Below are 56,622 nucleotides of genomic sequence, written 5' to 3' on the forward strand. Positions count from 1 at the left end.
ACGGTGGAGGGGAGTCCGGCCGATCGGACGGTTGCGGGTAAGGGGTGGGAGCGACCGGCGGCAGCGACCGACGAGCGCGGTACGGTGGGTGGGATTTGGAGGGGTGGGGATGTCAGCGGCGACCTCGTCGGTCTGGGACGGGTGGGCGTGCGAGCAGTCGCGTGTGGAGCTGTCGTCGTGCGGCACTCGAAGCAACGCCCCACACCACCGTATAAACGCACCCACGACTTCAGAGCCGGAACGACGGCCGAAGATTTATATATGAGAACTAGTCGCGGTGCTCGTTCAGTCGCTCTTTGAGCCGGCGGGCCGCCTGCTCGGCCGCGCCGAAGTACGCGTCTTCGTCGCTGCCCGCGCCGCGTCCCGCGTCTTCACCGGCGAAGATGATGCCTCGCGAGGAGTTGACGAGCCCGACGCCGTCGGCCAGACCGTGCTCGACGGCCGCCTCGGCGTCGCCGCCCTGGGCACCGACACCGGGGACGAGGAAGGGCAGGTCGGGGACCACCTCGCGAATCCCCGCGAGTTCGTCGGGGTTGGTCGCGCCGACGACGAGGCCGACGTTCCCCCGCTCGTTCCAGGTCTCGGCCAGCCTCGCCACCCGCTCGTACAGCGGCCCGCCCGACGCCAGTTCGAGGTCCTGGAGGTCCGCCCCGCCAGAGTTCGACGTGCGACAGAGGACGAACACGCCGCCGTCTTCGCGCTGGAGGAACGGAGCCAGCGAGTCACCGCCCATGTAGGGGTTGACCGTGATCGCGTCCGCCAGGTCGAGTGCCGTGGCGTACTGACGGGCGGTGTTTCCGATGTCGCCGCGCTTTGCGTCCAGCAACACCGGCACGTCCTTGCCGTGGGCGTAGGCGATCGTCTCTTCGAGCGCGCGCCACCCGTCCGCGTCCTCGTAGAAGGCGGCGTTGGGCTTGTAGCAGGCCGCGTGTTCGTGGGTCGCGTCGATGACGCGGCGGTTGAACGCCCAGCGGGGCAGCTCCGCGTCGGCGACACAGTCGGGCAGTCGGTCGGGGTCCGGGTCGAGGCCGACGGAGACGACGCTGTCCGCGGCCGCGATTCGCTGGCCGAGTCGATCGAAAAATCCCATGGCCGATCTGGCGTCGGCGACCGACACAAGCGTTTCCTTCCGTGCCGGACCCCCAACCGTGGCCCCAGTTTTCACGCGCCTGTCGGGAACGGGGTGCGGTGTTATGATTTTTGATACGGGGACCGGGGCCTATAAATCGCTGGCTTCCGTCGGCCCGCCTATGGACCGTTCGCTCGACATCGAGCACGTCGCGCGGGAGCTGCCCGACCTCGACGCGGTGCTCGATGATACCCGTCTCCGCCCGATCGGCCTCGTCGGCGGCTTCGCACTCGTGTTGATCGGGGCCCTGCTCGGACTCCCGCTGGCAAACACCTTCTGGACCTCCGTCGTCTCCGGCGTGCTCGTGTTCGTCGGGATCCCGCTGTTCTCCGTCGGACTGGCGGCCCCGGAGCCAGAGGACGGCTGGGAGATTTTCACCCTCGGTGTCGACCTCACGCGTGAGCAGCGCCGCATCGTCGGTATCGGATCGCTGCTGGTGGTCTTCTCGCCGATCAGCGTGGCCCTGCTGGGGCCGATACTGGGCTTTGCCACGGCCGTCTGGCTCGCGGCCGCGGCGCTCGCGGTGCTTGGTTCCGTGCTCATTCTCACCGGGTTCATCGCCTGGACCTCCAGAAAGCTCGTCGAATCGCCGGTCTCGCGGTAGCTCCGGGCCTACGCGGCCGTGATCGCGACGAGTGCGTCGACGGCACCTTTGACGGCCGCCGCGTGCTCGATCCGGACCACGACGCCCTCGTCGCCGCGCTCGATATCGATCCCGTCTGCGGGCTCGAACGCCTCGGGCAGCGAGCCGTCGACGGACAGGGTCGCACCGTCGGGAAAGACCGTCACGGTCCCGATCCGGTCGCCGTCGATCGCGACGCCGTAGGCCGCAGTTCCGTCCGCCGTCGGCTCGACCTCCGGCGTGGCGTCGACGACGCCGACCCGATCCAGCGGCGGCGTTTCCAGTCCCGTCAGCTCCGACGCGAGCAGCTGTGCGACGCGTTTACCGTCGGTAATTCGATCCTCGACCATCACAGATCACCTCGTGTGCGCTCTGCGAATTCGGCCACATCGATCCCCTGCCGACGGGCGTAGACGACGGCGGCAGCCTCCAGAGTGACGCCCAGCTCGTCCTGGAGTCGGTTGATCGCCGCGACCGCCGACTGTTTGTCCTCGCCGTGCTGGACGACGGCGGCGAGGACGCGCTCGAACGTCGACCGCTCGCGGAGGATCGACTCGTCGGGGGCGAACCCGTCGGGCAGCGAGACCTCCGACGGATCGAAGGTGACGACGAGGTCGTCGCCCTCACGCTCGACGAGCCCCTCGCTGGCGGCCACGTCGACGAGACGCTTGGCCTGGTCCGGCGAGAACCAGTCGCGGTCGAGCGACAGCGCGACGACGAACTCGCTCTCTCCGAGTCGATCGCTCCCGTCTTTGGCGAACGGTGCGGCGACGGCGCGGCGGAGACTCATCGCCGAGACGTGTGGCTGGGCGGCGTATCAGGGTGTCGGTCGCTGGCGGCTCGTCATCGAACGCTTCAAGTAGCCGCTGGGCTATCCCTACCGTATGAAAGATCAGGGACGCTCCACACGCAAGCGGACCGGCGGTCGCGTTCGCCCGTCGCGCAACAAGCGAAAGTACGAACTGGGCAACGAGTCCACCGAGACGACCGTCGGCGACCAGAAGCTCAAGACCGTCGACGCACGCGGTAACACCGAGAAGTTCCGCGCCGTCACCACCAACGTCGCCAGCGTCGCAGACGACGGCGAGGTCGTCGAGGCCACCATCGAGGACGTCGTCGAGAACGCCTCCGACCCGAACTACGCTCGCCGAAACATCGTGACCAAGGGTGCGATCGTCGAGACCAGCGAGGGCCGGGCCCGCGTCACCTCCCGCCCCGGTCAGGACGGACAGGTCAACGCAGTCCTGATCGAGTAATCCGCAGACAGCGTTTCGATATAGTAACAATTGAAACGATTTACACACCGATCGCACTTTCGTCGTGCGATCGGGTGTGCATTGATTTTCAATTGCTACTATAGTCACAATAGCTCTCGGTAGCGTTCCGGACACCTCTTAGCGACGCTTTTACCACGTCCCGGCAGAGTCTCAGGTGGCGTGTATTCCCCACGCCGCGGACTGTGCCCGATCCGCGGTCGTCGACACGCCACCCCACGAGCCCGGGGTATCCCGTCACGTCACGCCATCCCAGTTGGGGCCACCAGACCCCACTTTTCGGACGCTGCACGACGACGGTCACCTGCGGGACGCGCCGGAAAACGACGGCAGTAGCCATCGAAAGTCAGCGCACACCCGATCGCACGACAGCGGTGCGATCAGTACGCATATCGTTTCGATTGCGATACGTACCGATATGTACCGCTCGGGAGCCCAATTATAAACCAGTTACAACGGCGCTCGTCTCGGTCCGGACGATTCGGACAGGACACGATGACAGCAACACTCTCATTCGAACCAGCCGTCGCGAAACAGCACCGACAGATCGACGTGTCCCGCTGGGACGAGGTGTACGTCGTCGGCGACGTACACGGCTGTGCGGAGACCCTCGAACAGCTCCTCGATCGGCTCGACAACGGCCGGAGCCTGTTCGTCTTCGTCGGCGACCTCGTCAGGAAGGGGCCGGACAGTCGACGCGCACTGTCGCTGGTCCGCGAACGGGACAACCTGCTCAGCGTCAGGGGCAACAACGAGCAGAAGCTCCTCGACGGCCGGGCGTCGATCGACGCGCTCGACGACGACGACCTGGCCTTCGTCGAGTCGATGCCCCTCGTCGTCTCCTGGGACGGCGCGCTCGTCGTCCACGGCGGGATCGACCACCGCAAGCCACTGGCCGAGCACAGCGCCGAGGAGCTGCTGAACAACCGCTCGCTGGTCCCGGACGGCAGCTACGACCGACCCTACTGGTTCGAGACCCGAAACGGCGGGCGGAAGGTGTTTTTCGGCCACACCGTGCTGGCACAGCCGTTCGCCACGCCGTGGGCGGTCGGGCTCGACACCGGCTGTGTCTACGGTGGACAGCTGACGGCCTATCGGTGTTCGACCGGGGAGTTCGTCTCCGTCGAGCCACCGGAGACGTACGTCGAGCGCAGCGCCGACAGTATCGTCGACCCGCGTCCGGCGGTGGAGGAGTGAGATGGACGGCGATCGCGACCAGGACGGCGTCGGTATCGAGCCCTTCGAGCCGGACGACGTGGACCTCGCGGATCCGTCGCTGTATCTCAACCGCGAACTCAGCGAACTGGAGTTCCAGAAGCGGGTGCTCCACGAGGCCGAGGACGAACGGACGCCGTTGCTGGAACGGGTCCGGTTTCTGTCGATTTTCACCCGCAACATCGACGAGTTCGTGATGAAACGGGTCGGCGGCCTCAAACAACAGATCGAGGCCGGCGTCACCGACCGCACGCCCGACGGCCGAACGCCGCTGGAACAGTGGCGCGAGATCCACGACGAACTGCAGCCGATGCTGGCCGCGCAGACGGCGTGTTACCGGGAGACGATCAGACCGGCGCTGGCCGACGCCGGCATCGAGATCCTCGACTACTCGGCGCTGGCGGCCGACGAGCGAACGCGTCTGCGGACGTACTTCGAGGACTCGGTGCTGCCGACGCTGACGCCGCTGTCGTTCGATCCGGCCCACCCGTTCCCGTTCATCTCGAATCGGTCGCTGTCGCTGGCGATCGTCACGCGTCAGTCCCCCGGCGAGGAACTGACCTTCACTCGGGTGAAGATCCCTCCCAACCGGCCACGACTGGTCGAACTCGAAGCCGGTGCGCGATACGTCCCGATCGAGGCGGTGATTCGCAACAACCTCGACTTACTCCTGCCCAACGTCGAGATCGTCGACACGGCGCTGTTCCGGCTGACGCGCAACGCCGAGGTCAGGCGCGACGAGGAGATCGCGGAGGACCTGATCGACATGATCGAGGAGGTCCTCGAACAGCGTCGGTTCGCGTCCGTCGTCCGGCTCGAAATCGAGGCCGACGCCCACCCGTTCGCCCGCGAAACGCTGCAGGAGCAACTGGAACTGGACGAACGCGAGATCTACGAGCGGAAGGGGCCGCTGGACTACCGGGAGTTCGACCGCCTCGTCGACCTCGATCGGCCGGCGCTGCAACGCGACGCCTGGACGCCCAGACCACACCCCCAGCTGACCGCGACCGACCGGACCGCGATCGGCGAACACACCACGAAACACCAGAGCGTGTTCGAGCGGGTCGGCGAGACGGACATCCTCCTCCATCACCCGTACCACGACTTCACCCAGACCGTCCAGTCGTTCCTCCACGAGGCGGCGACCGACCCCGACGTGCTGGCGGTGAAGGCCGCGATCTACCGGACGACGAGCGACTCGCAGGTGATCCAGTCGCTGATCGACGCGGCCGAGAACGGCAAGCAGGTGGCGGTGATGGTCGAGCTGAAGGCTCGCTTCGACGAGCAGAACAACCTCGAATGGGTCCGGACGCTCGAAGAACACGGCATTCACGTCGCCTACGGGACGATCGGGCTGAAGACCCACACGAAGACGGCGCTGGTCGTCCGCGAGGAGGACGACGGCGTGGAGCTGTACTCTCACGTCGGCACGGGCAACTACCACTCCGAGACCGCGAAAGGGTACGCCGATCTGGGCCTGCTGACCGCCGACCAGGACATCGGACAGGACCTCGTGACGGTGTTCAACTTCTTCACCGGCCCCTCGCTGGACGAGCAGTTTCGGAAGCTCCTGATCGCGCCGGTGACGATGCGCGAGCGGTTCACGCGGTACATCCGCCGGGAAGCCCGGTACGCGCAGGCGGGACGCCCGGCCCGGATCGTCGTCAAGGTCAACGGGCTCGAAGACCCGGCCATCGTCGAGGAACTGTACCGCGCCGCGATGGCGGGTGTCGACGTCGACCTGATCGTCCGCGACATCTGTCGGCTGCGTCCCGACGTCGAGGGCGTCAGCGAGAACGTCGACGTGTACAGCCTCGTCGGGCGGTTCCTGGAGCACTCGCGGATCTTCTACTTCGAGAACGGAGCCGCGCCCGACGACCCCGCAGCGGCCGAGACGGTGGGCGATCCGCGGTACTTCATCGGCAGCGCCGACTGGATGACCCGGAACCTCGACTACCGGGTCGAAGCGGTCACGCCCGTCGACGATCCGACGATCCGGCGACAGCTGAAGTTCGTGCTCGAACTGACGCTGGCCGACAACCGCCACGTGTGGGAGATGCAGTCTGATGGGAGCTACGAGCAGCGACGGCCGGGAGACGAGTCGGCCGTCAGTACGCAGGACGTGCTGATGGAACAGACGCGAGCGGCCGCGAGCCAGGACGAACCGGTGGCCGGCCTGATCGAACCGTACCCGATCGACGGTGACCTGCTCGTCGAGGCGGGGCCACCTCGGAGCATCGATACCGATGAAGTCGACGGCGACGACACGGAAGTGACGAACGACGCTGAGGCGCAACTCCCCTCCGAAACCGACGGCGGGTCGCCCCGAATCCTCGATCGACACGAGGACCGCTGGTACGAGCCCGACAGCCGGACCTACGAGTACGCCGTCCGGACGCCGGACGGACAACGAGTGTACCGAAAGACCGCGGACGGAGCCGCTTCGGCGCTCCGCCAGTACTACGAGTAGCCGAGGCCGGCCGTCTCAGGGACGCGGTGCGGCCTTCTGAAGTGCGCTCTCGGCGATGTTCCCGCCGTAGTCGGCGGTCCGGGACAGCGAGTCGACGACCAGCCCGAGCACCTGGGCGCTCTGGGGGTCGGCCTCCCGGACCTGTTCGTCGACCTCGCGGGCCATCGCGTCGACGTCCTCGATGGTGCCACGGGCCTGGTTGGCCTGCTCGACGGCTTCCTCGGAGTCGTCGGCCAGCAGCGCCTCCATCGCGGTTTCGGGCACGGTCGCGGCCTCCTCGCGGAGCGTCCGGAGCTTCTCGCCGGTCTCGCCGCTGATGGCGTCGATCTCGCGGGACAGCTCGGCGATCTTCGTCGCGTGGTCGGCGATGCGCTCCAGCTGGCGGGCGCTGGACTGGTAGTCGAAGACGGTCTCTCGGGGGAAGCCGATCTCGGTCGCCGCCGTCGGATTCCGCAGCACCGTCCGGAACACGCGCGAGACCATGTACCAGAGACGGTCCACGTCCTCGTCGCGGTGGATCACGTCGGCCGCGAGGTCGTCGTCGTCCTCGACGAGGGCGTCGATGGCGTCTTCCAGCATCGTCAGCGAGACCAGTTGCATCCGCGTGATGGCGTTGTGGACCGACAACTCCGAGGAGTCGAGCAGGTCCTGCAGGACGACCCGATCGGAGGTCTCCTCGATCACTTCCAGCCCCACGAGCCCCTGGACGGCGTCGCGGACCACGCGGCGCTGTTTCGGCGAGATCCGGGGCGTCTCCAGTGTGATGACGTCGAAGCCGCTCACGTACATCGTCATCACCGCGCGGGTGAGCTCGTGGTCCTCGTCGAGACCGCTGATGTCCAGCGTCCCCTCGACGCGCCCGTTCTCGCGGCGGGGCGAGAGCAGGAGGAGGTCCTCTTCTGCGTGAAACTCCACGACGCTCCCGGCGCTCACGTCGTTTTCTGTCGCCCATTCTTTGGGAAGCGAGACGGTGTACGTCGATCCACCCGTCACCTGCACCTTTCGCGTCTCCATAGATCCCTCTCGCGGCCAGACCAACATAAATCCATAGGGAACTATATAGCGACAACGATACGAGAGGTTCCGGAGAGAACAAAACGAGCGTCGACGACGGAGAACCATCCCAGAGGTCTGTTTCGAGGCAATACCGGGTGTCGAGAGCCAATTCTGAACTACCCAGAGCGAGGGAGTAACGGCGATGTAGCCGGTATTCTCTCTCCATGGATATCTATACCAAACATACTCCTATATATACTACGTACGGTTTGGTACTCTTCATAGTAGAGTACTTATTCACCCCTGAGTACGCTTCAGACGATGACACGGGACCCCAACAGGGACGTTTCGCGTCGGAAATTTATCGCCGGAGGGTTGGCCGGTGTGACGGCGCTGTCGGGCTGTGTCCAGAACACGCGTCGGGACGCGTGGGGCGGCGGTTCCGACGACGGTGGTGGCGGCGACGGTCTCTCCGGGCAGGTCATCGTGAAGGGAAGCAGCACTGTCTTCCCGATATCTGACACGATGGCCGAGAAGTTCATGGAAGAACACGGCGAGGTCAACGTCACCGTCGACCCGACTGGGAGCGGTGGCGGCTTCGAAAACTGGTTCTGTGCCGGCGACTCCGACATCAACGGCGCGTCACGGCCGATCACGGACGCCGAGGTCGAGCAGTGTACGACCAACGACGTGGAACCGATCGAGTTCCAGGTCGCTGGCGACGCGCTGACGATGGCCGTCAACAACGACGCCGAGTGGGTCGAGTGCATGAGCTTCGAGGAACTGCGCCAGATCTGGAGCGACAACGACGTTACTCACTGGTCGGACGTACGCGATGACTGGCCCGACCGGAAACTCGAACTCTACGGTCCGGCGTCGACCTCCGGGACCTTCGACTGGTTCAACGAGAACGTCGTCGGCGAGGAGACCAATCATACGACCGACTACCAGCCGACCGAAGAAGACGAGACGATCGTTCGGGGGATCCGCGACAACGAAGGCGGCATGGGATACTTCGGTTACGCGTACTACAACTCGAACTCGGAAGCCGTCAAGGCGATCGACGTCAAGGTCGAGGCAGACGAGGAGTGTACGCCGCCGAGCCTCCCGAACGCCAAGGACGGCTCCTACCCGATGGCGCGGCCGCTCTTTATTTACGTCGCCGAGTCGGCGCTCCAGCGCGAGGAAGTGTACGAGTACGTCCGGTACTACCTCGAACAGTCCGAAACGGACGTGGTACAGGACATCGGCTACGTCCCGTCCAGTGCCGAGCAACGCGACGAGAACCTCGCCAAGCTCGAAGAGGTCGCCGGATAGAACAGTGCTGTCTCAGGACACACACATGGAGAACACACGGGGGCGAACACGATGAGCGCCGAGACGCCCGAACCGGATATCACGTCCAGACCACGCGGGCGTGCGGCGCGCGAACGGATGTACCGGTACGTCCTGTTGCTGTGTGCGGCGCTGTCGATCCTCGTGACGATCAGCATCGTCGTGTTGCTCGCGCGGGACGCGATCACCTTCTTCACGCTCGTGAACCCGCTCGAATTCTTCGGCGGGACCGAGTTTCTCCTCAGCCGGAACATCTACGGGCTGCTCCCGCTGTTGAGTGGCACCCTGCTGGTGACGGTGATCTCCGCGCTGATCGCCCTGCCGACCGGTGTCGCGGCGGCGGTGTATCTCAGCGAGTACGCCAGCGACCGGATGCGCTCGGTGCTAAAGCCCGGTCTGGAAGTCCTCGCGGGGATTCCGACCGTCGTCTACGGGATCTTCGCGCTCGTCTACGTGACGCCGTTCCTGCGGACGATCGGTCTGCCGGTCAACACCTTCAACATCCTCAGCCCGTCGATCATGGTCGGGATCATGATCATCCCGATGGTGTCCAGCCTGAGCGAAGACGCCATGAGCTCCGTCCCGGACTCGCTGCGGCGGGCCGGCTACGGGATGGGAGCGACGAAGTTCGAGGTGACCACCGGCGTGGTCTTGCCCGCGGCGGCGTCGGGGATCTTCTCCTCGTTCATCCTCGCGCTGTCGCGAGCCATCGGCGAGACGATGATCGTCGTCGTCGCGGCCGGCAGTCAGCCCCGGATGCTGAACCTCGCGGAGCCCCTCCAGAACCTCTGGCAGGGGTTCCAGCCGATGACGGCCGCGATGGTCCAGATCAACAGCGCCGACAGCGTCAGTCAGCTCGGATTCAGCAGCATGTTCGCGATCGGGCTGACGCTGTTTGCGATCACGTTCCTGCTGAACCTCGTGAGCAACCGCATCGCAGCCCGATACCGGGAGGAGTACGAATGAACGACACAACGATGGGTGAGCACTGATGGCGACGACGGAACCGGACGTCGACTGGCACGGCGACGACAGCTCGGTCAACCACCTCCGCGGGCGAGCGTTCGAGGCGGCCTGCCTCGCGGCGACCGCGTTCGGGCTCGTCTCCGTGTTGCTCCTCTTGCTGTTCGTCGCCAACGACGCGTTCAGACCGCTCTCGGCCGACAGCGGGTGGCTCCTCACCTACGCCGCGACCGTGCTGGCCCCGCTGGCCGCGCTCGCGGTGTACTACTACCGGCTCGACGAACCGGCCGGCGAGGTCGCGTACGTGACCAGCGGCCTCCCCGTGGTCGGCGTCTTGCTCACGGGCGGGTTCGCGGTCATGTTCATCGAGTTGCTCTCGATTCTCGAGTGGTTCGCGCTGGTGACCTCGCTGGTCGCGGCCGGCGGCCTGATCGTCGCCCACGGACGCCTGCGGCCCAACGCGGCCCTCGAACGCCTCGTCGTGCTGTTTGGCGCGCCGGTCGTGACGGTCCTGGGGACTCCGCCGGCCCAGTTCAACTGGCTCGTCACCGACCTGGCGGCGGCGCTGGGCGTCGACTTCGGGCTGTACCACCGCGTGATCAGTCTGCGAGAAGTGCTGTTGCGCTTGCCGTACGTGCCCACCAACTGGCTGTTGCTCCTCGGGACGCTGGTCGCGCCACTCGCCGTGGCCGGCGGCGTGTTCGTCGCCCGGCGTCGCGACTCTCGACGGGCCGGCTTCGCGGTCGTCGGCGCGACACTCGTCGGCGCGCTTGCCGGCCTCGTCACCGGTCCGGCGCTCGGGATCGGCTACGGCGGCTGGATGCTGCTGGTCGCGTTCGTCGCGCTGCCGGTCGGCATCTACGTCGAGGGCGTCGTGCGCCGTCGCGAAGGCGTGCGCGGACTGGCCTTCCCGGTCATCGCCGTCCTCGGCGTGGCCGTCGGCAGCGTCGTCGTCGATGCCGCCGGCTTCGCCGGTCCCGACTCCTGGCTCGACTGGGGGTTCCTGACCAGTGCGACCTCGCGGACCGCCGCCGACGCCGGGATCTACCCCGCGATGGTCGGCTCGATCATGATGATCATCGTGATCGTCCTGGCGACGTTCCCCGTCGGCGTCGGCGCGGCGATCTATCTGGAAGAGTACGCCCCCTCCGAGGGGGCGATGGGCAAGTTCGTCACGCTCGTCGAGATCAACATCGGGAACCTGGCCGGCGTTCCCTCGGTCGTCTACGGCCTGCTGGGACTGGCACTGTTCATCCGGATCGTCCAGTGGCCACAGGGCTCGATCGTCGTCGCCGGCCTCGCGGTCGGCCTGTTGATCCTGCCGATCGTCATCATCTCCGCACAGGAGGCGATCCGCTCGGTGCCCGACTCGTTCCGACAGGCCTCCTACGGGATGGGGGCGACCCGCTGGCAGACGATCCGGCAGGTCGTCCTGCCCGAAGCGCTGCCGGGGATCCTCACCGGGACGATCCTGGCGCTCGGGCGCGCGATCGGCGAGACGGCACCGCTGCTGATGATCGGGGCGGCGGCGTCGGTGCGACTCGCCCCGAACGGCTTCTTCGACGTGGCGAGTATGATGCCCCGACAGATCTACAGCTGGTCGAGCGAACTGGAGCCGGCGTTTCGCCACGGCGTCCTCGCCGCTGGCGTGATCACGCTCCTGGCGGTGTTGCTGGTGATGAACGCGACTGCGATCGTCATCCGCAACCGGTATCAACGAGAGTGACAATTCATGACACAGAACGAGATGACGAGCGACGACAGTACCGATCCCACGGCCGCTGGGACCACTTCCACCCCGGACCCGTCGGGTGAGCCACTCGTCGACCAGTCGATCGAGGTCGACGGCACCGACGGCGGTGCCCAGACCGGTCGTGAGCAGGTCATCGAGGCCCGGGACCTGGACGTCTTCTACGGTGACGTACAGGCGCTACAGGGCATCACCATGTCGATCCCAGAGAATCAAGTGACGGCGATGATCGGCCCCTCGGGCTGTGGGAAGTCCACGTTCCTGCGGTGTATCAACCGGATGAACGACCTCATCGACGCCGCCAGGGTCGAGGGCGAACTCTACTTCGAGGGGAAGAACATCTACGACGACGACGTGGACCCGGTCGCACTGCGCCGCCGGATCGGGATGGTGTTCCAGCACCCCAACCCCTTCCCCAAGAGCATCTACGACAACGTCGCATACGGCCTGCGGATCCAGGACGAGACCGAGAACTTAGACGAGAAGGTCGAGACGGCGCTCAAGCGAGCGGCGCTGTGGGACGAAGTCGAGGACCAGCTCGACAAGTCCGCGCTCGACCTCTCGGGTGGGCAACAACAGCGCCTCTGTATCGCGCGGGCCATCGCCGTCGATCCCGACGTGATCCTCATGGACGAGCCGGCGTCGGCGCTGGACCCGATCGCCACCTCGAAGATCGAAGACCTCATCGAGGAACTGGCCGAAGAGTTTACTGTCGTCATCGTCACACACAACATGCAACAGGCCGCACGGATCTCGGACAAGACCGCCGTCTTCCTCACCGGCGGCGAACTCGTCGAGTTCGGCGACACGCAGTCGATCTTCGAGAACCCCGAGCACCAGCGCGTCGAGGACTACATCACCGGCAAGTTCGGATAACACCGACGGATGGCACCCGACTACGACGCCGTCGTCTTCGACAACGACGGCGTGTTGATCGAACGGACCGACGAACGACGACTGGCAGAAGCCGTCAGTGAGGCGTTCGCGGCGTTCGACGTATCGGTCGACGAGCAGCGCGCCCGCGAGATGGTCGCCAGGGACGGACCGCCCGGCGAGGCCTTCGAACGTCGCTTCGACATCGACCCCGCAGAGTTCTGGCAACGCCGGGAGGCGAAGGCCAGTGCGATCCAGCGCGAGGCGATCCACAGTGGCGAGAAGTCCCTCTACGACGACGCGGCGATCCTCGAAGTGCTCCCACACGCGACCGGGCTCGTCAGCAACAACCAGCACGCGACGATCGAGTTCATCCTCGATTACCACGACCTCGGGCGGCACTTCGAGACCGCGTACGGACGCGTCCCCACCATCGACGGGGCGAGACGCAAGAAGCCAGACCCAAGCTACATCGAGCAGGCACTCGACGACCTCGGCACGCGATCGGCGCTGTACGTCGGCGACAGCGAGAAAGACGTAGTCGCCGCCCAGCGGGCCGGAATCGACTCGGCGTTCGTCCGGCGTGACCACCGGGCCGACCTCGACCTCTCGGCGACGCCGACCTACGAGGTCACAGACCTCTACGGACTGGCCGACCGACTGGGCGTCCGGATCGAGTGAGACGGATTGTTGTCGATCTGTCCCGGATCGACCGCACGACCTCGTGCGATCGACCTGGCAAACGGCGACAACAATCCGTATGAGTTCCCCCCGCACAATCGACACATGACACGAGATCGCTACGAAACAGAGCTCGAAGCACTGAAAGAGGGCGTCACGTCGATGGCGACGCTGGTCGTCGAGCGCCTCCGCGAGGCGGCACGCGCCTACGAGGACGGCGACGAGGACGGCGGCCGGGAGATCGCCCAGCGCGACGACGAGATCAACGAGTTGTATCTCGAACTCGAAAGCGAGTGTATCGATCTGCTGGCGCTCCAACAGCCCGTGGCCGGCGATCTCAGATTCGTCGTCGCGACGTTCAAGATTCTCACCGACTTGGAGCGAATCGCCGACCTCGCCGCCAACATCGGCCGGTACGCCGGGACGCCCGGACGCGACCGCCTCACCGTCGTCCCGATCGCAGACATCGCGGACATGGCCAGCAGCCAGGTGGCCGACGCGATCGCAGCCTACGTCGAGGCGGACCCAGAGCAGTGTCGGACGGTCGTGGCCGGCGACACGGACCTCGATCAGCGCTGTGAGGCCGCGGCCGACGACCTCGTGCGATACCTGGCGGCGTACGACGCGGCCGGCGACGACCACGAGACGCTGCTGGCAGACACCAAACAGTTTCTCCTGACCGTCCGTGACCTCGAACGGGTCGGCGACCACGCCGTCAACATCGCTGCCCGGACCTTCTACATGATCGAGAGCGACGACGAACTGATCTATTAGCTGTTTCGGCGCGGGGGCACCATCTAGAGTTCGTCGAAGGGAAAGCCTGATACGGATGTCCGGCGCAGGACCGTGCATGCCACGCGAATCGTATCAGGAACGCCTCGAAGAGCTCCGGGAGGACGTCCTCTACATGTCGGAAGTCGTCCTGGAGCGGTTCCGCGTCGGACTCGACGCGCTCGAACAGAAAGACGAGGAGTTGGCCTGGGAAGTCATCGAGGGCGACGACGAGATCAACCAGATGTACCTCGAACTCGAACAGGACTGTGTCGACCTGCTGGCGCTCCAACAGCCCGTCGCCGGTGACCTGCGCTTCATCGCCGCCTCGTTCAAGATCATCACCGACCTCGAACGCGTCGCCGACCTGGCGACCAACCTCGGCGAGTACACGCTCACCGCCGACCGGGACATGTTCCCCGAGGTCGACATCCAGGGCATCGCCGACCACACCCTGGAGATGATCGAGGACGCGATGGCGGGGTACCGCGACGAGGACACCGACGCCTGCTACCAGATCGCCGAACGGGACGACGAGATCGACGAGCGCTGTGAAGACGCCTCGGAGGCGGTCGTGCGCGACCTCATCGAGCGCGAGGTCGCCGACGGTGCCGGCGAAGCGGAGATCGAACAGCTGATGAACGACGTGTCGCGTCTCCTGTTGACGATTCGGGACCTCGAACGGGTCGGCGATCACGCCGTCAACATCGCCGCCCGGACGCTGTACATGGTCGAGAACGACGACGAACTGATCTACTGATCGAACCCGTCTGCATCCTCGCGAGCGGGGGAGTCGTCGACAGTGCCGACCCGAAAAGTGCGGGCGAAGACGGCAGACCGAGCGACTAGTCGAGCGAACGGTCCTGTCCGCCGGCCAGACCGGCCTCGGTGATCCGGAACTGGACGGTGTCGCCCGCGGCCTTCGCGCGGTGTTTCTCCAGTGTCGCTCTCCGATTCCCGCCCCGGAACCGATCGAGCCGGACGATCGCACCGGACCAGTGATTCAGCGTGTGGCCCCCCAGCGCTCGGGTGCCGTCGCTGTCCGGGTCCGCGAAGACCTGGTTCGTAACGGCCACGGCCAGGTCGTGCTTGCGCGCCAGCGAGAGCAGATGTGTGATCTGGCGGGCCACGTCTCGCAGCGCCTCGCCGCCGTCACCGTCGTCCCGTTCGAGCCGGTAGAAGCCGGTCGCGCTGTCGAGGACGATCAGCTCGATCTGCGAGGCCAGCTCCGCGGCGTCCTGGACGGCGACCTCCTGGTCCTCGAAGTCGAGCGCCTCGGAGACGACGATCCGTTCGGCCAGGTCCGAGAGCGCCTCGTCGGTCTCGTCGGCGCGCGCGCCAGCGATCTGCTCCATCCGGTCGGCCGACAGCCCCTCCGTGTCGATGTACAGCGCCGAGTCACCGGCGGCCGCCACCTCGACCGCGCCACTGAGTGCGAGGTTCGTCTTGCCCGCCGCCGGTGGGCCGTAGATCTGAGTGACAGCGCCGCGCTCGAACCCGCCACCGAGCAGGTCGTCGATCTCCGCGCAGCCGGTCGAAACGTACTCGCTCACGTCCTCGGCTACGGTGAGGCGCGGTTAAACGCTGACGACCGACGCGTGACCCGCGTTCGCTGATCGGCACCTGCGACGGTAGATACTTGGAGGCGAGCGACAAGTGACGACTAGTGATCGTCGTCGCAACGGCGGACTTCGAGGTGTACCACGGCGTCGTCGGCGAGCTGCGGGACCGCGGCGTCGACTTCACGACGATCGAGCCGGGCGAGGAACTGCCCGACGAGACCAGCGTCGTCGTGACGGCGGCCGACGAGAGCCACGAGCCGGCGGGCGTCGAAGTCGTGCGAGCGGATCCGGCGACACCGCGTGCGGCCGTCGACGAGGTGGTCTCGCTGCTGCGGGGCAATGGCGGCAAGCTGGTCGTCGGGATCGACCCCGGCGACCGGCCTGGCATCGCCGTCCTCTCGGGCGAGATGGTCGTGGCCGCGTTCCAGGTGCCGGCCGACCAGGTCGCCGAGGCCGTCCACGAGGAGCTGGCCGACGCGGTCGACCCGCTCGTCCGGATCGGCGACGGCGCGCGACTGCTGGGAGCGCGGATTATCGACGATCTGGGTGACGTGACCGTCGAACTGGTCGACGAGACCGGGACGACGCCACACCTCGGAACGGGGACCCGCGGCATGGGCGACGTGCTCGCGGCGGTCAACATCGCCCGCATCGAGGGCGAGGAGATCGAGTCCCGCGAGATCGACCCCACCGCGGGCGAACTCAAGCGTATCAAAGAGCGCTCCCGGGAGCAAAGCGAGACGAACCGGGCCATCGGCGAGGCCCTGGCCCGCCGGGTCGCGGACGGGCAGTTGACGATCGAGGAGGCGCTGGCGAAACACCGCGACGGCGACGACGAGTGACCGGCCGGCGACGACCCGAAATCCATTTTGGACGCCCGCGCGCCCCTCGAACCATGCGCCCTCCACTCGGTGCGACGCTCGCGTACGCGACCAAACGGAAACTGCTCGTCCTCTACGGTGTCGTCTTCGTGGGACTGGTCGTCCGGAACTGGAACGTCCTCGAACCGCTGTCCATCGTCGTCGCCCTGCTGCCACCCTTCCTCCAGCGCCTGCTGCTGAGCGTCTCCGGTTTCCTGACCGAGATCGCCGGCTTCCTGATCGTGGCCGTCGGGGCGGTCGCGATCCTGAAGACGGTCCTGGACGACTCGCTGGCGACCGACCGTCAGCGCGCAGATCCCTGACGGCTACCGGACGGCGTCTTCGGCCCGGCGAAGGACCTCGCGGACGGGCAGTCCGGTCTCGTCTGCGACCGCGGCGGCGTCGTCGTACTCGCCGCTCACGTCGAAGACGGTGCCCTCGCTGTCGGTGGCGACCTTCACGTCGACCTCGTAGGCGTCGCCGTCGATCTCGACCGTGACCGTGACGATCTCGCGGTCGGCGATCCAGCGGTGGCCGGCACCGTGGGCTCGCACGCCCAGCGTTCCCGTCTCCTCGGCGAGTCGGCGCGCGACGCGCTCGCTGTCTGCCGGCTTGCAGACCACCTTGACGAGGTGGCCCGGCCGTGACTTCTTCATCGTGGCCGGGAGGATCGACACGTCTCGCGCCCCCGCCTCCTGCAGTCGTTCCTGCAAGCTACCCAGCACCTCCGGCGTCGTATCGTCGAGGTTCGTCTCCAGGACGGTGATCTCGTCGCGGCGGAGCCCGCCGCCACCGTCGCCGACGATCGCCCGCAGGACGTTCGGGCGGTTCTCGAACGAGTACCCCCCAGCGCCGTAGCCAGACGCCTCGACGGCGAGCTCCGGCAGCGCGTCGACGCCGTCGGCGAGGTGTGCGAGGATCGCCGCGCCGGTCGGCGTCAGCAACTCGGCGTCGACGGGTCCGCCAGCGAGCGACCAGTCGGCGCGCTCGGCGATCTCGACGACGGCCGGGCCGGGAACGGGGTAGGTCCCGTGGCTCATCTCGACGGTGCCACCGCCCGCGGAGAGCGGCGTCGTGACGACGCGTTCGACGCCGATGTCGTCCAACAGGAGACAGACGCCGACGATGTCGGCGATGGCGTCGTCGGCCCCGACCTCGTGGAAGTGCATCTCGTCGAGCGTGGTGTCGTGGACCGCGGCTTCGGCCTCGCCGAGGATCTCGAAGATCGCCAGCGCGTCGCGCTCGACGTCGGCGGGGAGGGCCATCTCCCCGACGATCTCGCGGACCTCGCCCAGCGACCGGGACGGACCGTGCCCCTCGGCGGCGGTGTCGCCGTGAGTGTGACCGTGGCCGCCGTCCGCGTGGTCGTGGCTGTGGTCGTGCCCCGGTACCTTCGAAGGCATCTGGTGGTTCGCGTCGGTCCCGTCCGTCCGAGCCTCGTCTACGTCGGTCAACACGACCGCGACGCTCGTGGCACCGATCCCGCGTTCGACCGTCTCGGAGAGTTCGTACCGGATCGGGAGGGCGTCCTCGACGGGGGCGAGGGCGTCGCGATCGGCACCGACGGCCAGGAGGGCAGCGAGCAGCATGTCGCCGCTGGCACCCATGCGGCCGTCGAAAGCGAGTGTTCGCATACCCGTTGCGTCGGTGCGCCGAAAGAAAAGTACCCCGAAGCGCCGATCAGTTGCGGACGACGTGGACGTCGTACTCCTCGTCGGCTTCCTCGCCGACCGGCACGACCACGTCCTCGTCGTCGCTCCCGACGAACAGGACGGTCGCGTCAACGTCGCCGGCAGTCTGGCGAACGTCCTCGGAGAAGCCACCCGCAGGCGAGTGTGCGCTCACGTCGGTGTAGCGCAGTTCCGTGTCGTCGGTCGCCTCCTCGATCTTGCGTTCGAGGTCCTGCGTGACCGATTCCAGCGGGAAGTCGTCGTCGCGGTCGACCCACTGCCGGCGCTCGGCGTAGCTGTCGCCGGTCGGGATGTAGCTGACGGCGACGACGTCGCGATCCAGCGCCGTACCGTACTCGACTGCGCGTTCGAGTGCCACACGGGCCGGCGACGATCCGTCGTACGGAACGAGAAACACCATAGTCGCGGCTTTCTCGGCCAGCCCTATGAAAGCTACCACCACGGCAAGGTGTGACATGAAGGGGCGACCGACGTACGGTGGCGGGCGTCAGTAACGCGGCCGCACAGGTGTGACACATGATAACATAAGTACCTGCCGGACGAACGGGGGACCGCCGGTAGCATAAAGCATATCTCCGGTCACGACTGAAATCAGGTATCCCCGCAGACTAACTATGAACGAGGTTCAACTGGAGGTCGCGAAAGCGTACCCGAACGACTCGGGGCGCGGTATCGCTCGCCTGGATCCGGACACACTCTTGCATCTCAAGCTCTCGCCCGGCGACATCATCGAGATCGAGGGAAGTGACACCACTGCCGCGAAAGTGTGGCGTGCGGATCGACAGGACTGGAACACCGACACGGTGCGCATCGACGGCTTCACGCGACAGAACGCCGACGTGGGTATCGGCGAACGCGTGACGATTCGTAAGGCCGACGCCGAGAAGGCCGACAAGCTCGTGCTGGCTCCGCCGGAGGAAGCCAGCGTCCAGTTCGGCTCGGACGCGGCGGGCATGGTCAAGCGCCAGATCCTCAAACGCCCGGTCGTCGAGCGCGACATCGTCCCCGTGATGTCCAGTACGAACCACCCGTTCATGCGCTCGCCGGGCCAGGCGATCCCGCTGATCGCCGTCGAGACCGAGCCAGAGGGCGTCTGTCTCATCACCGAGGACACGGACGTGGAGTTGCGCGAAGAGCCAATCAGCGGCTTCGAGAAGACTGGCGGGGGGATCACCTACGAGGACATCGGCGGCCTCTCCAGTGAGATCCAGCGGGTCCGCGAGATGGTCGAGTTGCCGATGAAACACCCCCAGATCTTCAAGAAGCTCGGCATCGAGCCACCACAGGGGGTGTTGCTCCACGGTCCACCGGGCACGGGCAAGACCCTGCTCGCGAAGGCCGTCGCCAACGAGACCTCTGCCAGTTTCTTCTCTATTGCCGGTCCGGAGATCATCTCGAAGTACTACGGCGAGTCCGAACAGCAACTCAGAGAGATCTTCGAGGACGCCAGCGAGGAGGCCCCCTCGATCATCTTCATCGACGAACTGGACTCGATCGCGCCCAAGCGCGAGGACGTGACCGGCGAGGTCGAGCGCCGTGTCGTCGCCCAGCTGCTGACGATGATGGACGGCCTCGAATCCCGCGGGCAGGTCATCGTCATCGCCGCGACCAACCGCGTCGACAGCGTCGATCCCGCACTGCGCCGACCTGGCCGGTTCGACCGCGAGATCGAGATCGGCGTCCCCGACGAAGTCGGCCGCGAGGAGATCCTCCAGATCCACACCCGCGGGATGCCCCTCTCGGACGACGTGGCCCTCTCGAAGCTGGCGACCGAGACCCACGGGTTCGTCGGTGCCGACATCGAGAGCCTGACCAAAGAGGCCGCGATGAAGGCGCTGCGCCGGTACCTCCCCGAGATCGACTTAGACGAGGAGGACATCCCGCCGAGCCTGATCGACCGCATGATCATCAAACGCGAGGACTTCCGCGGTGCCCTCAACGAGGTGAGTCCGAGCGCCATGCGGGAGGTGCTGGTCGAGCTCCCGAAGATCTCTTGGGACGACGTGGGCGGCCTCGACGACGCCAAAGAGCAGGTCCAGGAGTCCGTCGAGTGGCCGATGAACAGCCCGGAGAAGTTCGAGCGCATGGGCGTCTCACCGCCCTCTGGCGTCCTGCTGTACGGGCCGCCGGGGACCGGCAAGACCCTGATGGCCAAAGCCGTCGCCAACGAGACCGACGCCAACTTCATCTCGGTGCGGGGCCCACAACTCCTCTCGAAGTGGGTCGGCGAGTCGGAGAAGGCGATCCGTCAGACCTTCCGGAAGGCCCGGCAGGTCGCACCGACGGTGATCTTCTTCGACGAACTCGACTCGCTCGCGCCGGGGCGTGGCGGCGAGACCGGGAGCAACGTCTCCGAACGCGTGGTCAACCAGCTGCTGACCGAACTCGACGGACTCGAAGAGATGGAGGACGTGATGGTGATCGGCGCGACCAACCGACCGGACATGATCGATCCGGCACTGATCCGCTCGGGTCGCTTCGACCGCCTCGTGATGGTCGGCGAACCCGGCATCGAGGGCCGCGAGCAGATCCTCAAGATCCACACCGACGACACGCCGCTGTCGCCCGACGTCAGCCTGCGCGAACTCGCCGAGATGACCGGCGGTTACGTCGGCTCCGACCTCGAATCCATCGGCCGCGAGGCCGCCATCGAGGCGCTGCGCGAGGACGACGACGCCGACACGGTCGAGATGAAGCACTTCCGCCAGGCCATGGAGAACGTGCGCCCGACGATCACCGACGACATCCGCGACTACTACGAGCAGATGCAAGACGAGTTCAAGGGCGGCGGCGAACCCCAGCAGACTCAAGGCGGCGGCCGCATCGGCTTCCAATAGGAACCCACCTTTTTGCGCGGCGGGTGCGCCGAAGGCGCACCGCTTGCGCAAAAACGTGGGCGAAAAAGGCTGAACCTCGCTTTGCTCGGTTCAGTGAATCTCGCGAACTGCCGGGTTCTTCGAACCGCTCGTTCGCGCGAATGCTTCGCAGTGGTCCATAGAGGGAGTACACGGATCACCAGCATCCGCGCGAGCGAAGCGAGCGCAGTTCACCGACGGCGAGACCGATGGTCGAGCCGTCGGCCTTTTTCACCGACGTTTTTCGAGGAGCGGTTCCCGCAACGAGCGCAGCGAGTGAGGAAACCCGACGCAGAAAAACGTCGATGCGCAGATCTACCGAACGGCCGATTCCACCCGGGGCGACCTGTATATGACAGGGTACTGACCCCACCCCAACTATTTGAACCTCGGCGGACACCACCCACCTGATGCCCTCCAAGATCGAAGCCGTCGTCCTGAACGAACCGGCCGGCAGCCCGAAGACGCTCGTCATGTTCTTCGGAGCGGTCCTGTTCGCGGGTGTCTACGCCTACGGTGCCCTGCGCGGCAGTTCGAACACATTTCTCCTCGTCATGGCCGCGGGCTTCGTCCTGTCGGGGATCGCAGAGTCCCTGCCGACGGATCGTCGACGGATCGCAGGCGTCCTGCGTGTCACCGCGATACTGATCCTGCTGGCTCTGGTCGCCGTCGTCCTGTTCGCACCCGCTCTGGTTCTCTCCTGAGCGCCTCACTCCCTTCGACCGCAAAAAAGCGCCGCTGACAGCCTACAGTTCGCCCAGCTTCCGCAGCAACTGGCCGCGGTACTCCTCGTCGGCGCGGACGCCTTTCATCTCCAGGACGTTGCGCTGGAGCTTGTCGAGGGCGACGTTGAACGCCGTGTCGGAGCCGTAGCCCTCGCCGGAGCCGGCGGCCTGTCCCTTGTTGGTGCGCAGGCGGATCTGACACTGGATCAGTGGCGTACCACGGAGCTTCTCTTTGTGTTCGTGGAAGCGCACGTGGGCGTGCTGGACCTGCATATCCTGGTACTTGCTGGCCACGTCGCCGATCTCCTCGCGGATGTCGTCCCGAGAGATCGTGTTGTCCAGGAGGTTGATGTTGGTGATCTGTACGTCCATGTGGTCCTCCTCGGTGAACGTCAGCGCGCGGAGCACGTCCGTCTTGGTGACGATGCCGGCGACCAGCGAGTCGTCGTGGTCCGGCGTGACCACGAGGCCGGCGAAGTCGTTTTCGAGCATCCGTTCGACGGCGTCGCGAACGGAGTCGTCCAGCGAGGTCGTCTCGACGGGGCTGTTCATCACGTCGTAGACCGGCAGATCGAGGACGCGGTCGTTCTCGCCCGAGCGGTCGCCCCGCGTCGCCTTGTTCATGTCTCGGACGACCACGTCGACGATGTCGTGGGTCGTGACCATGCCAGAGAGGTCCCCGTCGTCGTCGAGCACGGGCACGCGAGAGATGCCGTGCTTGCGCAGGAGGTTGATCGCTTGCCCGACGTGGGTCTCCTCGGTGATCGTCACGACGTCTTTGGTGTAGATCTGTTCGACGGTGAGAGCATCGAGATTCTCCAGGACGGCGTCGAGAATGTCGTCGCCCGTGACGACGCCCCACAGAGAGTCGCCCTCGAAGACCGGTGCGATCTTCGCACCGCCCTCGACGAGGACGCGCGCGACCTCGCGGACGTCGTCGTGGCGTTCGACTTTCGGGGCCGACCGCATCATCGCACCTGCCTTCGCGTTGTCCTCGACGTGGGACTGGACCAGCTGCTTCTGGGTAATCACGCCGGCGTACGCCCCGTCCTCGGTGATGACGATTCCCTTGGGGTTCTCGCGCTCGAAGATCGAGCGCACTTTCCCGAGGCGGACATCGGCGTCGAGTTCAACAAAATCACTAGTGGCAATATCAGCTATATTCATCGTACTTCCCATTACGAGGGTTCGACGCCGGAGGTAATCAAAGTTGGTTCCGGTTCCAGCCCCTGAGAACGCTCGTCGGACTCGCTCACCCCCGCAGTTCATTGTGCCAGCGCCCGAACACCCGGCGTGCTCCCGGACATCACCGTCCTCGGCCCGTACACGTACCTCGCGACAGAGATCGTGTGGGGTCTCGTCGCGGCCGGCCTGCTCTGGTACGCCGACGCGGCACGGACCGCTGCCCGAACGATCGCCGTCCTCTATCCGTTCGCGTACGTCTGGGACTGGTACACGCTGGAGGTCGGCGTGTTCGCAATCCCGATGCGAACCGGCGTCGAACTGCTCGGCATTCCGATCGAGGAACACATCTTCATGCTCGTCGTTCCGGCGATGGTCGTCGGCGCTCACGAGACACTTGCCCGACTCGACGACGACTGACACTGCCGGCTGTTCGTTCCCGGACCGTCGCGACCGAGGGAGTGATCTCGTAACGCGCTGGCACAGACAGTGTGAGGCGGAACCGGCGACCCGGCGACGACGGCGACGGCTCTCCGACTGCAACAGTGAGACACCGCAGAGCGCATAATATAGTATTTCTTAAATATCCACTTATAGTTGGAAAGCGTTTCTCCCTGTGAGCTGAACGATCACAGAACCAACCGCTGTCAAAGCCAGTGCAAAACCGCTTTACCCACAATTTTGTATGTGAACGTTACCCACGTCAACGGGTCCACGCAAAGTATTAGTGTGGTGCGTGTGTTCTGACACGTAGATCAGTTGAACCATGTCCGATACCCCCTCCCCCCACATCGAACTCTACGTCCGGTCGCTCGTTCCGGACGGTGCCCACGAGCGACAGGCGGCCGTCATCGAGCGACTCGAAACGCTGGACCAGGACGACGCGATCGAAGACTTCTCGGTCATCGTCTGGGGCAAGCAGGTGTCCAGAGAGTCGGCGGCCGCTCACACAGAAGAGGGTCGGTACATCCTCAATCGCGTCGCCGAGTTCAAGCAGTGGGCGCTGTCGAACAACGTCTCGCTGGAGTCGTTCTACCAGACGACCGAGATCTCCTCGGAGATCACCGACGACTACTCGGCGATGATTCTGCCCGTGATGGGGCTGGCCGAGTACGAGAGCGGGGAACTCCAGCACGTGGCTCCCTGTACGAATGGTGACGTGGTCCACACGATCATGGACCGGCTCGAACGCCTGGAAGCCGGCGAACCACCGGCCATCGAGCAGGAAGCGAGCAACGCCTCGATCGTCTAGAGGCTACCGTCAGCGAACTGTTCGACGGCCTTGCCCTCCGCTCGCTGTAACCGGTACTGTACCGTCGATCGCGGCACGTCCAGTCGCTCGCCCAGTTCGCCGACAGTCGTCTCCCGTGGCGTCCGGTAGTATCCCGCGTTGACGGCCGCTTGTAGGGTTCGACGCTCCTCGACGGTGAGATCGGCGTCGAAGGCATCGTCACCGCGCCAGCCGTCGATCCCGCCGACGTGGCCCAGTTCGAGCGTCAGTCCGTCTCTGAGGTTCCGCTCGATCGCGTCGTACAGCTCGCCGACCGGCGTCGCTTCCGGCATCAGGACTCGCCAGACGTACTCGTCGCCGGACCGTTCCGCGTCGAACAGCACCCCGTCGCCCACGTAGTCGACGGCCAGATACGGGATAGAGTGACAGCGGTCGATCTCCTGGCGGCGCGTGTAGACCAGGCGATGCTCCGGACCGGCGTCCAGAAGCTGGTACTCGCGCGTGGACGAACACTGCTCCATGTCCAGACACTCGTTACAGATCGACTCGTCGAGATAGAGATCGTCGAGTCGGTCGAGCACGTCCGACGGGCCGACGATGCGGTCGATTCGCCACATCGCGTCCGCGTTGGCGAAACAGGCCTGCGAGCGAGCGTAGAGCGACGGAGTCTCGACGAAGAGGTCCATCAGGTCGTCCGCGCCCGACTCGTACTGGACCGTGAACTCGAACTCGCGCATACGCGGAGGTCGGTCGGCTATCTGCAAGTGGATTTCGTTCCGAGACGCCGATCGGCAGCCCCGCGGCGGAGAAACACCGCTCAGACTGTCGTTTGCAGGCGCTCGGCGTAGGGACCGACCGTGTCGTCGTTCAGGAGTGTCTCCACGATCGTCTTCACGCCGACTTCGGCGTCGTAGGCCGGCCGCCCCTTCCCCGTCGCCGACGTGGTCCGCTCGGTCGACAGGAGGTCGTCCGCCGCGAGCGATCCCAGCGCCGACACGACCGCCTGTCGTTCGACGCCGCCGAACGGATCACGAGCGACCGTATCGAGCTGGTCCTCGATCGTCTCCGTCACCACGTGGGACTGGACGGGGGTCTCCCCTTCGATGGTCAGTTCGGCGACCGCCAGCAACACGAACTGTTCGAACGGCCGACGTGAGCAGATCGTCTCGTCCATGTGGTCACACTCTGGCGGGCGGCGTATGAAGCTATTGGGACCGCCGGTGTCGTGCGCGAAAAATTGTGACACAGCCGGCACACCGTCGTCCAGCGGCGGTTTCGAAACGCCGGCTTCCGAGAGGCCACCGCCGAGCCACACGCGACACTCACGAGGAAGTGTCCCCGAAGCGGTGCCGTCTGTCGACTGGGGCGGAATCCAGACCGGCGAACGAATCGCCACGCTCGCGGTTTGTGTCGTCAAAAATGGGTTGGGGCGGATTTGAACCGAAATCAGACGTGCTCGCTGCGCTGTGCGCGACTGATAGGGTTCAGATCACAGCGCCATTCACTCCTCACGTCCGTTCGTCGCAGAAATGGGTTGGGGCGGATTTGAACCGCCGGCCTCCTCCATGTCAAGGAGGTGTCATAACCAACTAGACCACCAACCCGCGTTGGCTTCCATCTACACTCATCCGTTGCAGAGGGGTATAATTGAATGTTTCGAAAGCGAATCCCAGCGCCGTCTGTGGGTTGTGGACATGGTGCGGTCGAGCGCGATTCGAGCGACACGGCGTGTCCGCTCGGGCGATGTCCCGATATCGAATCCGTCACGTGGTCCCGACAGCCTTATTTGGATGTACGAGGTTGTACATTACAACACGAAGGAGTTCATTGGTGGCCCACAATGCAGGAATACATCGAACGCGTGACCGAGGGAGAGGATCTGACACAGAACGAGGCTCGCGAGGCGGCGACGGCGGTCTTCGAGGACGCCACGGAGGCCCAGATCGGGGCGTTGCTGACGGGTCTGCGGGCGAAAGGAGAGACCGAGGCCGAGATCGCCGGCTTCGCCGAGGGGATGCGCGACGCCGCGCGGACGATCGACCCCGACCGGAGGCCGCTGGTCGACACCTGTGGCACCGGCGGCGACGACTACGACACGATCAACGTCTCGACGACGAGCACGATGGTCGCCGCGGGTGCCGGCGTCCCCATCGCCAAGCACGGCAACTACTCTGTCTCCTCCTCGTCGGGGAGCGCGGACGTGCTGGAGGTGGCCGGCGTCGACGTGGAGGCCGAACCGCCACAGGTCGAGAAGGCCATCGAGGACGACGGGATCGGGTTCATGCTCGCGCCCGTCTTCCACCCGGCGATGAAGGCCGTCATCGGCCCGCGCAAGGAACTCGGCATGCGGACCATCTTCAACATCCTCGGACCGCTGACCAACCCCGCCGGTGCGGACGCGCAGGTGCTCGGCGTCTACGATCCGGCCCTCGTGCCGACGATCGCGGAGGCGCTGGCCCGGATGGACGTCGAGCGAGCGATGGTCGTCCACGGATCGGGGCTCGACGAGATCGCGATCCACGGGGAGACCGTCGTCGCAGAGGTCACCGGCTCCGAGATCGAGGAGTACACGCTCGTGCCGGAAGACATCGGGCTGACGACGGCCGACATCGAAGATGTGGCCGGCGGCACGCCCGAGGCGAACGCCGAGGACCTGCGAGGGATCGTCGAAGGGACCGTCACCGGCCCGAAACAGGACATCATCCTCGCGAACGCGGGCGCGGCGATCTACGTCGCCGGTGAAGCCGACAGCCACGAGGCCGGCGTCGAGGCGGCTCGCGAGGCGATCGAGTCCGGCGATGCCGCCCGGAAGTTCGACGAGCTCAGAGGCGAGGCATGACGCGGGTCAAGGTCTGTGGTATCACTCGCCGCGAGGACCGCGAGGCCGTCGTCGCCGCGGGCGCAGACGCGATCGGCGTCATCAACGGCGTCAGCGTGGACACGCCCCGCGAGGTCGACGACGAGACCGCGGCCACGCTCGTGGCTGGCGTGCCACCGCTCGTGACGAGCGTGCTGGTGACGATGCCCGAGGCCGTCCAGTCCGTTGCCCGCCGCGTCGAGACCGTCCAGCCAGACGTGGTGCAAGTCCACGACGGACTGACCCCGACACAGCTGGGCGCGCTCGGACGACGCGTCGACGCGCAGCTGGTCGCCGTCGTCGACGCCGACCACGCCGAGATCGAGGCGTACGCCGACGCCGCGGACGCCCTCCTCGTGGACTCGGTCGACGCCGAAGGCGGCGGCGGCACCGGCGAGACCCACGACTGGGACCGGACGCGAGAGATCGTCGACACGCTGGACGCGCCGGTCGTCCTCGCGGGCGGACTCACGCCCGAGAACGTGGCCGAAGCCGTCGGGACGGTCCGACCGTTCGGCGTCGACGTGGCCTCCGGCGTGGAGGCCGAAGGCGGCGTCAAGGACCACGACGCCGTCCGCGCGTTCGTCCAGCAGGCAAAGCGCGCCGACCCCGCGGCCGTGGAGGCGGGACAGTGACCCTCGACATCGACCGCGAGACGTTCGTCGACCGAGCGACCGCCGACGGCCCGGTCTCGGTGCGAGCGGTCGCGGAGCTGTCGGCCGACGTGGAGCCGCTGGCGGCCTACGCCGCGCTGACTGGCCGGACCACGGACGGTGCCCCCGGCAAAGGCGGCCACACCTTCCTGCTCGAAAGCGCGGAGAAGGTCGCCTCCAGCGACCCCGACGGCGCGTTCGCACCGGCGACCGACGACCGCCACGCCCGCTACTCGTTCGTCGGCTACGACGTCGACGCGGTGATCACGGTCGACGACGAGACCAGCGTCGAGGTCTTCGACGACCGGATCGCCGACCTCGTGACGACCGACGGAGGCGACGTGTTAGACGACCTTCGGGCGGCCATGCCGGACGTGGAGCTGCGGGGCTTCCCGGACCACGATCGCCAGCACCTCGACGGCGGCCTCGTCGGCTTCCTGGCCTACGACGCCGTCTACGACCTCTGGCTCGACGAGGTCGGACTGGATCGGCCGGACTCTCGCTTCCCCGACGCACAGTTCGCGCTGACGACGACGACGCTGCGCTTCGACCACGTCGAGGAGACGGCCGCGCTCGTGTTCACTCCGATCGTCCGACCCGGTGACGATCCCGGCGCGCGCTACGACGCGCTGCTGGACGAGGTCGAACGGGTCGAGGCCGTCCTAGACGGAGCCACAGACCTCGAAACCGGCAGCTTCGTCCCCGCCCACGAGGAGGCCGGGCCACGCGACGAGTACGAAGACGCCGTCGAACACGCCAAGGAGTCCGTTCTCAGCGGCGATATCTACCAGGGCGTCATCTCGCGCAAGCGGGAACTGTACGGTGAGATGGACCCGCTGGCGCTGTACGAGTCGCTGCGGGCGGTCAACCCGTCGCCGTACATGTACCTGCTCGACTACGACGGGCTGAGCATCGTCGGTGCGAGCCCCGAGACGCTCGTCTCCGTGGCCGACGACCGGATCGTCTCGAACCCGATCGCGGGGACCTGTCCGCGCGGGACGAGCCCAGTCGAGGACCGCCGCCTCGCTGGCGAGATGCTCGCCGACGACAAGGAACGGGCCGAGCACACGATGCTGGTCGACCTCGCTCGCAACGACGTGCGCCGAGTCGCAGCGCCCGGGAGTGTCCGCGTCGAGGAGTTCATGAACGTCCTCAAGTACAGCCACGTCCAGCACATCGAGTCGACCGTGACCGGCACGCTCGACGAGGCGGCAGACGCCTTCGACGCCGCGCGTGCCACGTTTCCGGCGGGGACACTCTCGGGTGCGCCCAAGATCCGGGCCATGGAGATCATCGACGAACTGGAGCGGTCGCCACGCGGCGTCTACGGCGGTGGCGTCGGCTACTTCTCCTGGACCGGCGACACGGACTTCGCGATCGTGATCCGGTCGGCGACGATCGAGCAGTGCGAGGCCCCGGCGGGTGTCGACGGTGAGCACACCCAGCGGACGACGGTCCGGGCCGGTGCCGGGATCGTCGCCGACTCCGTCCCCAGTGGGGAGTACGAGGAGACCGAGAACAAGATGGGGGGCGTGCTGGACGCCGTCGAGCGCATCCGAGAACCCGCGGCCGACGCGAACGAGGAGGTGTCCCGATGAGCGACGCCGAGGCGGCCGACGGCGACCGACCGACGGTGCTGTTCGTCGACAACTTCGACTCCTTTACCTACAATCTCGTCGAGTACGTCTCGGAACACGCCGACACCGAGGTATTGCGCAACACGGCGACACTCGCCGAGGTCCGGGCCGTCGATCCGGACGCGATCGTCGTCTCGCCCGGTCCGGGCCACCCGAAGAACGACCGCGACGTGGGCGTCACGATGGCCGTGCTGCGAGAAGTCAGCCCCGAGGTCCCGACGCTCGGGGTCTGTCTTGGGCTGGAAGCCGCCGTCTACGAGTACGGCGGGACGGTCGGCCGCGCGCCCGAACCGATCCACGGGAAGGCGTTCCCGATCGACCACGACGGCGAGGGGGTCTTCGCCGGACTCGATCAGGGGTTCCAGGCCGGTCGCTACCACTCGCTGATCGCCGACGAGGTGCCCGACTGCTTCGACGTGACGGCCACGACCGACGTGGCGACCGACGACGGGACGGTCGAACTGGTGATGGGTGTCCGCCACCGCGAGCACCCGATCGAAGCGGTGCAGTTCCACCCCGAATCGGTGCTGACCGCAGTCGGCCACGACCTCATCGAGAACTTCCTCGACGGCCTCTGAACTGCTGTCGTCGGTGTCGATCCGAGTCAGAGCACGGAGATGCCGAGCAGTCCGAGCAGGTAGAGCACGCCGACGGCGACCGCGGCGAGAACGACCAGACGCCACGCGAACTTGAGGACGATCCGCCCGATCAAGATCACGACAGCCAGCGCGGCGAGGCCGACCAGCAGGGCGGGGATCGTTCCGAACCCACCGATAGTCAGGAGCATACCGGCTACTCACCGCCCACCGGCATATGCTTTGTCGCCGCGCTCGCTGGCCGCGCCGTCGCGCCGGGACACGGCGAACGTAGCAGAAACAAAAAACGCAAGACGAAGCGACGATGGCGCGGCGAGATCGACCGGCGACGATCACCGGTCGTCCGCGGAATCTCCAGTCGAAACCCCCGACAGTTTCGACTGAAATTTCCGGTCTCGTCTGGCGGTTTCAGAGAACCGGTTTTCACTTTCACTCCGGTCTCGCTCCATTAATATGCTATCGGCGTTTGCTATGTATCGTACAGCGAATCGCGTGCGCTGCCCGCTGGATCGTGGCTGATATTACCCACCAGTGATACTTCGCATAGCGTCGAAACCACCCGGCGGTCTCTCCCCCGTCGCGTGCCCGCGGGGACACGTATCGCTGGGTATTTAGCAATCCGTGCAAACACAAACGTCGTTACAAATGAGAGGATCTACACGCACCATCGAGAGGGGTATCGCCCGACAGACGGCCACTGTCGGCAGGAGGACCGAGGAATGAGCGACGCAGGTGCAGGTGCCGACGAGGTACAGCTGCCGATCAAGCGGACGACCGGCGACACGCTCGAAGACCGGCTCACTGGCAACGCCTACCACAACATTCTGCCCGCCCGCTATCTCCGAAAGGACGCCGACGGCGAACTGATCGAACAGCAGGAGGATCTGTTCGATCGGGTCGCCAAGAACGTCGCCTTGTCCGAAGCCGTCTTCGAAGCCGACAAACGGGGCGTCGACGTGACGGTCACGCCGGACCAGCTCAAGCCCGACCACCCGCGGCGTGACGAACTCGCCGGCGAAGTGTTCGGCAAGGGAACCACCGTCGGCGACGACACCGAGACCGAGCTGTCGGTGTACAACGTCAACAAGTTCGCCTACGACACCGTCGTACCGGAACTGCCCGACGAGGTACGAGACCACGTCGAGAACGTGGCCGGCGAGTTCCAGGACGCGATGGAGAACCTTTCGTTCATGCCGAACTCGCCGACGCTGATGAACGCCGGCGACGAGCTACAGCAGCTCTCTGCCTGTTTCGTCGACTCGCCCGACGACGACATCGACGACATCCACCAGACCGCCAAGGAGGCCGCACAGGTCTTCCAGTCCGGTGGTGGCATGGGCTATGCCTTCTGGCAACTGCGGCCATACGGCGATCAGGTCGGCTCAACCGGCGGCATCGCTTCGGGCCCGATCACGTTCATGCGCACGTACGACCAGATGTGCGAGACGATCGCACAGGGGGGTGCCCGCCGTGGCGCGCAGATGGGCGTCATGCGCGTCTCCCACCCCGACGTCATCCAGTTCATCCACGCCAAGAACAAGGACGTCTCGCTGGCCGAGACCCTGCGGCTGAACGACCCCGACGACTTCACGCACAACTCCTTCGCCGAGGCCCTGGAGGAGGCCCGCGAACTCATCGACGAGGACGGCAAAGTCCCGAAGCACCTCCGCAACGCCGTCGAGGGCCACCTCTCGAACTTCAACATCTCCGTCGGCATCACCGACGACTTCATGGACGCGCTGCAGGCCGGCGAGGAGTTTACCTTCACCAACCCGCGGACGAACGAGCCCCACGTCGCCACCGAGGAGACCGCGGAACTGTACGAGATGTTCGACCTCGGCGAGTACGTCGAGGCCGGCGAAGTGCTGTCGATCCCCGCCGAGAAGCTCTGGGAGCGCATCATCGGCGGCGCACACGAGAACGGCGAACCGGGCGTGATCTACCTCGAACGCGTCAACAAGCAACACTCCTTCGACGTGGAGGAACACCCAGATCACCGCATCCTCGCGACGAATCCCTGCGGGGAGCAGCCCCTCGAAGAGTACGAGGCCTGTAACCTCGGGCACATCAACCTCTCGACGCTGGCCGACCAGGATGCCCCTGACTGGCGTGTCTGGTCCCAGCAACACGCCGACGAGTACGACAGCCTCGAAGACGCCGTCGACGCCTTCCTCGACGACGCGCTGGACAACGACGAGTTCCAGCGCCGCATCGAGCTGGGCACGCGCTTCCTCGAAAACGTCGTCACGATGTCGGACTTCCCGGTCGAGAAGATCGAGGAGAAGGTCCGAGAGATGCGCAAGATCGGGCTGGGCATCATGGGACTGGCCCAGCTGTACATCCAGCTCGGGGTCAAGTACGGCTCCGACGAGGGCGACGAGATCGCCCGCCAGATCATGCGCCAGATCAACCACGGCTCGAAGTGGGCCAGCCACGAACTCGCGGCGGATCGGGGCACCTTCGACGAGTGGGACAACTCCAAGTACGCGGACCCGACGGCGTACCGCGAGTGGTTCGAGTCCCAGACCGGCCTCGACGCCGACGAGTGGGAAGACGGCTTCCCGATCCGCAACCACAACACGACGACCATCGCGCCGACGGGCACCACCTCGATGGTGGGCAACACCACCGGCGGCTGTGAGCCGATCTACAACGTCGCCTACTACAAGAACGTCTCCGACGACGTGCAAGGCGACGAGATGCTCGTCGAGTTCGACGACTACTTCCTGCGCGTGCTGGAGGCCAACGACATCGACGTCGACGCCGTCAAGGAGGAGGCCCAAGAGCAGATGGCCGACAACGCCTTCGACGGGGTCGACGGCCTCTCGACGGTGCCCGACGCGATCGGTGAGCTGTTCGTCACGACCGGCGACCTCACGCCGAAAGAACACGCCGGCATCCAGTGTGCCTGCCAGCAGGGCGTCGACTCCGCGATCTCGAAGACCGTCAACGCGCCCAACGATTCCACGCTCGAGGACGCCCGGGAAGTGTTCGAGTACATCTACGAGCACGGCGGCAAGGGCGTCACCTACTACCGCGACGGCACCCGCAGCAAGCAGGTGCTGACGACGCGGGCCCAGAACACCGAGTTCGCCGACATGGACGAGGGCGAAATCGTCGCCCAGATCGAGGAGGTCTTCGACGGCATCGAGGGCTTCCTCGAACACGAGGCCGTGCAGGACGCACTCGATCAGCAGGTCGAGTCGCTGCTGGAAGTGGCCGACGGCGAGCAGCCCGAGACCAGCCCGTTCGCCGAAAAGCAGAGCCGACCGGACGTGCTCCACGGTGTCACCCAGCGCATCGACACCGGCTACGGGAAGCTGTACGTCAACATCAACGAGGACCCCGAGCGGGAACGGCCCTTCGAACTGTTCGCCAACATCGGGAACTCCGGCGGCTTTACGGCCTCCTTCACCGAGGCCCTGGCCAAGACCATCTCGACGGCGCTCCGCTCGGGCGTCGATCCCAAAGAGATCGCAGACGAACTGCAGGGCATCCGCTCGCCCAAGGTCGCCTGGGACAAGGGCGAACAGATCCAGTCGATCCCCGACGCCATCGGCACGGCGATGCGTCGCTATCTCGACGACGAGATCGACAAGGCGTACCCGGACCAGGCCACGCTCGAACAGACGGCCGAAGACGAGGCCGGCAGTGCGGATCCGAACGTGCCCGAGACCGACGGCGGTGCCGTCACCACCGACAGTTCGGCCACGGACGCGGCGAGCACAGAACCGTCGTCGCCGGGCGAGGCCACCGACGCCGACCAGCAGGAACTGATCGACGCGGGCGAGAATCCGGAGTGTCCGGAGTGTAGCTCGCTGTCGCTGTACTACTCCGAAGGCTGCAAGACCTGCGAGTCCTGTGGCTGGTCGGAGTGTTGAAGATCTGACTGCGGATCTCCGTGGCCGATCGTCGGCCACACCCGGGGCCAAGAGCGTGTGACACTCTCGGTTTGCGACGTTGCCGTTCTTTTCTGATCGAGGCGACTGGCTGACTATTCACACGACGCTGATACGCAACTGGTCGGTTCCTGAACACACACCCGAAAGCACGATTAACCGCCGCTCGGTCGTCGTTCTGGTGTATCCATGGACAGTGCCTCCTACCGACACGACCGTATCGAACGGAGGGTGCGCCCGTGAGTCTGCTCCGGCGGTTTGGCTTCGTCGTCCGGTCGTGGCTCAACGCCCTGTTGAACCGTGTCGAAGACCCCGTCGCAGAGCTGGACTACTCCTACGAACAACTCCGGGACGAACTCCAGGAGATCAACCGCGGCATCGCCGACCTTACCACCCAGAAGAAGCGCCTGGAGATGCACCGCGAACGCCTGCGGGCGGCCGTCGAGAAGTACGACGAGCAGAGTCAGGAAGCGCTCCGACAGGAGCGTGAGGACCTGGCGAGGCGCGCCCTGGAGAAGAAACACGCGACGAGCGATCAGCTCGCCGGCCTGGACGAACAGATCGATCGCCTGCAAGCGACGCAGGACCAGCTCGTCCAGCGCCAAGTCGAACTCCGGGGACGAATCGAGGGGTTCCGAACCCACAAGGAGACGCTGAAGGCACGCCACGGGGCGGCCGAGGCGTCGGCTCGCGTCGCCGAGGCGTTCACCGGGGTCGGCGGCGACATGGCCGACGTGAACCGTGCCATCGAGCGCGCGACCGAACGGACCGAGCAGATGGAGGCCAGAGCGGCCGCACTCGAAGAGCTTGAAGCGAGCGGTGCGCTCGACGACGTTCTCGCAGAGGGCGACGAGATCGACCGGGAACTGGATCGGCGCTCGACCGAACAGCGGGTCGATCGCGAACTCGATCAGCTGAAGACCCAGCTGGGGCGCGAGACCGAGGGATCCCAGAGTGTCGACGTGGACGGGGCGACGAGCTAACCTGCCGTGTCGCGCACTGCCGTTCGCTGGCGGGTTACTCTACCGTCCTCGACACCCACCCGCTGGGGCCGTGGGGGAAAGCCTCGCGTTCGGTCTCGGGCTGGACCGTCCCGTCGGCCTCGATCGCGCGGGCGACGACCTCGTGTTCGCCGGCCGGGCGCTCGTACTCGAAGGCCCACTGTCGCCACACGTCCGGTGCGTGTGGCGTCTCTCCGGGATCGCCGGCCCAGTCGACCGACTCGACGAGGGGCGCTGAGAGTCGCGCCTCCGACCAACTGTCGCCGCCGTCGGTCGAGACTTCGACGGCCGAGACGCCCCGCGTCCCGGCGTAGGCGTGGCCGCCGACCTGCACGCGGCCGTCGGGCAGGGTGTTCTGGGCGTGGATCTTCGCGACGGTCTCGACCGGCCCGGTGCCGTGCCAGCCACGTTCCTCCCAGTAGCCCTCCGCGTCGCGGTCGATCACCTCGATCTCGGTGATCCACTTGACGTTGATCTCACCCCAGTGGCCGGGCACCAGCGCCCGGGCCGGGTAGCCGTGGCTCTGTGGCAGCGGGCGGCCGTTCATCTGGTAGGCCAGCATCGCGCCGTTGAGCGCGTCGATCGGGAACACCTGGTAGTAGTCGTCGGCGGCGTGGACCCGCACGCAGTCACAGTCGCTGTCGGGGCCGGCTCGGTCCAGCAGCGTCCGGACGGGGACGCCGGTCCAGAGAGCGTTGTCCATCTTCGTCCCGTTGAGCGACTCGCCGACACAGCGAAGCGTGTGAAACTCCGTCCGAGCGTCCATCGACCGCAACTGTTCGTAGTCGACCGTGATCTCCTCCTCGACCGAGCCGGTCACCGAGAGGGTCCACTGGCTCGCGTCGACCTCGGGATCGACGGCGTTGATGTCGACGCTGAAGAACTCGTCGCTCACGAGCGGTTCGAGTCCGTCGACGGCCAGCGACTGCTCTGTGGCCGCTTCGAGGGCGTCACGCACCGCTGGGCTGGCGTCGTCCGGGATCGTCGCGGTCGGCTGGCTGGTGTCGTCGGTCAGGACGCTGGCGACGACGCCGAGTCCAGCCGCCGTCCCCAGCGACGCGAGGACGCGCCGACGATCGGGATTCGTCGCGCCGCGGGCCGGGAGCGAGCCCGACAGCCCTGCGAGGCCGAGTGTGAGCGCCGTCCCGACTGCGGCACCACCGCTCGAAGAGACAGAGCCCGTCAGTAGCGTCGCGACGCCGAAGACGACGGCACCGGCGACGACGGGGCCGACGGCGCGGTTGGCGAGTCGATCCCCGAGCGTACCGGCGACGCGTGCGACCGCGGCGACGACGCAGACGGCCACGAGCGCGGCGGCGACGAGGTTCAGCTGCTGGCCGAGCGAACCGAAAAACTGGATCGCCAGCGAGACCACAGCGCCGGGCATCCGCCGGGCCAGCCACCGCTCGATCGGTGACGCGACGAACGACGGGGTGAAGCCGACGGCGGCGAACGAGCCCACGACGGCCGCGACGCCAGCAAACAGCGCCACCGCGTCGTCGGCCGACGGACGAAGGCGGGCGAACCGTGTCATGCCCGTTGCTGGGGACACCACCTCCTTAACGGTTCTTCGGATTCCGTACCAAATTCACACTGCCGGCTGTCACTTCGTGACGAGCTTCGCCACCCCGGGTGGCGAAATCGGTCACAGATGTACAGCCGATAGTATCACCCACGACGCCGAACGTCGACACGCTCTTGCCCGACCGCGCCCCAGAGAGAGCCATGACCGAGACCGGTGGACGGCCCTGTCCGATGTGTGAAACGCCCATGTACCACCGCCACTGCAAGTACGTCTGTCCCGTACACGGGGTCGTGTACGACTGTGCCGACACGTTCTACTGATACGGACGGTTGTAGACGTTCACCCAGTCGACCGCACACCGTCGTGCGGTCGATCTGATAAAGAGCTACAACTGTCCGTATGATACTGCCGGCCGCCAGTCTGGGGGGATCTTACGTTCCTTGGGTCGCGATTCGCTTGCAACAGTGACAGCGCGACGACCGGGGTCGACGCCGACCCGTGGCTCGTCATATCGACACAACTACACATTTTTATACGGTGGGCGACAGAGACTCGTGTAATGACCCAGCCTGGGGACGGGGTTCGGGTGCTCCACGTGGACCACGACCCGCAGGTCCGACACGCCGTCACGGCGCGGCTGGCAGACGACGACGTCGCCGTCGAGAGCGTCTCGACCAGTGGAGCGGCAGTCGGGGAACTCGCTGACGGCCGGTTCGATTGTGTCGTCAGCGGCCACGACGAGCAGGCCCTCGACAGCGTCGCGCTCCTCGAAACCGTCCGGTCGGAGTATCCGGACCTCCCGTTCCTGCTGTTTACCGACGCGGGCAGCGAAGCGCTCGCTAGCGAGGCGGTCGCTGCCGGCGTCACCGAGTACCTCCCTCGCGACGGCGACGAGGGGTACCGCACGCTCGTGGATCGGGTCGAGCGAACGATCGCGGAGTACAGAGCGACGACGCCGATCGAACGGCAAGAACAGCGCCTCTCGACGCTGGTGTCGAACCTCCCCGGGATGGTGTATCGCTGTCGAAACGAACCGGGCTGGCCGATGCAGTTCGTCAGCGCGGGAGTCCGGGAGCTGACGGGCTACGAGCCCGACGCCCTGGAGAGTGGACGGGTCGACTGGGAGACCGACGTAGTCCACTCCGAGGATCGCGACGACATCCGGGAGGCGGTCCAGTCGGCACTCGACACCCGCGAGCCGTTCGAAGTGACCTACCGGATCGAGACGGCCGACGGGCACCGACGGTGGCTGTGGGAGCGTGGCCAGCTGCTCACGCGCGACGACGGGACGGAGGTTCTGGAGGGGTTTATCACGGACATCACGGCCCGCAAGGAGCAGCGCCGGGCGCTCGAAGAGCAGCGAGCGTACGTCGAGGACGTGTTGAACTCGCTCGAAGACCTCTTCTACGTCGTCACACCCGACTGGTCGCTGCGCCAGTGGAACGAGCAGGTGGTCGACGTGACGGGATACAGCGACGAGGAGATCGCGGAGATGACTGCACAGGAGTTCATCGCTCCCGATGACGTTCCCACGGTCGAAGCTGCCATCGGGCGCGCGATCGAGAGCGGGTCGTCGCGATACGAGGCTGCGGTGCAGACGAAATCCGGCGAGACGATTCCGTACGAGTTCTACGGCACGGCGCTGTCGGACACGACCGGCGAGTTCCTCGGCATCGCCGGTGTGGGCCGTGACGTGACCGAGCGCAAGGAGCGCGAACAGACGCTACGACAGTACGAGACGCTGGCCGAGAGCGTCGCGGACCCGATGTACGTGATGGCTCCCGACGGGACCATCGAGATGATCAACGACGCGCTGGCCGACCACATCGGCTACGAGCGGTCCGAGATCGTCGGGGCGTCGCCCGAGGAGTTCGTCGTCGGAGACGGCGTCGAGCGGGCCGAGGAACGCATCCGCGAGCTGTTGACCACCGGTCGAGACGTGGCGACCTTCGAGATGCGGACGGTCGACGACGACGGCGAGGAGACCTACAACGAGACGAAGATCGCCGTCATGACCGACGGAGACGGCGAGTTCGAGGGGACCGCTGGCGTCATCCGAGACATCACCGAGCGGATGGAACGTCAGCGAGAGCTAGAGCGCTACGAGACGATCCTGCAGGCGGTTGGCGATCCCGTCTACACGCTCGACGCCGAGGGGCAGTTCACCGTCGTCAACGACGCGATGGCGGCGCTGTCGGGCTACGATCGCGAGCAACTGGTCGGCGAGCACATCTCGAAGCTGATGACTCCAGAGGACGTTGCGGCCGGCGAAGACCTCATCGCCGAACTGCTGGCCGATCCTGACCGGACGAACGGGACCTTCGAGATGGGGCTCCGGACAGCCGACGGAACCGAGATCACCTGCGAGAATCACGTCGCCCTGCTGCCGACCGATGACGGACAGTTCAGAGGGACCGCGGGCGTCATCCGGGACATCACCGAGCGCAAACAGCGCGAACGACAGCTCGAACAGTTCGCCAGCGTCGTCAGTCACGACCTCCGGAGCCCGCTCAACGTCGTTCAGGGACGCGTCAACCACGCCATGGCGACCGGCGAGCTCGAACACCTCGAAGACGCGGCCGACGCCGCCCACCGGATGGAAGCGCTCATCGGCGACCTCCTCACGCTCGCCCGCCAGGGGCAGCGAGTCGGCGATCTCGAACTAGTCGCTCTCGACGTGGTCGCCGAGGCGGCCTGGTCGCAACTCGACGCCGACGAGAAGCAACTCGTCGCCGAGACCGACAGTCGCGTCGAAGCTGACTTCGACAGACTCCAGGAACTGTTCGACAACCTGTTTCGCAACGCGATCTCCCACGGCGGAGCCGAGACAGTCCGCGTCGTCGACACCGACGACGGGTTCGCCGTCGTCGACGACGGGACAGGGATTCCGCCGACTCAGCGTGAGACGATCTTCGAACGGGGGTTCACGACCAGCGAAGAGGGGACCGGATTCGGACTGGCAATCGTCGACACCATCGTCAGGGCTCACGACTGGTCGATCACGGTCGGGCAAAGCGACGCGGGCGGTGCGCGCTTCGAGGTCACGACCTAGTTGCGCGAGGGACGACCCGACCGGACGTGACGGTACGCAGGCCCCGCCAGCAACACGACCGCGACCGCGAACGAGCCAAGCAGCACGTGCAGGCCCGCGCTCAGCCCCTCGGTCGAGAGGGTCCGCATCGACGCACCGGCGAGCACTTCCACGAACACCCACGGGATCTCTCCGAGGAACGTCCCGACGACGTAGGCCCGCGTCGAGACGCCGGAGAAGCCGGCACCGTACGAGACCGGATCTGCCGGGAGCGGCGAGAGGCGCGCCGCGAGAACGCCGCGAGTCGCGCCCGTGACGGAGATGAATCGTCGGCCCGCGTCGTTGAGCCGGGCGAACAGCCCGCCGCCGCTACGCCCGGCGTGGCGGGCGAACAGGAAGGGCGGGATCGTCGTCAGCGTCGCCCCGACCAGCGCGACCGGGATCCCGTATCGGAGGCCCAGTACGTAGCCCACCAGCGCGGAGATCGGACTGATCGGCCAGGCAAACAGCGGGCGAACGAGATACAGCACGAGCAGCGCCGCGCCGAACTGGAGGGGGTGAGCCGAGAGATGTGCGACCTCGTCGAGCAGTTGCCGGGGCGAGAGCACCAGCGACGCGACGACCACGAGTGCGGCGAAGACTACGACGCCGCCGAGTTGCCGTCGCGTCGACTGTTTCATCGGTCGAAAACCGCGTTCGCAGTGTAAAACCTCTTGTGGTCCGTCGAGCCCGCGGACCAGCGGGGTGCTCCCGACGGAGTAGCCGAACGTTTACCAGCGTCGCCGTCGATGCTCCGACCGTGCCGTCCGACGATCGCGTCGCGCTCGGTCTGGAACTGCTCGCCCACCTCGAACACGCCGAGCTATCGGTCAAGGACGCGATGGACCGCATCGAGATCGTCACCACCGATCCGGCAGTCCAGCGCGAGATCCTGACGGCCGCACAGCGTGAGGGGATCGTCGAACGCGAGGGCGGGACGGTCCGGCCGACCGCGACGGGGACGTTCGTCAGCTTCGAGAGCGACGTCGTCGTCAAAGAGGGCGAGTTCGACTGCCAGCGCTGTGGCGCGGGCATCTCCGAGGGCCACTTCGTCCAGTTCGACAGCGACGAACTCGGCCCCTTCGGCTCGACGTGTATCAGGAAAGTGCTCGGGCGCGACTAGCGGCCCTGCCGGAGCTCTTTGATCAGTTGCTTGATCGTCTGCTGTTGTTTCGCGAGGAGCTCGTTTTGCTGTTCGATCATCTCTGTCAGCGCCGCGAGTTGCTCCTCGACGGCAGCGATGTCGGGATCGTTCGTGGTGCCGTCGGCCGTCGGAGACGCCTGTCTGGTGCCAGTCGCGTCACTCTGTGAGCTGATCGAGGCGGCCGACTGACGCTGTCCGGCCGCCGCGGCCGGCCGCTCGTCCGACGGGTCTGCGTCCTCGTCGTCGCCGACCAGCGGATCGATGCTCGAGTCGAGTCCGAGACCGTCCGACCCGTTGGGGCTCGCCTCCTCGTCGTCGGTCTCGCCGTCCGTCTCGTCGACTTCGAGGGCGTGGTTGAGTTCGCCCAGCGAGTCCACGTCGTGGTACGCGAAGAGCGACCCCTCCAGCGTCTTGCGGAACAACCCGGCCTGATCGTTGGGCGCTTTGATGCGTTCCGGACGGCCGTCGGCTTCGAGGACGACCGCCGTGGCGACGCTTCCCTCCTCGAAGTGCAGCCCCGTCACGTCGTCGTAGTGATACGCCTCGAAGTCGCCGGCCCAGGTGTACTCGCCGATGTGTTTGAGCAGGCGCGAGTCGGTGACGACTAGCGTCAGTTCGCTGAAGCGGAAGACACCGCTGACGCCCTCGTCGTCCGCGATGACGCCCTTGACGCGGAGGTTCCCCTCCAGCAGGCGTTCGAGGACTGCACTGGTACGCTTGCCGGGGACGGCAAACGAGTCCTTGTCGTCGACGTAGGTCATCGTGAACTTCGTCTTCCGGCGACCCTCGGAAATCGAGAGGCGTTCGAAGTCGTGGGCGTACTCGCCGACCCCTTCGTCACTCAGCAACCCTTCGCCCCTGTAGACGAGCGTCCGCGTCGGGGTGAAACAGACGGCGTCTTCGTCCCCGAGGTTGACGCCGGCCGTGACCTCCTCGTCCCCGAGCGCTTGCCGGACGAGGTCTGGTATCTCCATGGTGGTCATGTACCAGTCCGGTGGCTTAAATCCGCGGGTGCCAGACCGTCACGGACCGCCACTAGATGAGAACGTTAAAGAGCACCTCCGGACAACGAACGAATGCACCGCGCCCGGGTGGCTTAGCTGGACATAGCGCCGCACTCATAGGGTCGTCAGACTCACGCGGTACCAACCCGGCATGACAGCAGGCGTTCGTCGCGCCTGCGACCTGAGTCATGCGGAGATCGAGGGTTCGGAGCCCTCCCCGGGCATTCTACTCCAACCACGAACCTCGTGTGAGTGGTGACGCTGTCGAATGTCGGGTCCACGGAAGACGGGTCAGTCCTCGCGAACGCACGTGAGCGAAGCGAGTCGCTCGGAAGTTCGGAGCCCGCCCCGTGCAGTTCGACACGATCACGGAGCCAGTGGCGATTCCGCACGTGTCGCCGAGCGCGACCGCGCCGGGTAGCCGCCGGCTCGACGCCCTCTATTCACCCCATTGCTCACGAATCGAACCTATATCCAAATCGATATATGCGACGGTTTGCCAACTGTGGTACATGACCGCTGACGACTGTGGCGATCGCGGCCCACGGGTGACACGGCGTCGCGTACTCGAATCGATCGGCGGCGCTGGTACGCTGGCGCTGGCCGGCTGTCTGGGATCCGGCGGATCGTCGACGGCGACGAGCAGCGACGACGAGTCGGTGACGATCGCGCTCACGGCACCCGAGACGGGCCACTACGCCCCTCTCGGTGAACACGAACGCGACGGCTTCGAACTGGCCGTCAAGCACCTCAACGAGGGCGGCGGACTCGTCGGCGACAGCGAGTACAGTTCCCTCTCGGGCGACGGCGTGCTGGGCTCGACCGTCGAGACCGCCGTGCTGGACACGGAGAGTAGCCCGGCGACGACCGAATCGAAGGTGCGTCCGCGTCTCGACGGCGACGAGTTCGCCGCGTTTTTTGGCGGCGTCGCCGGCTCGGTCGCGGAGACCAACCGCGACCTCGCCGACGAGTACGAAACGCCGTACTTCGTCGGTTCGTCGACGGTGAATTCGCTCACTGGAAGTGACTGCTCGCCCCACGTGTACCGACACCTGTTCAACACCACGACGCTGGCCCGGTCGCTCGTTCCGGAGATCGCCAGCGACGTGCCAGACGAGCAGTCGATCTTTCACGTCTACGCCGACGCACCCGAAGGCAACGACCTGTTCCAGTCGATCAACGACGTCGTCACCGACAGCGACCTCGACTGGCGGCCGACGGGCGGGATCTCCGTCCGTCCGGGAACGACGAACTTCGAGTCGGCGATCAACGACGACATCCTGTCTGACGTGTCGCTGGTCTTCCTGGATCTGTTCGGCCTCGACGCCGTCAACGCGATCCAGTGGGCGCGAGCGGCGCTGTCGGACGACACCACGGTTGTCGTGCCGTACCTCACCCGGTCGATCGCGGAGTCGCTCGGCGATCGCGTGGCCGGCATCTACGGCACCGTCGGCTGGCACGAGGACCTCGGAACGCCGCTGTCGGGCACCTTCCACGAGGCCTACCAGCGCGAGTACGGTACCGGCGACGCGGAGACACTCGCCGCGTCGGGGCCGGCACAGACTGCCTACGCACAGGTCATCCTCTATGCCCACGCCGCCGAACGGGCCGGGAGCTTCGACGCCGCAGCGATCCGGAACGAACTCGAAGGACTGGAGTACGCTGCCGGTGCAGGCACGCAGAAGATGCGAGCCTGTGACCACCAGTCGGTCCGTTCGGTGCCGGTCGTTCGTGGCCGAGCACGGAGCGACTCGGTCGACGACCGCTTCGAACTGCGTGGCGCGAAGCGCGGCATGGAGCCCGGCTGTGAAGCACCCCCAGCAGCGTCGTGCGATCTGTAGTCGGTGTCGACGGCGACACGCTATCTAACAATTCCAACAGTTTTATGTAGGACACTCTGATACCACCAGGCACCGGTGCCCTCCACAGTGCCGGTACGAAGCCATCAGTTGCCACCGCCGCTCGCTCACTTCCCCAGGGGCGAGCGGTGAACGCAATGCGGCACGGCAGATGCCCACCTCACACGCTTCCATCCCCATCCTCCGTGGACATCCTGCCGTTCCGGCAGTTTCTCTTTCGAGACGAAGATCGCTCCGCAATCCCTAAACGAGCCTCGCGCCAAGCACACGCCAATGGCCGACTGGACGGAGAGATACCGCCCGACGACGCTGGCGGAGGTGCGGGGCAACGACAAGGCCCGCGACGCCCTGCAAGAGTGGGCCGACAGCTGGGAGGACCACCACGAGGCCGTCATCCTCCACGGTGCGCCGGGGATCGGGAAGACCTCAGCGGCCCACGCGCTGGCCAACGACATGGAGTGGCCGACAATCGAGCTCAACGCCTCGGACTCCCGGACGAAAGATGTCATCGAGAAAGTCGCCGGGGAGGCGGCGAAGTCGGGGACGCTCACGGCGGGCGGAGCGGGGCGGCGGCTCGTCGTCATGGACGAGGCCGACAACATCCACGGCAACGCCGACCGCGGGGGAGCGCGGGCGATCACGTCGCTGGTCAAAGAGGCCAACCAGCCGATGATCCTCATCGCAAACGAGTTCTACGAGATGAGCAACGGGCTGCGCAACGCCTGTGAGGACATCGAGTTTCGCGACGTGGGCAAGCGCTCGATCGTACCGGTGTTGCGTGACGTGCTCCGCCAGGAGGAGATCGCGTTCGACGACGAGGCCCTGACCGAGATCGCCGAGATGAACGACGGCGACCTCCGGGGGGCGATCAAGGACCTCCAGGCGCTCGCGGAGGGCCGAGACCACCTCGCCGCCGACGACGTGGTCACCGGCGAGCGCGACACGACGGAGGGGATCTTCGACTACCTCGATCTCCTGTTGAAAGAAGCCGGCCCCCAGGAAGCACTCGAAGCGAGCTACGACGTCGACGAGACGCCCGACGACCTCATCAACTGGATCGAGGACAACATGCCCAAAGAGTACGCGGGCAGCGAGCTGACGACCGCCTACGAGTTCCTCGCCAACGCCGACCGCTGGCTCGGGCGCGTACGCGCGAAGCAGAACTACTCGTTCTGGCGCTACGCGGGCGACAACATGACCGCTGGGGTCGCCGCCGCCCGCGAGGGAACGAAGGGCGGCTGGACTCGCTACGGTCCCCCGAGCTACTGGTCGAAGCTGGGCCGCTCGAAGGGCACGCGCAACACGCGAGACCACATCGCCCAGCAGATCGCCGCCGTCAACGGCGTCAGCATGCGCACCGCGCGCCGGGAGATCATGCCCTTCCTCGCGACGATGACTCACCACTGCAAGAACCGCGAACTCACCGTCGCGATGGCCGCCCAGTACGAGATGGACGCCAGCCACGTCGCCTTCGTCACCGGGTCGGGGAAAGACACCAACAAGGTCCAGTCGATCGTCGAGGACGCCGAGGAACTGCGAGAGGCGGCCGCCGTCGAGGGATCGCAAGGAGCCTTCGAGGGAGCCAGTGCCGGCGAGACGACACCAGACGCGGACGACACAGACGACACCGCGGGCGACGACGGCGAGACGGACGACGGCGACGACAGCCAAAAGAGCGACGACGGCGACCAGCAGTCCGGGCTCTCGGATTTCATGTAACGCGCCGGGTGGCCGGACGACCGTCTCACCCTCGTGGTCTCCGTCCAGAACGTCAGCGCACCCGATCGAGGAACCCGCTATACTCATACGACCGGCTGTACATCTGTGACCGATTTCGCCACCCCGAGGTGGCGAAGCTCGTCACGAAGTGACAGCCGGCAGTATCAGTCCGCCCGCGTCGCGGCCAGACCGCCGGTCTTCGACCGCTTCGAGAGCGTCCAGATCGCGCCCGCGATCAGGACGAGGACGACCACCGCGCCCACGTCCGTCAGCGTCTGGTCGAGCCCGAACTTCCGGCGAGCGACGAGCATGTCGAACCAGGTGACGGCACTGCCCAGCGCGAAGAGCAGACGCGCACGAGCGAGCCCGTGGCCGTGTGCCCACAGCGCCCCCGCGGCGAGCGCGCCCCAGAGGAGGAAAGAGAGGGCGTAGTAGCCGGTGAGCACGCTGACCGGCACCGCGAACAGGGAGCCGTCGAGCGCGAGGTGGAAGGGAACCACCACAGCAGCGAGGATCGCCAGCGTGCGGAGTCCGCCGACGGACGGGCGCTCGACGGTCCAGGCACAGGCCGCCGTGAGACAGAGCAGGATGAGCGAGGCGGTAAAGAAGTGCGCGGCGGTGATCAGGGCGGTAAACTCCGTCACCGTCAGCGCCCCGAGGATGATCTGGGAAGGGAGCAATGCGACGGCGGCGGTGACGGCCCACTTCACCCGACGGTCGTCCTGGCGTCGCCACGCGAGATACAGGACGCCAAGCAGCGCGAAGCCGACGAGCATCGCCAGCAGCCGGTGGGACCACTCGATGAAACTCACGAGGTTCGCGGGGAACAGGCCCAGCCAGCCGTCACAGAGCGGCCATCGCTGTTCGCAGGTCAGCCCTGCGCCCTTGTAGGCCGTGTAGAGCCCGACGAGCATCAGGAGTAGCGTTCCGGCCGTCGACCCGACCAGGAGGTTGCGGAACCGGCGACTCATGGCGGTAGCTTGGGATCTGAACTACTTATGTCCCGCTTTTCGTCGTGCTGTCACGCGGCTCCCCCACGAACTTTAAGAACGTTCCTGTCGCCGTATGTGTATGGGACTCGACGAGGACGCCCTCGACTACCACGGCCGGGCACCGCCCGGAAAGATCGAGATCGCGACGACGAAGCCGACCAACACCCAGCGAGACCTCTCGCTGGCGTACTCACCGGGCGTGGCCGCGCCGTGCGAGGCGATTCACGAGACCCCGGAGGACGCCTTCAAGTACACCGCGCGCGGGAACCTCGTGGCGGTCGTCTCGGATGGCTCCGCGGTGCTCGGCCTCGGCGACATCGGCCCCGAGGCGTCAAAGCCGGTGATGGAGGGGAAGGGCGTGCTGTTCAAGCGGTTCGCCGACATCGACGTGTTCGACCTCGAACTCGACACCGCAGATCCCGACGCGATGATCGAGGCCGTCGACGCGATGGGGCCGACGTTCGGCGGGATCAACCTCGAAGACATCGCCGCGCCGGCCTGCTTCGAGATCGAGCGCGAACTCCGCGAACGGATGGACGTGCCCGTGTTCCACGACGACCAGCACGGGACCGCGATCATCTCCGGGGCGGCGCTGCTGAACGCGGCCGACATCGTGGACAAAGAGCTCGAAGAGATGGAGATCGTCTTCTCCGGTGCCGGGGCGAGCGCCATCGCCTCGGCCCGCTTTTACGTCTCGCTGGGCGTCCGCAAAGAGAACATCACGATGTGTGACTCCACGGGGATCATCACCGCCGACCGCGTCGAGAACGACGGACTCAACCGCTACAAGGCGGAGTTCGCCAGCGAGAGTGCCGGCGGCGACCTCGCTGACGCACTGGCCGGTGCCGACGCTTTCGTCGGCCTCTCGGTCGGTGGTATCGTCGACGAGGCGATGGTCCAGTCGATGGCGAGCGACCCCATCATCTTCGCGATGGCCAATCCCGACCCGGAGATCGACTACGAGACGGCGAAGACCGCTCGCGACGACACCGTCATCATGGCGACGGGCCGGTCGGACTACCCCAACCAGGTCAACAACGTCCTCGGATTCCCGTTTATCTTCCGCGGTGCGCTCGACGTGCGCGCGACCGAGATCAACGAGGAGATGAAGGTCGCGGCGGCCCGCGCGCTGGCTCGCCTCGCACGCCAGGACGTGCCAGACGCCGTGGTCAAGGCCTACGGCGACCAGCCGCTACAGTTCGGGCCCGAGTACATCATCCCCAAGCCCCTCGACCCCAGAGTCCTCTTCGAGGTGACGCCCGCCGTCGCGGAGGCGGCGATGGACTCCGGCGCGGCACGCAAGAGCATCGACCTCGACGACTACGTCGAACGGCTGGAGGCGCGGCTGGGCAAGTCCCGCGAGATGATGCGCGTCGTGCTCAACAAGGCAAAGAGCGACCCCAAACGGGTAGTGCTGGCCGAGGGCGACGACGAGAAGATGATCCGCGCGGCCTACCAGCTGGTCGAGCAAGGGATCGCAGAGCCGGTCTTGCTGGGCGACCGGGACCGGATCTCGGCGATCACCGACACGCTCGGGCTGGCCTTCGAGCCGGAGATCGTCGATCCCGACGAGGGCGGCCTCGACGAGTACGCAGATCGGTTGTACGAACTGCGACAGCGCAAAGGCGTCACGCGACGCGAGGCCGACGAGCTCGTCACCGACGGCAACTACCTGGGCAGCGTGATGGTGGAGATGGGCGACGCCGACGCGATGTTGACCGGGCTGACCCACCACTACCCCTCCGCGCTGCGGCCGCCGCTCCAGATCGTCGGGACCGCACCGGAAGCCGAGTACGCAGCGGGGGTCTACATGCTCACCTTCCGCAACAGGGTCGTCTTCTGTGCAGACACGACCGTCAACACGGACCCCGACGCGGACGTGCTCACGGAAGTGACCCGTCACACGGCCGAGCTGGCACGGCGGTTCAACGTCGAGCCCCGCGCGGCCATGCTGTCGTACTCGAACTTCGGCAGCGTCGACTCCCCGAGCACGCGGGCACCGCGTCGCGCCGCCGAGCGCCTCCGGGAGGACCCGGCGACCGACTTCCCCGTCGACGGCGAGATGCAGGCCGACACGGCCGTCGTCGAGGACATCCTCCAGGGGACCTACGAGTTCTCCGAGCTGGACGATCCGGCGAACGTCCTCGTGTTCCCGAGCCTCGAAGCGGGTAACATCGGCTACAAGCTCCTCCAGCGCCTCGGCGGTGCAGAGGCGATCGGCCCGATGCTGGTCGGCATGGACAAGCCGGTCCACGTCCTCCAGCGTGGCGACGAAGTCAAAGACATCGTCAACATGGCGGGCGTGGCAGTCGTCGACGCACAGGACGACTGATCGTTGTCAGTCGCTCGCGCCGCCGCGGTTCGAGCGCGAGGGCGGTGGGACCTGCTCGTCGACGGTCGGCGTCTCGGGAAGCACACAGCGGGCCGGCTCGTCGTTGACGTGTGCGTACTGGTCGGGGGTGTTCGCCAGCGGGTGTGCCGGGTTCGATCCGCTGGCGATCCGTGCGGCTCTGACCTCGTCGAAGCCGTTGATGCGGGCGCGAATGCCACGCCAGTGGAGCCCGGTCGATCGGGGGATCGAGACCGGGTGGCTCGCGTCGAACTGCGCGTTCTTGACGGCGAGCATCGCGGCGTTGACGTTGGCCGCGAGGTCGTCGTGGTCGATGAGGAGCCCGACGGTGGCGTCGCTGGGTGCCCGAGCAGCGAGGATGTCGAGCCCGAGATGGAGCGCCCGATACTCGGCGACGTTGTTGTCGGGCGCGCCGTCGTGGACCGACAGCCGGGCGACGCGCTCCCCGTCTCGCGTCTCGATGACGACGCCGAGTCCGCCAGACGACTCTCGATACGAGCCGTCGGTAGCGACGTAGAAGTCTCGGTGGTGTGTGCGCGGCGGGTGCGCGATGTGGGGCGTCGGCGATTCGTCGAACAAGTCTCGAAGTGACGGCCGGCCGTATGCGGCCATACAAGTATTACGTGTCCGTACGTGTTAAATATACTGCCCGAATTACAGACTATCTGTCATGAATGGCGGGACGGCGACGGTGTTTCACTCTCGCAGATGTTTGTGGCCGACGAGCAGGGCGACGGCGTTACACAGCAAGAGGGTCAGGAACGCGCCAGTCAGGGTCTGGCTGGAGAGACCGACCGCGAGGAGCGGGAGATAGAGGAAGGGCAGCGCGATGGCGATCCAGAACGCGAGCGCCCGGATCGGGGGCAAGACGTGCTTACCAACCTCGCTCACCGAGCTTACCGACTGGAGCGACGATCGAAGGTCGTTGTTGGTCGAGCTTGACATCGGGGACACCTATCGATCACCACGACCGAGAGCATCATATAACCGGTCGAGGCTTCGGACTGTTTCAGTTCATTTCACGCTGGTACGAAGTGCGTGCGAACGTTTTACGACCGCTCGAAACTCCCGGAGACGTTTTATAACGTCGGCTTATCGAGCGACGGCGGTTCGATCACTCTCGGTCCACAGCCGAGAGAAGCGCCACCGAGACCGCGCCGCCGGCAGCGGGGAGCTCGACGGCGTCGACGACGTGGTCTGGGACCGTCGACCGCCACTCTTCGAGGGCGGCTTCGTGTGTTTCGCGGTGGTGTTCGACGGAGTACTGTTCGTCGGACCGGGACCTGAGCCGCTCGGCGGTCTCGTCCGAGGTGGGCAGTGACGGACAATCGTCGTCGAGGAGCACGTGCGGCGAGAGCAACAGCTGTGCGTCGTCGTCGCCGTCACCGGGCTGTTCGACGTGGAGGCGCGCCCGCATGCGAGCACTGAACGGAGCGGTGACACGAAGGACGGTCTCGGTCCCCCGTTGGCTGGCCTCCAGCGCGGTGACGATCTCGTCGGTCTTGACGACGACCGTCTCGATTGCTTCGGGATCGGTCATCGGTGTGCTTACTGCGTGGCGACGCCGTATCAATGTCGTGTCGTCGCCAGCGCCGAACGAGACCGCCTCCGTGCGATCGATCTCCATGGTAGATCGGGGCGATCGGAGAGACCGGGCGTGAGCCGGCCGGCTATCCAGAATCACGGGCGATAATCCGGCAGGTAGGTTTATCTGTGATATGGCGAAATTGACGACAGTATGTGGCGGGGGGACGACGAACGAACGAAGGCATCTGGCGTACAACTGGAGACGGAAGCCGAGACACCCGAGATCCTGGTCGTCGACGACGAACGCGACGTTGCAGATCTGTACGCGATGTGGCTCGACGAGGAGTACGAAACCAGCGTCGCGTACGACGGTGCCCAGGCACTGGAGGACGCCGACGAGTCGGTCGACATCGTCCTCCTGGACAGACAGATGCCGGGGCTCTCGGGGGACGAGGTACTGGGACGGGTCCGAGAGCGTGGACTCGACTGTCGCGTCGTGATGGTCACGGCCGTCGATCCCGACGTCGATATCGTCGACATGCCCTTCGACGACTACCTCACGAAGCCAGTCACGGGAGAGGATCTCCGAGAGACGGTCGAAGCGATGATGCGCCGGGACGCGTACGACGACCACCTGCAAGCGTACTTCGCGGCGCTTTCGAAGCAGGCGACACTGGAATCCGAGATGAATCCGAGGACCCGAGAGGAGAGCGGGGCGTACGCGGAGATTGCTGCTCGCGTGGAGCGACTGGCCGACGAGGTCGACCACCTCTCGGAGAACGTCGACGACTTCGAATCGCTGTTCTCTGACCTGACCGAGAGTGGGTGAGCGCAACGTTGTCGGAGCGACACGCTCGGTGATCCGTCGGTCGAGTCACGTCCCGACGGCGACGTGTGGGCGGGGAGCGACTGTGCGTGCCTACAGCTCACACGCCGACGCGGGCGGTTCGTCACAGCCGGGTTCCATATTTCGCCGCCCGTTCAGCAGCTCGAAGTAGTTCCCGACCGAGTCCGTCTCGGTACTGCCACGGACGACCGGGACGGCTCGCATCGCCTGGTGGTCGCAGGCTCGCATCGTCTCTGCACCCGCACCGAGTGCGTACTCGAACCCTTCGAGTTCGGACCGGACCGCGTCCGCATCGAACGTGCCGGCGGCCTCGGCTGCGCTGGCCCACAACAGGACCTGTCCGTACGCGTTCTGGGCCGGACCCGGTGGAACGAGCGCCGTCGTGCTCACCGTTCCCGAGTACTCGCTCTGGTAGGCGTCGCCGAACTTGCTCGACAGCGGCGTGTCGAGGTTCTCGTGCCAGCCGACGGTGCCGTAGACACCTTCGACCCGCTCGCCAAGCGAATCCGCGACGGACTGGGTGAGCAGCGGGACGACGATGACCACGTCCTCGGGGAGGATCTCTTTGGCCTGCTGGATCGCGTTGACGGCGTCGAGGCCGAACAGATCGAGGAAGACGATGTCGACGCTGTTGCTCGCCGCTTCCGAGAGCGGGCGCTCGAAGTCGGTCGAGCCCGACCGGACCGTCGTGGTACCGATGGGCCGCAAGTCGAGGTCGCTCGCGGTCGCGTAGCCGTTGATGCTCTGCTTGAGGTCGCGTCCTTCGATCGTGTCGGTGCTGACCTGGAAGAAGAACTGGGCACCGTCGATATCGGCGACGACTTCCGGAACGAGCGCACGGGCCAGCGTGCGAGAGTTGAACAGTTCGCGGTAGACGTGTGGCGAACAGTTCTCGCCGGTGAGCTGGTTCAGCGTCGACGTGCCGACGAAGTACGGCGTCTCGTGTTCGTCCGCCAGATCCCGGTGTGTCGTGACGACGCTGCCCGCGACGCCGCCGGTGAACATGGCCAGCTCGTCGTCCCCAAGTCGCTGCTGGAGGTTCGTCTCGGCCGTCGAGGCGTCGCCTTCCGTGTCCGCGATGGCGGTCTCGACGGTCCGGTCGAGTACGCCGTCTCCGGAGAGGTTGGCGAACCCTTCACCGCCGACCAGGCCCCCGCCCTCGTTGAGATGGGTGACGGCGAGCTCGAACCCTCGCCGCTCGTGGTCGCCGATCGGAGAGTAGCGACCAGATTCGGGCGAGGAGAGTCCGATCGTCACCGAGTCGTCGGTGCTGGTTTCTGTCGTCGCCCCGTCAGATCCGAGACAGCCGGCCAGCGCCACCGCTCCGGTCCCACCCAGAGATTCGAGTACACGCCGCCGCGTCGCCCGCGAACCGCAGCCACCACGGTCGTCCGTTGTCATGGCCTATGGTTGGCAAACCATTACATATATGATTTTGGATCAGTTCGTCGCTGGAATCTGTCACCGCTCCGAAACTGAGCCGACGGATGACACGCGGGGCCTCGCTCGATACGCTGTCCCAGATGTGGCTGTCCGTCCGTACCGTCGGGCGGCATCGTTCACTGTTGGTGGGCAACGAGGAGATCTGCGGTCGAAAACCAGTTCGTTTCACTCGGCGACACCGAAATGACAGCGTCTTCGCGAAAGAATTATCAGGGTGTGAAGGTAATGCCAGTCAATGTCATCCGAGCGTTTGCGAGGGATCTCTCGCCGCGATTTCGTTCGGTCGGCGGTTGCGATCGGTGGGACGGCCGCACTCGCCGCGTGCATGGAACGGGAACTGGACGAGGGGGGAGCGACCGATACGGGCGGCGGTCGCTTCCCGTCGGGCACCGACACGGCGTCGCTGCCCGACGGACAACACGAGTGGAACGAGTATCTCGTCCACGGGGCACACGGAAACACGTCGCTGCCCCAGCACCAGGTCATCCTGGGACTCTCCTACGTCGGCTCGGTGCCGCCGACGACGGCAGAGCGCGAGCAAGTCGAGGCGGCGCTCTCGACGCTCGAAACGGCCGTCAGGTGGGGAACCGGTGGTGATCCGTCGGCGGCGATCAACGACGGCCTGTTGACGATGCTGGGCTACACGAGCCGGTACTTCGATCGGCTCGGGAGCTCGGTCGAGCAGATCACGTCGCCCGAATCACTCCTCGAATCGATCGGAGAGGACCCCGAACACGCGGACGAGTTCGACGCAGTTCTGTTCCTGACGAGCGATCTGGGCTCGCTGACGATCGGTGCCGAGGAAGCGCTGTGGGGCGAGATCGACGAGCTCAACGGCGTCACGTTCGACGCGACCCTGTCCGGGATCTTCGAACGGACGACGCGCCGCACCGGCGTCGTGGGACAGGGGCTGGTCGCCGACGAGGTCGAACAGGACGACGTGCCAGACGACGCGCCCCTCTCGATGGGATTTCGCTCTGGCTTCAAAGACTCCCAGCCCAGCGAAGCGGCGGTGACGATCGACTCGGGACCGTTCACCGGTGGGACGACCGCGGCAGTCGGTCGGTTGCACATCGACCTCGATCGGTGGTACGACAGCGGCGACCTCGAAGACCGCACCGAGAAGATGTTCTGTCCTGCTCACGACCCCGAAGAGATCGGCGAGACCGCCGACAAACTCGGCAGCGAGAGCTCGATCACCGAGACGGACGTCGATCGGATGGCCGAGGACGCCGAGCGACACGACCGCGTCGGCCACTCACAGAAGCTGGCGAGTATCCGTGACGACTCGTTCGATCCGCTCATCCTGCGTCGCTCGGAGGGGGTCGCGACGGACGCCCCCGAGCCGGTCGACTTCAACTTCACCTCGATCCAGCGAGACATCGAGGACTTCGTCACCACCCGACGGGCGATGGAGCCCGAGGAGTACGACTTCGACGTCGACGACGACGAACACGGGATCGTCGACTACCTCGAAACGAAGGGACGGACGGCGATTCTCGTCCCCGCGCGCGAGGACCGCGCGCTCCCGACACCATGATCGACCGACGGACGCTGGCGGTCACCGTCGTCGCACTCCTGACCGTGACCGCCGGCTGTACCTCGATCGCGGAGGTGGGCGGGGGTGGCGACACCGGCGGCGAGATCGGCTTCGAAGACGTGACCGGAGAGGTGGGGCTGAACTACAGCGACGACGTGGCGGGCGGTGCCGGCAACGGCAACGCGGGCGTCTACGTCGCCGACGTGGACAACGACGGCTGGGACGACGTGCTGGCGGTCGGCGGCGAGCGGCCGGTCCTGTTCGAGAACACCGGCGGCGAATTCAGTCGCTCGGGAGCGTTGCCGGAGTACGACCGGCAGTTCAAGAGCGCCACGTTCGTCGACTACGACGACGACGGCTGGAAAGACCTCCTGTTGTTGCCCCGCGGCGGTGGCGTCGTCGCGCTCCACAACGACGAGGGATCGTTCGAGCCCGACGACGTGGGCCTGGGGAACGTCACGCACCCGCTCGGGGCCGCCCCGGCCGACTTCGACGGTGACGGCCGCGTCGACCTGTTCCTCTACCAGTCTGGCGACTGGCTCGAAAAGACCCCGGCCGGCAAGAGCGCACTGAACGAGACCCTCACGTCGGACAACGGCTACCCCAACTACCTCTATCGCAACGTCGGCGGCGAGTTCGAGCGCGTCGAGGACGCCGGCATCGAGGGCGACCGCTGGAGTCTGGCCGCGACCGCCACGGATCTCACCGGCGACGGTCGACCGGACATCTACGTCGCCAACGACTTCAACACCGACGTGCTCTACGTCAACGAGGGCGACGGCACCTTCAGCCAGCGACAACTGGAGGGGCCGACCGCACGCAACGGAATGTCAGCCGAGGTCGCTGACTTCGACGGCGACCGCCGTCGGGACGTGTTCGTCACGAACATCGAATTGCCCATCTCCCGGGACAACATGTCCAAGGAGCGCTACGAGCTGCTCGAACGGATGTCGACGTTCGCCTTCCACTCGGGCCGGACGAAGGGCAACACCGTGATGATCAACCGGGGCAACGGCACCTTCGAGGATCGAGCCGAATCCCTGGGCGTCCAGACGGGCGGCTGGGGGTGGGCCGCGACGGCGACGGACTTCGACAACGACGGGGACCGCGACCTCATGCACGCGACCCAGAACGTGTTCCGGCTGGACCCCGACGATCCACACTACACTTTCCCGATGCTCTGGGAGCGGACCGACGAGGGGTTCGAGAACCTCGCGGCCGACGAGCGGGGACTCCCCGAGACCGACGGGCGTGGCCTGGTCGCGCTCGACTTCGACAACGACGGTGATCAGGACGTGATCTCGGCCGCCTACGGCGACCGGTTCGCCGTCTACGAGAACACGGTCACCAGCGACACGGATCGCCTGCAGTTCCGGGCCGTCGACGAGACCGGCGGGACGGCGCTGGGCGCGACCGTCACCGTGACCGGCGAGGAGAGTACCCAGCAGGTCGTCCAGTACTCGGAGACGGACTATCTCTCACAGGAGAGCCAGGTCGGCCACGTCGGCCTCGCGAGCGAGGGCAACGTGACGATCACGGTCACGTGGCCTGACGGGACCGAACGGACCTTCGACGACGTGGCACCGAACCAGCGGGTCCGCCTCTCGCCCGACGGTATCGAGACGGTGACGACGTTCCCGACCGGCGATCAGACCGGGTGACACAGCGCCCACGTGTCGCGCTCTGGATCGAGCTTCGACGGCTCGGCCCCGCGATCCGTGAGCAGACCGGCGTGGTACAGCATCGCCTTGAGCTGAAAGACCGTCGGCGAGTGATAGATCGTCCCCGCCGCGAGAGCGTCTGCCCTGAGATCGCCGCCCTCGGTCAGGACGCGCTCCCGGACCGTCTCGTCGCCACGGAAGAACAGCTCCACGGTGAACGTCGGGTGGTGGGCGTGGAGCCACTCGACCAGTTCGACCAGCGAGGGGGCCTCGATGCCGTCGTCGTGCATCTGCTGGAGTTCCTCGACCAGCAGCGTCGTCGCCGGGTAGGCGTAGACGACGCGGCGAGCGACCTGTCCCCAGCGCGGGGCGACGTCGACGAACCGCTTTCGCGATCGGCGGTACGACTCGAAGTCGGCCAGCGCCGCCGCGAGCGTCCCGAACGCGTCGAGTCCGAACCGGACGACCTCCCGACCCAGCGGCGTCAGCGTCGGCCGGGGCTCCGCGTCGATCAGCCCGAGGAAGGCCGCGCCCTGGCGGGCCGCATCGACCGCGCCGACGACGTGGTCTGCGACGAGCCGGTCCGTCTCGCCGTCGTGTGCGACCGCCAGCGGGTAGGCCAGGTAGTTCTTGGGGTGGTTCAGCCCGAAGCTCTTCTCGGCGACGCCCTGGGCACCGGCCTGAAACCGGATCGCGCCGGCCTCGCCGTCGGTCCGGTTCCCGACGACTCTGGGCCGTTCGAGCACCTCGACACGCCCGCCCTCCGTGACGCCGAGGACGCCGACGTTCAGTTCGCGCGCCAGCGTGCGCTCGCCGTCTCGGATCGACGCCAGGGGAGCCGAGACGAAGGCGACGTTGGCCTCGTCGAGCCGGTCGTGTGCCTGGACGACGGCACGCTCTCCGTCGACCGTCCCGCCGGAGTAGCCCTTGGCCTCGACGACCACCAGCGGCGGCCGCTCGCCCTGCCGGTCGACCGCGAGCAGGTCGTCGTCCAGCGGTCCGACGCCGACGAGATCCGGGTAGCCGGTGCCGACCTGGACGTGATTGAACGGCGCGAGTGCAGCCTTCGTCTCCTCGGCGATCGGGCGGCGGTCGACCCACCGCTCCTGGGCG

Annotated in this window: 52 protein-coding genes and 2 tRNA genes (1 of these 54 only partly in view); 33 read left to right on the forward strand and 21 right to left on the reverse strand. The window is 66.2% G+C overall.

What is annotated here, in order from left to right:
• Positions 1-268 precede the first annotated feature (268 nt).
• Entirely contained in the window at positions 269-1,090 is an 822-nt protein-coding gene (gene pyrF, locus IL252_RS15390; RefSeq protein ID WP_208628734.1) for an orotidine-5'-phosphate decarboxylase, read from the reverse strand.
• A gap of 160 nt (positions 1,091-1,250) precedes the next feature.
• On the opposite strand from pyrF, the gene IL252_RS15395 reads away from it, so the two are divergent.
• On the forward strand, positions 1,251-1,733 hold the full coding sequence (locus tag IL252_RS15395) for a hypothetical protein (protein WP_208628735.1): 483 nt from the start codon (positions 1,251-1,253) through the stop codon (positions 1,731-1,733).
• 8 nt (positions 1,734-1,741) lie between these two features.
• Here IL252_RS15395 and IL252_RS15400 read toward each other — a convergent pair whose 3' ends face one another.
• Entirely contained in the window at positions 1,742-2,101 is a 360-nt protein-coding gene (locus tag IL252_RS15400) for a hypothetical protein (RefSeq protein ID WP_208628736.1), read from the reverse strand.
• Entirely contained in the window at positions 2,101-2,541 is a 441-nt protein-coding gene (locus IL252_RS15405; protein ID WP_208628737.1) for a DUF2240 family protein, read from the reverse strand. The genes IL252_RS15400 and IL252_RS15405 overlap by 1 nt, the downstream gene beginning before the upstream one ends.
• A 94-nt stretch (positions 2,542-2,635) precedes the next feature.
• Here IL252_RS15405 and IL252_RS15410 point away from each other — a divergent pair, with 94 nt between their 5' ends.
• The 3 genes from IL252_RS15410 (at position 2,636) to ppk1 (ending at position 6,710) form a co-directional block, all read left to right on the forward strand.
• A complete protein-coding gene (locus tag IL252_RS15410; RefSeq protein ID WP_208628738.1) occupies positions 2,636-3,007 on the forward strand; it encodes a 30S ribosomal protein S8e in 372 nt (123 codons plus the stop codon).
• Positions 3,008-3,520: 513 nt separating this feature from the next.
• Complete coding sequence (locus IL252_RS15415) at positions 3,521-4,222, forward strand: metallophosphoesterase family protein (RefSeq protein WP_208628739.1); 702 nt, start codon at positions 3,521-3,523, stop codon at positions 4,220-4,222.
• Position 4,223: 1 nt separating this feature from the next.
• Entirely contained in the window at positions 4,224-6,710 is a 2,487-nt protein-coding gene (ppk1, locus tag IL252_RS15420) for a polyphosphate kinase 1 (protein WP_208628740.1), read from the forward strand.
• Between the two features lie 15 nt (positions 6,711-6,725).
• Here the strand turns inward: ppk1 and IL252_RS15425 are convergent, their stop codons facing one another.
• Positions 6,726-7,724 (reverse strand): phosphate uptake regulator PhoU, encoded by a 999-nt coding sequence (locus IL252_RS15425; protein WP_153552946.1) that lies wholly within the window; start codon positions 7,722-7,724, stop codon positions 6,726-6,728.
• A 303-nt stretch (positions 7,725-8,027) separates the two neighbouring features.
• Between IL252_RS15425 and IL252_RS15430 the strand changes: the two genes are divergently transcribed.
• The 7 genes from IL252_RS15430 (at position 8,028) to phoU (IL252_RS15460) (ending at position 14,839) form a co-directional block, all read left to right on the forward strand.
• Entirely contained in the window at positions 8,028-9,023 is a 996-nt protein-coding gene (locus IL252_RS15430; protein ID WP_208628741.1) for a PstS family phosphate ABC transporter substrate-binding protein, read from the forward strand.
• A 51-nt stretch (positions 9,024-9,074) separates the two neighbouring features.
• Positions 9,075-10,007: a phosphate ABC transporter permease subunit PstC gene (pstC, locus tag IL252_RS15435; RefSeq protein ID WP_208628742.1), complete on the forward strand. Its 933-nt coding sequence runs from the start codon at positions 9,075-9,077 to the stop codon at positions 10,005-10,007.
• Positions 10,008-10,032: 25 nt separating this feature from the next.
• The gene (gene pstA / locus IL252_RS15440) at positions 10,033-11,730 is read left to right on the forward strand and encodes a phosphate ABC transporter permease PstA (protein ID WP_208628743.1); all 1,698 of its coding nucleotides are present in this window, start codon (positions 10,033-10,035) and stop codon (positions 11,728-11,730) included.
• 6 nt (positions 11,731-11,736) lie between these two features.
• Positions 11,737-12,630: a phosphate ABC transporter ATP-binding protein PstB gene (pstB, locus tag IL252_RS15445; protein ID WP_208628744.1), complete on the forward strand. Its 894-nt coding sequence runs from the start codon at positions 11,737-11,739 to the stop codon at positions 12,628-12,630.
• 9 nt (positions 12,631-12,639) lie between these two features.
• The gene (locus IL252_RS15450) at positions 12,640-13,308 is read left to right on the forward strand and encodes an HAD family hydrolase (protein ID WP_208628745.1); all 669 of its coding nucleotides are present in this window, start codon (positions 12,640-12,642) and stop codon (positions 13,306-13,308) included.
• A 105-nt stretch (positions 13,309-13,413) separates the two neighbouring features.
• A complete protein-coding gene (gene phoU / locus IL252_RS15455) occupies positions 13,414-14,082 on the forward strand; it encodes a phosphate signaling complex protein PhoU (protein WP_208628746.1) in 669 nt (222 codons plus the stop codon).
• Positions 14,083-14,158: 76 nt separating this feature from the next.
• Positions 14,159-14,839: a phosphate signaling complex protein PhoU gene (gene phoU, locus IL252_RS15460; protein WP_153552939.1), complete on the forward strand. Its 681-nt coding sequence runs from the start codon at positions 14,159-14,161 to the stop codon at positions 14,837-14,839.
• Between the two features lie 85 nt (positions 14,840-14,924).
• Here phoU (IL252_RS15460) and radB read toward each other — a convergent pair whose 3' ends face one another.
• Positions 14,925-15,632: a DNA repair and recombination protein RadB gene (gene radB, locus IL252_RS15465; protein WP_208628747.1), complete on the reverse strand. Its 708-nt coding sequence runs from the start codon at positions 15,630-15,632 to the stop codon at positions 14,925-14,927.
• Positions 15,633-15,745: 113 nt separating this feature from the next.
• Between radB and IL252_RS15470 the strand changes: the two genes are divergently transcribed.
• Entirely contained in the window at positions 15,746-16,483 is a 738-nt protein-coding gene (locus tag IL252_RS15470; RefSeq protein WP_208628748.1) for a hypothetical protein, read from the forward strand.
• Between the two features lie 53 nt (positions 16,484-16,536).
• Positions 16,537-16,824, forward strand: coding sequence for a hypothetical protein (locus IL252_RS15475; RefSeq protein WP_208628749.1), 288 nt, complete (start codon positions 16,537-16,539; stop codon positions 16,822-16,824).
• Positions 16,825-16,827: 3 nt separating this feature from the next.
• Here IL252_RS15475 and larC read toward each other — a convergent pair whose 3' ends face one another.
• Entirely contained in the window at positions 16,828-18,135 is a 1,308-nt protein-coding gene (gene larC / locus IL252_RS15480; protein WP_208628750.1) for a nickel pincer cofactor biosynthesis protein LarC, read from the reverse strand.
• Positions 18,136-18,181: 46 nt separating this feature from the next.
• Positions 18,182-18,592: a universal stress protein gene (locus IL252_RS15485; RefSeq protein WP_208628751.1), complete on the reverse strand. Its 411-nt coding sequence runs from the start codon at positions 18,590-18,592 to the stop codon at positions 18,182-18,184.
• Positions 18,593-18,806: 214 nt separating this feature from the next.
• Here IL252_RS15485 and IL252_RS15490 point away from each other — a divergent pair, with 214 nt between their 5' ends.
• Positions 18,807-21,029, forward strand: a complete 2,223-nt coding sequence (locus IL252_RS15490; RefSeq protein WP_208628752.1) for a CDC48 family AAA ATPase — start codon at positions 18,807-18,809, stop codon at positions 21,027-21,029.
• 428 nt (positions 21,030-21,457) lie between these two features.
• A complete protein-coding gene (locus tag IL252_RS15495; protein ID WP_244257251.1) occupies positions 21,458-21,751 on the forward strand; it encodes a hypothetical protein in 294 nt (97 codons plus the stop codon).
• 42 nt (positions 21,752-21,793) lie between these two features.
• On the opposite strand, the gene IL252_RS15500 is transcribed toward IL252_RS15495, so the two are convergent.
• On the reverse strand, positions 21,794-22,939 hold the full coding sequence (locus IL252_RS15500) for a CBS domain-containing protein (RefSeq protein ID WP_208628809.1): 1,146 nt from the start codon (positions 22,937-22,939) through the stop codon (positions 21,794-21,796).
• A gap of 126 nt (positions 22,940-23,065) precedes the next feature.
• Between IL252_RS15500 and IL252_RS15505 the strand changes: the two genes are divergently transcribed.
• On the forward strand, positions 23,066-23,374 hold the full coding sequence (locus IL252_RS15505) for a lycopene cyclase domain-containing protein (RefSeq protein ID WP_170093811.1): 309 nt from the start codon (positions 23,066-23,068) through the stop codon (positions 23,372-23,374).
• Between the two features lie 346 nt (positions 23,375-23,720).
• Positions 23,721-24,206 (forward strand): HTH domain-containing protein, encoded by a 486-nt coding sequence (locus IL252_RS15510; RefSeq protein WP_208628753.1) that lies wholly within the window; start codon positions 23,721-23,723, stop codon positions 24,204-24,206.
• On the opposite strand, the gene IL252_RS15515 is transcribed toward IL252_RS15510, so the two are convergent.
• From IL252_RS15515 to IL252_RS15525, 3 genes are all read right to left on the reverse strand, one after another.
• Positions 24,203-24,922 (reverse strand): helix-turn-helix domain-containing protein, encoded by a 720-nt coding sequence (locus IL252_RS15515; RefSeq protein WP_208628754.1) that lies wholly within the window; start codon positions 24,920-24,922, stop codon positions 24,203-24,205. The genes IL252_RS15510 and IL252_RS15515 overlap by 4 nt on opposite strands.
• Before the next feature lie 80 nt (positions 24,923-25,002).
• Complete coding sequence (locus IL252_RS15520; protein WP_208628755.1) at positions 25,003-25,359, reverse strand: hypothetical protein; 357 nt, start codon at positions 25,357-25,359, stop codon at positions 25,003-25,005.
• A gap of 356 nt (positions 25,360-25,715) precedes the next feature.
• Positions 25,716-25,789, reverse strand: a tRNA-Val gene (locus IL252_RS15525).
• A 236-nt stretch (positions 25,790-26,025) separates the two neighbouring features.
• Here IL252_RS15525 and trpD point away from each other — a divergent pair.
• From trpD to trpG, 4 genes are read left to right on the forward strand one after another with little or no spacing between them, the layout of a single operon-like run.
• Positions 26,026-27,024, forward strand: coding sequence for an anthranilate phosphoribosyltransferase (gene trpD, locus IL252_RS15530; protein WP_208628756.1), 999 nt, complete (start codon positions 26,026-26,028; stop codon positions 27,022-27,024).
• Positions 27,021-27,677, forward strand: coding sequence for a phosphoribosylanthranilate isomerase (locus IL252_RS15535; protein ID WP_170093806.1), 657 nt, complete (start codon positions 27,021-27,023; stop codon positions 27,675-27,677). Before trpD ends, IL252_RS15535 begins: the two co-directional genes overlap by 4 nt.
• Positions 27,674-29,293 carry an anthranilate synthase component I gene (trpE, locus tag IL252_RS15540; RefSeq protein ID WP_208628757.1) on the forward strand — a complete coding sequence of 540 codons (1,620 nt, stop codon included), beginning with the start codon at positions 27,674-27,676 and terminating at the stop codon, positions 29,291-29,293. Before IL252_RS15535 ends, trpE begins: the two co-directional genes overlap by 4 nt.
• Positions 29,290-29,910, forward strand: a complete 621-nt coding sequence (gene trpG, locus IL252_RS15545; protein WP_170093804.1) for an anthranilate synthase component II — start codon at positions 29,290-29,292, stop codon at positions 29,908-29,910. Before trpE ends, trpG begins: the two co-directional genes overlap by 4 nt.
• 26 nt (positions 29,911-29,936) lie before the next feature.
• Here the strand turns inward: trpG and IL252_RS15550 are convergent, their stop codons facing one another.
• Complete coding sequence (locus IL252_RS15550) at positions 29,937-30,119, reverse strand: hypothetical protein (protein WP_153552921.1); 183 nt, start codon at positions 30,117-30,119, stop codon at positions 29,937-29,939.
• Positions 30,120-30,647: 528 nt separating this feature from the next.
• On the opposite strand from IL252_RS15550, the gene IL252_RS15555 reads away from it, so the two are divergent.
• A complete protein-coding gene (locus IL252_RS15555) occupies positions 30,648-33,809 on the forward strand; it encodes an adenosylcobalamin-dependent ribonucleoside-diphosphate reductase (RefSeq protein ID WP_208628758.1) in 3,162 nt (1,053 codons plus the stop codon).
• Positions 33,810-34,066: 257 nt separating this feature from the next.
• Positions 34,067-34,810: a PspA/IM30 family protein gene (locus IL252_RS15560; protein WP_170093802.1), complete on the forward strand. Its 744-nt coding sequence runs from the start codon at positions 34,067-34,069 to the stop codon at positions 34,808-34,810.
• A gap of 34 nt (positions 34,811-34,844) precedes the next feature.
• Here IL252_RS15560 and IL252_RS15565 read toward each other — a convergent pair whose 3' ends face one another.
• On the reverse strand, positions 34,845-36,362 hold the full coding sequence (locus IL252_RS15565; protein WP_208628759.1) for a molybdopterin-dependent oxidoreductase: 1,518 nt from the start codon (positions 36,360-36,362) through the stop codon (positions 34,845-34,847).
• Between the two features lie 191 nt (positions 36,363-36,553).
• Between IL252_RS15565 and IL252_RS17795 the strand changes: the two genes are divergently transcribed.
• Both IL252_RS17795 and IL252_RS15570 read left to right on the forward strand, forming a co-directional pair.
• Positions 36,554-36,673, forward strand: coding sequence for an HVO_2523 family zinc finger protein (locus IL252_RS17795; RefSeq protein ID WP_015762719.1), 120 nt, complete (start codon positions 36,554-36,556; stop codon positions 36,671-36,673).
• A 239-nt stretch (positions 36,674-36,912) separates the two neighbouring features.
• The gene (locus IL252_RS15570; protein ID WP_208628760.1) at positions 36,913-39,405 is read left to right on the forward strand and encodes a PAS domain S-box protein; all 2,493 of its coding nucleotides are present in this window, start codon (positions 36,913-36,915) and stop codon (positions 39,403-39,405) included.
• On the opposite strand, the gene IL252_RS15575 is transcribed toward IL252_RS15570, so the two are convergent.
• Positions 39,402-40,064, reverse strand: coding sequence for a TVP38/TMEM64 family protein (locus IL252_RS15575; RefSeq protein ID WP_170093799.1), 663 nt, complete (start codon positions 40,062-40,064; stop codon positions 39,402-39,404). The genes IL252_RS15570 and IL252_RS15575 overlap by 4 nt on opposite strands.
• A gap of 119 nt (positions 40,065-40,183) precedes the next feature.
• On the opposite strand from IL252_RS15575, the gene IL252_RS15580 reads away from it, so the two are divergent.
• Entirely contained in the window at positions 40,184-40,546 is a 363-nt protein-coding gene (locus IL252_RS15580; RefSeq protein ID WP_208628761.1) for a DUF5830 family protein, read from the forward strand.
• Here IL252_RS15580 and IL252_RS15585 read toward each other — a convergent pair.
• The gene (locus IL252_RS15585) at positions 40,543-41,541 is read right to left on the reverse strand and encodes a hypothetical protein (protein ID WP_208628762.1); all 999 of its coding nucleotides are present in this window, start codon (positions 41,539-41,541) and stop codon (positions 40,543-40,545) included. The genes IL252_RS15580 and IL252_RS15585 overlap by 4 nt on opposite strands.
• A 111-nt stretch (positions 41,542-41,652) precedes the next feature.
• On the opposite strand from IL252_RS15585, the gene IL252_RS15590 reads away from it, so the two are divergent.
• The 3 genes from IL252_RS15590 (at position 41,653) to IL252_RS15600 (ending at position 45,149) form a co-directional block, all read left to right on the forward strand.
• Positions 41,653-41,795: transfer RNA gene (locus tag IL252_RS15590), tRNA-Met, on the forward strand.
• Between the two features lie 288 nt (positions 41,796-42,083).
• Positions 42,084-43,412, forward strand: a complete 1,329-nt coding sequence (locus IL252_RS15595; protein WP_208628763.1) for an ABC transporter substrate-binding protein — start codon at positions 42,084-42,086, stop codon at positions 43,410-43,412.
• Positions 43,413-43,703: 291 nt separating this feature from the next.
• Entirely contained in the window at positions 43,704-45,149 is a 1,446-nt protein-coding gene (locus IL252_RS15600; protein ID WP_208628764.1) for a replication factor C large subunit, read from the forward strand.
• 164 nt (positions 45,150-45,313) lie between these two features.
• Here IL252_RS15600 and IL252_RS15605 read toward each other — a convergent pair whose 3' ends face one another.
• Complete coding sequence (locus tag IL252_RS15605; RefSeq protein WP_208628765.1) at positions 45,314-46,120, reverse strand: COX15/CtaA family protein; 807 nt, start codon at positions 46,118-46,120, stop codon at positions 45,314-45,316.
• Between the two features lie 100 nt (positions 46,121-46,220).
• Between IL252_RS15605 and IL252_RS15610 the strand changes: the two genes are divergently transcribed.
• Positions 46,221-48,473 (forward strand): NADP-dependent malic enzyme, encoded by a 2,253-nt coding sequence (locus IL252_RS15610; protein WP_170093793.1) that lies wholly within the window; start codon positions 46,221-46,223, stop codon positions 48,471-48,473.
• A 6-nt stretch (positions 48,474-48,479) separates the two neighbouring features.
• On the opposite strand, the gene IL252_RS15615 is transcribed toward IL252_RS15610, so the two are convergent.
• The 3 genes from IL252_RS15615 to IL252_RS15625 form a co-directional block, all read right to left on the reverse strand.
• A complete protein-coding gene (locus IL252_RS15615) occupies positions 48,480-49,103 on the reverse strand; it encodes a ribonuclease H (protein WP_208628766.1) in 624 nt (207 codons plus the stop codon).
• A gap of 84 nt (positions 49,104-49,187) precedes the next feature.
• On the reverse strand, positions 49,188-49,382 hold the full coding sequence (locus IL252_RS15620) for a hypothetical protein (RefSeq protein WP_244257253.1): 195 nt from the start codon (positions 49,380-49,382) through the stop codon (positions 49,188-49,190).
• Between the two features lie 223 nt (positions 49,383-49,605).
• Positions 49,606-50,031, reverse strand: a complete 426-nt coding sequence (locus tag IL252_RS15625) for a hypothetical protein (RefSeq protein WP_208628768.1) — start codon at positions 50,029-50,031, stop codon at positions 49,606-49,608.
• 198 nt (positions 50,032-50,229) lie between these two features.
• Here IL252_RS15625 and IL252_RS15630 point away from each other — a divergent pair, with 198 nt between their 5' ends.
• Positions 50,230-50,847, forward strand: a complete 618-nt coding sequence (locus IL252_RS15630) for a response regulator (RefSeq protein ID WP_208628769.1) — start codon at positions 50,230-50,232, stop codon at positions 50,845-50,847.
• Positions 50,848-50,937: 90 nt separating this feature from the next.
• On the opposite strand, the gene IL252_RS15635 is transcribed toward IL252_RS15630, so the two are convergent.
• Entirely contained in the window at positions 50,938-52,266 is a 1,329-nt protein-coding gene (locus tag IL252_RS15635; RefSeq protein ID WP_208628770.1) for a substrate-binding protein, read from the reverse strand.
• A gap of 277 nt (positions 52,267-52,543) precedes the next feature.
• Here IL252_RS15635 and IL252_RS15640 point away from each other — a divergent pair, with 277 nt between their 5' ends.
• On the forward strand, positions 52,544-53,848 hold the full coding sequence (locus IL252_RS15640; RefSeq protein WP_244257255.1) for a hypothetical protein: 1,305 nt from the start codon (positions 52,544-52,546) through the stop codon (positions 53,846-53,848).
• A complete protein-coding gene (locus IL252_RS15645; RefSeq protein WP_208628771.1) occupies positions 53,845-55,509 on the forward strand; it encodes a CRTAC1 family protein in 1,665 nt (554 codons plus the stop codon). Before IL252_RS15640 ends, IL252_RS15645 begins: the two co-directional genes overlap by 4 nt.
• Here the strand turns inward: IL252_RS15645 and IL252_RS15650 are convergent.
• A protein-coding gene (locus tag IL252_RS15650) for a hypothetical protein (RefSeq protein WP_208628772.1) crosses the window boundary here: on the reverse strand, positions 55,497-56,622 show its 3' portion. 107 nt of this gene lie beyond the right edge of the window; only the last 1,126 of its 1,233 coding nucleotides appear in the window; the start codon falls outside the window, past its right edge; its stop codon occupies positions 55,497-55,499. The two genes, IL252_RS15645 and IL252_RS15650, sit on opposite strands and share 13 nt — an antisense overlap.

Source organism: Halomicrobium sp. IBSBa, from assembly GCF_017612575.1.
Classification (GTDB): Archaea; Halobacteriota; Halobacteria; order Halobacteriales; family Haloarculaceae; genus Halomicrobium.

What these genes read in the sequence shown, in the direction of transcription:
- IL252_RS15490 (WP_208628752.1), top strand. Translation starts at nt 18,807, where the DNA reads ATGAACGAGGTTCAACTGGAGGTCGCGAAAGCGTACCCGAACGACTCG.
- IL252_RS15400 (WP_208628736.1), bottom strand. Translation starts at nt 2,101, where the DNA reads ATGGTCGAGGATCGAATTACCGACGGTAAACGCGTCGCACAGCTGCTC.
- pstB (WP_208628744.1), top strand. Translation starts at nt 11,737, where the DNA reads ATGACACAGAACGAGATGACGAGCGACGACAGTACCGATCCCACGGCC.
- IL252_RS15475 (WP_208628749.1), top strand. Translation starts at nt 16,537, where the DNA reads ATGCGCCCTCCACTCGGTGCGACGCTCGCGTACGCGACCAAACGGAAA.
- pstC (WP_208628742.1), top strand. Translation starts at nt 9,075, where the DNA reads ATGAGCGCCGAGACGCCCGAACCGGATATCACGTCCAGACCACGCGGG.
- IL252_RS15500 (WP_208628809.1), bottom strand. Translation starts at nt 22,939, where the DNA reads ATGAATATAGCTGATATTGCCACTAGTGATTTTGTTGAACTCGACGCC.
- IL252_RS15485 (WP_208628751.1), bottom strand. Translation starts at nt 18,592, where the DNA reads ATGGTGTTTCTCGTTCCGTACGACGGATCGTCGCCGGCCCGTGTGGCA.
- pyrF (WP_208628734.1), bottom strand. Translation starts at nt 1,090, where the DNA reads ATGGGATTTTTCGATCGACTCGGCCAGCGAATCGCGGCCGCGGACAGC.
- IL252_RS15405 (WP_208628737.1), bottom strand. Translation starts at nt 2,541, where the DNA reads ATGAGTCTCCGCCGCGCCGTCGCCGCACCGTTCGCCAAAGACGGGAGC.
- IL252_RS15595 (WP_208628763.1), top strand. Translation starts at nt 42,084, where the DNA reads ATGACCGCTGACGACTGTGGCGATCGCGGCCCACGGGTGACACGGCGT.
- IL252_RS15625 (WP_208628768.1), bottom strand. Translation starts at nt 50,031, where the DNA reads ATGACCGATCCCGAAGCAATCGAGACGGTCGTCGTCAAGACCGACGAG.
- IL252_RS15635 (WP_208628770.1), bottom strand. Translation starts at nt 52,266, where the DNA reads ATGACAACGGACGACCGTGGTGGCTGCGGTTCGCGGGCGACGCGGCGG.
- IL252_RS15510 (WP_208628753.1), top strand. Translation starts at nt 23,721, where the DNA reads ATGTCCGATACCCCCTCCCCCCACATCGAACTCTACGTCCGGTCGCTC.
- IL252_RS15450 (WP_208628745.1), top strand. Translation starts at nt 12,640, where the DNA reads ATGGCACCCGACTACGACGCCGTCGTCTTCGACAACGACGGCGTGTTG.
- larC (WP_208628750.1), bottom strand. Translation starts at nt 18,135, where the DNA reads ATGCGAACACTCGCTTTCGACGGCCGCATGGGTGCCAGCGGCGACATG.
- IL252_RS15605 (WP_208628765.1), bottom strand. Translation starts at nt 46,120, where the DNA reads ATGAGTCGCCGGTTCCGCAACCTCCTGGTCGGGTCGACGGCCGGAACG.
- IL252_RS15550 (WP_153552921.1), bottom strand. Translation starts at nt 30,119, where the DNA reads ATGCTCCTGACTATCGGTGGGTTCGGAACGATCCCCGCCCTGCTGGTC.
- pstA (WP_208628743.1), top strand. Translation starts at nt 10,033, where the DNA reads ATGGCGACGACGGAACCGGACGTCGACTGGCACGGCGACGACAGCTCG.
- IL252_RS15600 (WP_208628764.1), top strand. Translation starts at nt 43,704, where the DNA reads ATGGCCGACTGGACGGAGAGATACCGCCCGACGACGCTGGCGGAGGTG.
- IL252_RS15585 (WP_208628762.1), bottom strand. Translation starts at nt 41,541, where the DNA reads ATGGAGATACCAGACCTCGTCCGGCAAGCGCTCGGGGACGAGGAGGTC.
- phoU (WP_153552939.1), top strand. Translation starts at nt 14,159, where the DNA reads ATGCCACGCGAATCGTATCAGGAACGCCTCGAAGAGCTCCGGGAGGAC.
- IL252_RS15415 (WP_208628739.1), top strand. Translation starts at nt 3,521, where the DNA reads ATGACAGCAACACTCTCATTCGAACCAGCCGTCGCGAAACAGCACCGA.
- IL252_RS15575 (WP_170093799.1), bottom strand. Translation starts at nt 40,064, where the DNA reads ATGAAACAGTCGACGCGACGGCAACTCGGCGGCGTCGTAGTCTTCGCC.
- IL252_RS15425 (WP_153552946.1), bottom strand. Translation starts at nt 7,724, where the DNA reads ATGGAGACGCGAAAGGTGCAGGTGACGGGTGGATCGACGTACACCGTC.
- IL252_RS15630 (WP_208628769.1), top strand. Translation starts at nt 50,230, where the DNA reads ATGTGGCGGGGGGACGACGAACGAACGAAGGCATCTGGCGTACAACTG.
- IL252_RS17795 (WP_015762719.1), top strand. Translation starts at nt 36,554, where the DNA reads ATGACCGAGACCGGTGGACGGCCCTGTCCGATGTGTGAAACGCCCATG.
- IL252_RS15395 (WP_208628735.1), top strand. Translation starts at nt 1,251, where the DNA reads ATGGACCGTTCGCTCGACATCGAGCACGTCGCGCGGGAGCTGCCCGAC.
- IL252_RS15430 (WP_208628741.1), top strand. Translation starts at nt 8,028, where the DNA reads ATGACACGGGACCCCAACAGGGACGTTTCGCGTCGGAAATTTATCGCC.
- ppk1 (WP_208628740.1), top strand. Translation starts at nt 4,224, where the DNA reads ATGGACGGCGATCGCGACCAGGACGGCGTCGGTATCGAGCCCTTCGAG.
- IL252_RS15410 (WP_208628738.1), top strand. Translation starts at nt 2,636, where the DNA reads ATGAAAGATCAGGGACGCTCCACACGCAAGCGGACCGGCGGTCGCGTT.
- phoU (WP_208628746.1), top strand. Translation starts at nt 13,414, where the DNA reads ATGACACGAGATCGCTACGAAACAGAGCTCGAAGCACTGAAAGAGGGC.
- IL252_RS15515 (WP_208628754.1), bottom strand. Translation starts at nt 24,922, where the DNA reads ATGCGCGAGTTCGAGTTCACGGTCCAGTACGAGTCGGGCGCGGACGAC.
- IL252_RS15495 (WP_244257251.1), top strand. Translation starts at nt 21,458, where the DNA reads ATGCCCTCCAAGATCGAAGCCGTCGTCCTGAACGAACCGGCCGGCAGC.
- trpG (WP_170093804.1), top strand. Translation starts at nt 29,290, where the DNA reads ATGAGCGACGCCGAGGCGGCCGACGGCGACCGACCGACGGTGCTGTTC.
- IL252_RS15610 (WP_170093793.1), top strand. Translation starts at nt 46,221, where the DNA reads ATGGGACTCGACGAGGACGCCCTCGACTACCACGGCCGGGCACCGCCC.
- IL252_RS15535 (WP_170093806.1), top strand. Translation starts at nt 27,021, where the DNA reads ATGACGCGGGTCAAGGTCTGTGGTATCACTCGCCGCGAGGACCGCGAG.
- IL252_RS15555 (WP_208628758.1), top strand. Translation starts at nt 30,648, where the DNA reads ATGAGCGACGCAGGTGCAGGTGCCGACGAGGTACAGCTGCCGATCAAG.
- IL252_RS15570 (WP_208628760.1), top strand. Translation starts at nt 36,913, where the DNA reads ATGACCCAGCCTGGGGACGGGGTTCGGGTGCTCCACGTGGACCACGAC.
- IL252_RS15645 (WP_208628771.1), top strand. Translation starts at nt 53,845, where the DNA reads ATGATCGACCGACGGACGCTGGCGGTCACCGTCGTCGCACTCCTGACC.
- IL252_RS15520 (WP_208628755.1), bottom strand. Translation starts at nt 25,359, where the DNA reads ATGGACGAGACGATCTGCTCACGTCGGCCGTTCGAACAGTTCGTGTTG.
- trpD (WP_208628756.1), top strand. Translation starts at nt 26,026, where the DNA reads ATGCAGGAATACATCGAACGCGTGACCGAGGGAGAGGATCTGACACAG.
- IL252_RS15640 (WP_244257255.1), top strand. Translation starts at nt 52,544, where the DNA reads ATGTCATCCGAGCGTTTGCGAGGGATCTCTCGCCGCGATTTCGTTCGG.
- IL252_RS15615 (WP_208628766.1), bottom strand. Translation starts at nt 49,103, where the DNA reads ATGGCCGCATACGGCCGGCCGTCACTTCGAGACTTGTTCGACGAATCG.
- IL252_RS15565 (WP_208628759.1), bottom strand. Translation starts at nt 36,362, where the DNA reads ATGACACGGTTCGCCCGCCTTCGTCCGTCGGCCGACGACGCGGTGGCG.